General features: G+C 62.6%; 53 protein-coding genes (2 of these 53 only partly in view). 29 read left to right on the top strand and 24 right to left on the bottom strand.

Annotated elements, in window-relative coordinates; all coding sequences use genetic code 11:
* Nucleotides 1–1,386 carry the 3' portion of a helicase HerA-like C-terminal domain-containing protein gene (locus NKJ90_RS07835; RefSeq protein ID WP_023760499.1) on the top strand. 162 nt of this gene lie to the left of the window's left edge, so the window shows 1,386 of its 1,548 coding nt (coding positions 163–1,548); the start codon falls outside the window, past its left edge; it ends in the stop codon at nt 1,384–1,386.
* A gap of 35 nt (nt 1,387–1,421) precedes the next feature.
* Here the strand turns inward: NKJ90_RS07835 and NKJ90_RS07830 are convergent, their stop codons facing one another.
* Both NKJ90_RS07830 and NKJ90_RS07825 read right to left on the bottom strand, forming a co-directional pair.
* A complete protein-coding gene (locus NKJ90_RS07830; RefSeq protein WP_023760498.1) occupies nt 1,422–2,246 on the bottom strand; it encodes a L,D-transpeptidase in 825 nt (274 codons plus the stop codon).
* A 172-nt stretch (nt 2,247–2,418) separates the two neighbouring features.
* Nucleotides 2,419–3,081: a haloacid dehalogenase type II gene (locus tag NKJ90_RS07825; RefSeq protein WP_023760497.1), complete on the bottom strand. Its 663-nt coding sequence runs from the start codon at nt 3,079–3,081 to the stop codon at nt 2,419–2,421.
* 155 nt (nt 3,082–3,236) lie between these two features.
* Here NKJ90_RS07825 and NKJ90_RS07820 point away from each other — a divergent pair, with 155 nt between their 5' ends.
* The 4 genes from NKJ90_RS07820 (at nt 3,237) to NKJ90_RS07805 (ending at nt 6,531) form a co-directional block, all read left to right on the top strand.
* Nucleotides 3,237–4,115: a branched-chain amino acid aminotransferase gene (locus NKJ90_RS07820; protein ID WP_023760496.1), complete on the top strand. Its 879-nt coding sequence runs from the start codon at nt 3,237–3,239 to the stop codon at nt 4,113–4,115.
* A 107-nt stretch (nt 4,116–4,222) separates the two neighbouring features.
* Nucleotides 4,223–4,825 (top strand): superoxide dismutase, encoded by a 603-nt coding sequence (locus NKJ90_RS07815; RefSeq protein WP_023760495.1) that lies wholly within the window; start codon nt 4,223–4,225, stop codon nt 4,823–4,825.
* A gap of 308 nt (nt 4,826–5,133) precedes the next feature.
* A complete protein-coding gene (locus tag NKJ90_RS07810) occupies nt 5,134–5,571 on the top strand; it encodes a c-type cytochrome (protein WP_023760494.1) in 438 nt (145 codons plus the stop codon).
* A 9-nt stretch (nt 5,572–5,580) separates the two neighbouring features.
* Nucleotides 5,581–6,531 (top strand): cytochrome c, encoded by a 951-nt coding sequence (locus tag NKJ90_RS07805; RefSeq protein ID WP_023760493.1) that lies wholly within the window; start codon nt 5,581–5,583, stop codon nt 6,529–6,531.
* 98 nt (nt 6,532–6,629) lie between these two features.
* On the opposite strand, the gene NKJ90_RS07800 is transcribed toward NKJ90_RS07805, so the two are convergent.
* From NKJ90_RS07800 to NKJ90_RS07790, 3 genes are all read right to left on the bottom strand, one after another.
* Nucleotides 6,630–7,031, bottom strand: coding sequence for an SET domain-containing protein (locus NKJ90_RS07800; RefSeq protein WP_023760492.1), 402 nt, complete (start codon nt 7,029–7,031; stop codon nt 6,630–6,632).
* 140 nt (nt 7,032–7,171) lie between these two features.
* Nucleotides 7,172–7,798 (bottom strand): LysE family translocator, encoded by a 627-nt coding sequence (locus tag NKJ90_RS07795; protein ID WP_023760491.1) that lies wholly within the window; start codon nt 7,796–7,798, stop codon nt 7,172–7,174.
* A complete protein-coding gene (locus NKJ90_RS07790) occupies nt 7,795–9,918 on the bottom strand; it encodes a S9 family peptidase (protein WP_023760490.1) in 2,124 nt (707 codons plus the stop codon). Before NKJ90_RS07790 ends, NKJ90_RS07795 begins: the two co-directional genes overlap by 4 nt.
* A 621-nt stretch (nt 9,919–10,539) precedes the next feature.
* Between NKJ90_RS07790 and NKJ90_RS07785 the strand changes: the two genes are divergently transcribed.
* Complete coding sequence (locus tag NKJ90_RS07785) at nt 10,540–10,965, top strand: Ros/MucR family transcriptional regulator (protein ID WP_023760489.1); 426 nt, start codon at nt 10,540–10,542, stop codon at nt 10,963–10,965.
* A 110-nt stretch (nt 10,966–11,075) separates the two neighbouring features.
* On the opposite strand, the gene NKJ90_RS07780 is transcribed toward NKJ90_RS07785, so the two are convergent.
* Both NKJ90_RS07780 and NKJ90_RS07775 read right to left on the bottom strand, forming a co-directional pair.
* Nucleotides 11,076–11,504 carry a SufE family protein gene (locus tag NKJ90_RS07780; RefSeq protein WP_023760488.1) on the bottom strand — a complete coding sequence of 143 codons (429 nt, stop codon included), beginning with the start codon at nt 11,502–11,504 and terminating at the stop codon, nt 11,076–11,078.
* Nucleotides 11,505–11,605: 101 nt separating this feature from the next.
* Nucleotides 11,606–11,959 (bottom strand): DUF5330 domain-containing protein, encoded by a 354-nt coding sequence (locus NKJ90_RS07775; RefSeq protein WP_023760487.1) that lies wholly within the window; start codon nt 11,957–11,959, stop codon nt 11,606–11,608.
* A 536-nt stretch (nt 11,960–12,495) separates the two neighbouring features.
* Here NKJ90_RS07775 and NKJ90_RS07770 point away from each other — a divergent pair.
* The 3 genes from NKJ90_RS07770 to NKJ90_RS07760 all read left to right on the top strand — a co-directional run bounded on the left by NKJ90_RS07770 (nt 12,496) and on the right by NKJ90_RS07760 (nt 15,497).
* Nucleotides 12,496–14,244 carry an ATP-binding protein gene (locus NKJ90_RS07770; RefSeq protein WP_023760486.1) on the top strand — a complete coding sequence of 583 codons (1,749 nt, stop codon included), beginning with the start codon at nt 12,496–12,498 and terminating at the stop codon, nt 14,242–14,244.
* Complete coding sequence (locus NKJ90_RS07765; protein ID WP_023760485.1) at nt 14,219–15,031, top strand: peptidoglycan-binding domain-containing protein; 813 nt, start codon at nt 14,219–14,221, stop codon at nt 15,029–15,031. Before NKJ90_RS07770 ends, NKJ90_RS07765 begins: the two co-directional genes overlap by 26 nt.
* 118 nt (nt 15,032–15,149) lie before the next feature.
* Nucleotides 15,150–15,497, top strand: a complete 348-nt coding sequence (locus NKJ90_RS07760) for a DUF1491 family protein (RefSeq protein WP_023760484.1) — start codon at nt 15,150–15,152, stop codon at nt 15,495–15,497.
* On the opposite strand, the gene NKJ90_RS07755 is transcribed toward NKJ90_RS07760, so the two are convergent.
* On the bottom strand, nt 15,475–16,512 hold the full coding sequence (locus tag NKJ90_RS07755; protein ID WP_023760483.1) for a hypothetical protein: 1,038 nt from the start codon (nt 16,510–16,512) through the stop codon (nt 15,475–15,477). The genes NKJ90_RS07760 and NKJ90_RS07755 overlap by 23 nt on opposite strands.
* Before the next feature lie 210 nt (nt 16,513–16,722).
* On the opposite strand from NKJ90_RS07755, the gene NKJ90_RS07750 reads away from it, so the two are divergent.
* The gene (locus tag NKJ90_RS07750) at nt 16,723–16,911 is read left to right on the top strand and encodes a hypothetical protein (RefSeq protein ID WP_023760482.1); all 189 of its coding nucleotides are present in this window, start codon (nt 16,723–16,725) and stop codon (nt 16,909–16,911) included.
* Between the two features lie 98 nt (nt 16,912–17,009).
* On the opposite strand, the gene NKJ90_RS07745 is transcribed toward NKJ90_RS07750, so the two are convergent.
* The 14 genes from NKJ90_RS07745 to NKJ90_RS07680 all read right to left on the bottom strand — a co-directional run bounded on the left by NKJ90_RS07745 (nt 17,010) and on the right by NKJ90_RS07680 (nt 32,173).
* Nucleotides 17,010–17,579 (bottom strand): DUF1254 domain-containing protein, encoded by a 570-nt coding sequence (locus NKJ90_RS07745; RefSeq protein WP_023760481.1) that lies wholly within the window; start codon nt 17,577–17,579, stop codon nt 17,010–17,012.
* Nucleotides 17,572–18,156: a DUF1214 domain-containing protein gene (locus tag NKJ90_RS07740; protein WP_023760480.1), complete on the bottom strand. Its 585-nt coding sequence runs from the start codon at nt 18,154–18,156 to the stop codon at nt 17,572–17,574. The genes NKJ90_RS07745 and NKJ90_RS07740 overlap by 8 nt, the downstream gene beginning before the upstream one ends.
* Nucleotides 18,157–18,564: 408 nt before the next feature.
* A complete protein-coding gene (locus NKJ90_RS07735; RefSeq protein ID WP_023760479.1) occupies nt 18,565–20,718 on the bottom strand; it encodes a transglycosylase domain-containing protein in 2,154 nt (717 codons plus the stop codon).
* A 249-nt stretch (nt 20,719–20,967) separates the two neighbouring features.
* Nucleotides 20,968–22,212 (bottom strand): Zn-dependent hydrolase, encoded by a 1,245-nt coding sequence (locus NKJ90_RS07730; protein WP_023760478.1) that lies wholly within the window; start codon nt 22,210–22,212, stop codon nt 20,968–20,970.
* On the bottom strand, nt 22,209–23,051 hold the full coding sequence (locus NKJ90_RS07725; RefSeq protein WP_023760477.1) for a BtpA/SgcQ family protein: 843 nt from the start codon (nt 23,049–23,051) through the stop codon (nt 22,209–22,211). The genes NKJ90_RS07730 and NKJ90_RS07725 overlap by 4 nt, the downstream gene beginning before the upstream one ends.
* Nucleotides 23,048–23,959, bottom strand: coding sequence for a ribokinase (locus NKJ90_RS07720; RefSeq protein ID WP_352485863.1), 912 nt, complete (start codon nt 23,957–23,959; stop codon nt 23,048–23,050). The genes NKJ90_RS07725 and NKJ90_RS07720 overlap by 4 nt, the downstream gene beginning before the upstream one ends.
* Nucleotides 23,960–23,961: 2 nt before the next feature.
* Nucleotides 23,962–24,732, bottom strand: coding sequence for a glutamine amidotransferase (locus NKJ90_RS07715; protein WP_023760475.1), 771 nt, complete (start codon nt 24,730–24,732; stop codon nt 23,962–23,964).
* Nucleotides 24,733–24,762: 30 nt separating this feature from the next.
* Nucleotides 24,763–25,851 carry a phosphotriesterase family protein gene (locus NKJ90_RS07710; RefSeq protein WP_023760474.1) on the bottom strand — a complete coding sequence of 363 codons (1,089 nt, stop codon included), beginning with the start codon at nt 25,849–25,851 and terminating at the stop codon, nt 24,763–24,765.
* A 1-nt stretch (nt 25,852) separates the two neighbouring features.
* Nucleotides 25,853–26,872 (bottom strand): ABC transporter permease, encoded by a 1,020-nt coding sequence (locus tag NKJ90_RS07705; protein WP_023760473.1) that lies wholly within the window; start codon nt 26,870–26,872, stop codon nt 25,853–25,855.
* Nucleotides 26,869–27,666, bottom strand: coding sequence for an ATP-binding cassette domain-containing protein (locus NKJ90_RS07700; protein WP_352485862.1), 798 nt, complete (start codon nt 27,664–27,666; stop codon nt 26,869–26,871). The genes NKJ90_RS07705 and NKJ90_RS07700 overlap by 4 nt, the downstream gene beginning before the upstream one ends.
* A gap of 96 nt (nt 27,667–27,762) precedes the next feature.
* Complete coding sequence (locus tag NKJ90_RS07695; RefSeq protein WP_023760471.1) at nt 27,763–28,704, bottom strand: ABC transporter substrate-binding protein; 942 nt, start codon at nt 28,702–28,704, stop codon at nt 27,763–27,765.
* Between the two features lie 141 nt (nt 28,705–28,845).
* On the bottom strand, nt 28,846–29,460 hold the full coding sequence (locus NKJ90_RS07690) for a cupin domain-containing protein (protein ID WP_023760470.1): 615 nt from the start codon (nt 29,458–29,460) through the stop codon (nt 28,846–28,848).
* A gap of 162 nt (nt 29,461–29,622) precedes the next feature.
* Nucleotides 29,623–30,555, bottom strand: a complete 933-nt coding sequence (locus tag NKJ90_RS07685) for a dimethylarginine dimethylaminohydrolase family protein (protein WP_023760469.1) — start codon at nt 30,553–30,555, stop codon at nt 29,623–29,625.
* Nucleotides 30,542–32,173, bottom strand: coding sequence for a zinc-binding metallopeptidase family protein (locus tag NKJ90_RS07680; protein WP_023760468.1), 1,632 nt, complete (start codon nt 32,171–32,173; stop codon nt 30,542–30,544). Before NKJ90_RS07680 ends, NKJ90_RS07685 begins: the two co-directional genes overlap by 14 nt.
* An 84-nt stretch (nt 32,174–32,257) precedes the next feature.
* Between NKJ90_RS07680 and NKJ90_RS07675 the strand changes: the two genes are divergently transcribed.
* The 5 genes from NKJ90_RS07675 to NKJ90_RS07655 all read left to right on the top strand — a co-directional run bounded on the left by NKJ90_RS07675 (nt 32,258) and on the right by NKJ90_RS07655 (nt 37,279).
* Nucleotides 32,258–33,241, top strand: coding sequence for a LysR substrate-binding domain-containing protein (locus NKJ90_RS07675; protein ID WP_023760467.1), 984 nt, complete (start codon nt 32,258–32,260; stop codon nt 33,239–33,241).
* Between the two features lie 94 nt (nt 33,242–33,335).
* On the top strand, nt 33,336–34,430 hold the full coding sequence (locus tag NKJ90_RS07670; protein ID WP_023760466.1) for an ABC transporter ATP-binding protein: 1,095 nt from the start codon (nt 33,336–33,338) through the stop codon (nt 34,428–34,430).
* 68 nt (nt 34,431–34,498) lie between these two features.
* The gene (locus NKJ90_RS07665; RefSeq protein ID WP_023760465.1) at nt 34,499–35,614 is read left to right on the top strand and encodes an ABC transporter substrate-binding protein; all 1,116 of its coding nucleotides are present in this window, start codon (nt 34,499–34,501) and stop codon (nt 35,612–35,614) included.
* Between the two features lie 25 nt (nt 35,615–35,639).
* Nucleotides 35,640–36,473: an ABC transporter permease gene (locus NKJ90_RS07660; protein WP_023760464.1), complete on the top strand. Its 834-nt coding sequence runs from the start codon at nt 35,640–35,642 to the stop codon at nt 36,471–36,473.
* A complete protein-coding gene (locus NKJ90_RS07655) occupies nt 36,473–37,279 on the top strand; it encodes an ABC transporter permease (RefSeq protein WP_023760463.1) in 807 nt (268 codons plus the stop codon). Before NKJ90_RS07660 ends, NKJ90_RS07655 begins: the two co-directional genes overlap by 1 nt.
* A gap of 72 nt (nt 37,280–37,351) precedes the next feature.
* Here NKJ90_RS07655 and NKJ90_RS07650 read toward each other — a convergent pair whose 3' ends face one another.
* Nucleotides 37,352–38,419 carry a glycosyltransferase family 2 protein gene (locus tag NKJ90_RS07650; RefSeq protein ID WP_023760462.1) on the bottom strand — a complete coding sequence of 356 codons (1,068 nt, stop codon included), beginning with the start codon at nt 38,417–38,419 and terminating at the stop codon, nt 37,352–37,354.
* 607 nt (nt 38,420–39,026) lie between these two features.
* Here NKJ90_RS07650 and NKJ90_RS07645 point away from each other — a divergent pair.
* From NKJ90_RS07645 to NKJ90_RS07580, 14 genes are all read left to right on the top strand, one after another.
* Nucleotides 39,027–39,434: a DUF3168 domain-containing protein gene (locus NKJ90_RS07645; RefSeq protein ID WP_023760461.1), complete on the top strand. Its 408-nt coding sequence runs from the start codon at nt 39,027–39,029 to the stop codon at nt 39,432–39,434.
* A gap of 174 nt (nt 39,435–39,608) precedes the next feature.
* A complete protein-coding gene (locus tag NKJ90_RS07640) occupies nt 39,609–39,908 on the top strand; it encodes a hypothetical protein (protein ID WP_023760460.1) in 300 nt (99 codons plus the stop codon).
* 72 nt (nt 39,909–39,980) lie between these two features.
* A complete protein-coding gene (locus NKJ90_RS07635) occupies nt 39,981–40,646 on the top strand; it encodes a response regulator transcription factor (protein ID WP_023760459.1) in 666 nt (221 codons plus the stop codon).
* Nucleotides 40,630–42,063, top strand: coding sequence for an ATP-binding protein (locus tag NKJ90_RS07630; RefSeq protein ID WP_023760458.1), 1,434 nt, complete (start codon nt 40,630–40,632; stop codon nt 42,061–42,063). Before NKJ90_RS07635 ends, NKJ90_RS07630 begins: the two co-directional genes overlap by 17 nt.
* A gap of 188 nt (nt 42,064–42,251) precedes the next feature.
* A complete protein-coding gene (locus NKJ90_RS07625; RefSeq protein ID WP_023760457.1) occupies nt 42,252–42,689 on the top strand; it encodes an RT0821/Lpp0805 family surface protein in 438 nt (145 codons plus the stop codon).
* 181 nt (nt 42,690–42,870) lie between these two features.
* Nucleotides 42,871–44,010 (top strand): c-type cytochrome biogenesis protein CcmI, encoded by a 1,140-nt coding sequence (ccmI, locus tag NKJ90_RS07620; RefSeq protein ID WP_352485869.1) that lies wholly within the window; start codon nt 42,871–42,873, stop codon nt 44,008–44,010.
* Nucleotides 44,011–44,018: 8 nt separating this feature from the next.
* The gene (gene ccmE / locus NKJ90_RS07615; RefSeq protein WP_023760455.1) at nt 44,019–44,462 is read left to right on the top strand and encodes a cytochrome c maturation protein CcmE; all 444 of its coding nucleotides are present in this window, start codon (nt 44,019–44,021) and stop codon (nt 44,460–44,462) included.
* A gap of 32 nt (nt 44,463–44,494) precedes the next feature.
* Nucleotides 44,495–46,486 carry a heme lyase CcmF/NrfE family subunit gene (locus tag NKJ90_RS07610; protein ID WP_023760454.1) on the top strand — a complete coding sequence of 664 codons (1,992 nt, stop codon included), beginning with the start codon at nt 44,495–44,497 and terminating at the stop codon, nt 46,484–46,486.
* Complete coding sequence (locus tag NKJ90_RS07605; RefSeq protein WP_023760453.1) at nt 46,483–46,950, top strand: cytochrome c-type biogenesis protein; 468 nt, start codon at nt 46,483–46,485, stop codon at nt 46,948–46,950. The genes NKJ90_RS07610 and NKJ90_RS07605 overlap by 4 nt, the downstream gene beginning before the upstream one ends.
* Nucleotides 46,951–47,081: 131 nt before the next feature.
* On the top strand, nt 47,082–48,632 hold the full coding sequence (locus NKJ90_RS07600) for a Do family serine endopeptidase (protein ID WP_023760452.1): 1,551 nt from the start codon (nt 47,082–47,084) through the stop codon (nt 48,630–48,632).
* Nucleotides 48,633–48,947: 315 nt separating this feature from the next.
* On the top strand, nt 48,948–49,622 hold the full coding sequence (locus tag NKJ90_RS07595; RefSeq protein WP_023760451.1) for a response regulator transcription factor: 675 nt from the start codon (nt 48,948–48,950) through the stop codon (nt 49,620–49,622).
* Between the two features lie 7 nt (nt 49,623–49,629).
* A complete protein-coding gene (locus NKJ90_RS07590; protein ID WP_352485861.1) occupies nt 49,630–51,102 on the top strand; it encodes a sensor histidine kinase in 1,473 nt (490 codons plus the stop codon).
* Nucleotides 51,102–54,074: a bifunctional [glutamine synthetase] adenylyltransferase/[glutamine synthetase]-adenylyl-L-tyrosine phosphorylase gene (locus NKJ90_RS07585; protein ID WP_031260633.1), complete on the top strand. Its 2,973-nt coding sequence runs from the start codon at nt 51,102–51,104 to the stop codon at nt 54,072–54,074. Before NKJ90_RS07590 ends, NKJ90_RS07585 begins: the two co-directional genes overlap by 1 nt.
* A gap of 58 nt (nt 54,075–54,132) precedes the next feature.
* Nucleotides 54,133–54,612, top strand: a complete 480-nt coding sequence (locus NKJ90_RS07580; RefSeq protein ID WP_023760449.1) for an EF-hand domain-containing protein — start codon at nt 54,133–54,135, stop codon at nt 54,610–54,612.
* A 45-nt stretch (nt 54,613–54,657) separates the two neighbouring features.
* On the opposite strand, the gene NKJ90_RS07575 is transcribed toward NKJ90_RS07580, so the two are convergent.
* On the bottom strand, nt 54,658–56,036 hold the 3' portion of the coding sequence (locus NKJ90_RS07575; protein ID WP_023760448.1) for a PAS domain-containing sensor histidine kinase. 943 nt of this gene lie beyond the right edge of the window; only the last 1,379 of its 2,322 coding nucleotides appear in the window; the start codon falls outside the window, past its right edge — the gene reads right to left on this strand; it ends in the stop codon at nt 54,658–54,660.

Genomic DNA, 56,036 nt, shown 5'->3' with positions numbered 1-56,036 from the left:
TTTTCCAACGCCGGCGTGCCGGTGTTCTGCGCCGACATCAAGGGTGACCTGTCCGGCATCGCGATGATGGGTACGGCGCAGGATTTTCTCGTCAAGCGGGCCGAACAGGTCAAGCTCGACCCCTATGACTTCCAGGAATTCCCCGTCATTTTCTGGGATCTATTCGGCGAACAGGGTCATCCTATCCGCGCCACGGTTTCGGAAATGGGGCCGTTGCTTCTGTCGCGCCTGATGAACCTGACCGAGGCGCAGGAAGGGATCATGAACATCGCCTTCCGCCTGGCGGACGAGGAAGGCCTGCTGCTGCTCGATATGAAGGATCTGCAGGCGCTTTTGGCCAACATCGCCGAGCGCGCCGAGGAGATCGGCTCGCGTTACGGCAATGTGACGAAGCCATCGGTCGGGGCTATCCAGCGAACGCTGCTGGTCCTGGAGCAGCAGGGCGCGGCAAACTTCTTCGGCGAGCCGGCACTGCGCATCGCCGACATCATGCGCACCACCCGCGACGGGCGCGGCGCCATCAGCGTGCTTGCCGCCGACAAGCTGATGATGAATCCACGGCTTTACGCGACCTTCCTGTTGTGGCTGATGTCGGAACTGTTCGAGGTGCTGCCGGAAGTCGGCGATCCGGACAAGCCGAAGCTGGTGTTCTTCTTCGACGAGGCGCATCTTCTGTTCGACGAAGCACCCAAAGTGCTGGTCGATCGCGTCGAGCAAGTGGTCCGGCTGATCCGCTCGAAAGGCGTCGGCGTCTATTTCGTCACGCAAAACCCTTTGGATATCCCTGAAAAGGTTCTCGCCCAGCTCGGCAATCGCGTACAGCACGCGCTGCGCGCCTATACGCCGCGCGAGCAGCAGGCGGTGAAGACGGCGGCCGAGACGTTCCGGCCTAATCCAGATTTCGATTGCATGACCGCCATCACTCAACTCGCCACAGGCGAGGCGCTGGTCTCGACGCTGGAAGCCAAGGGGGTTCCGTCGATGGTGCAGCGGACACTGATACGCCCGCCATCGTCGCGGCTTGGGCCCATCACGGTGGCCGAGCGCCAGAAGCTGATCCAGGAAAGCCCGGTCGCCGGCCAGTACGATCAGGTCATCGATCGCGAATCGGCCTTCGAGATGCTGCAAAAAAAGGCCAAGGATGCGCAGGATGCCGAGGAGCAGGCGCAGCAGGCCGGCAGCGGTCGCTCGCGCTGGACGATTCCGGGCTTCGGCAACGACGAGTCCGCGCCGCAATCCGATGGCAGGCGCTCGCCTGCACCGCGCCCGTCCAACCGCCAGACGGTGGCCGAGGCGGCGATCAAGTCGGTGGTTCGATCCGTCGGCTCGTCAGTCGGTCGGGCAATCGTTCGCGGCATCCTGGGCAGCCTGTCGCGGGGGCGTTAGGACCGGAGGCAGCGGCGTTGCCGCCGCCCGTCGGATCAGAAGATCGAGTTGGTGATCTCTTTCAGAGGCCCGAGCAGGATCGATCCTTCCGGCACGCCGGCGTCGATCGGGATTGCCCGGCGATTCGCAGTCGCCACCACTGGCTGGCTGGCATCGCTGGTGACGACAACTGGTGTCTTCGAGGGCACGCGATCATAGAGATCGATGATATCCTGGTTCATCAGGCGTACGCAGCCTGACGAGACGGACTTGCCGATCGACCGCCATTCTGGCGAGCCGTGCAGGCGGTAAAGCGTGTCCACGTTGCCCTGGAAGAGATAGAGCGCGCGTGCGCCGAGCGGGTTCTTCAACCCGCCGGGCATGCCGCCATTTTCGGCGCTGTATGGTTTCAATTCCGGCTGCCGGGCAATCATTTCATCCGGCGGCGTCCATTTCGGCCACTTCTGCTTCCACTGGACGACGGCATCGCCGGACCATTCGAAACCGGCGCGGCCTAGGCCGACACCATAACGGATTGCCTGGCCCCCCGGGCGAACCAGGTAGAGGAAATGGCCAGTGGTATCGACGACGATCGTTCCCGGCTTCTGCCCGGTCGGATCGGGAACGATCTGGCGCAGGAACTGCGGATCGATCCTGTCGAACGGGATCGCCGGCAAATCGAAGCCGCCATCACTGATCGCGCCGTACATCGTCACATAGTCGGTCAGCGGCGGCTCGATATAGGCTGGCGGCGGTGGCTCGACCGGCCCCGGTCCGGTGGTCGCGCATGCGGAAACCGCGATCGAAGCAGCGCCTAAGGCTGCGGCGTTGAGAAAGCCGCGACGGCTCAGGCGATAGGATTCGATTTCGATTTTGGACATGGTTGCCTTCTTTAAGTCTCAAATCGCAACAAAGCGTCAATGCGCCGATCGCTGCGCGGGTGCCTGACAACACCTGGGGCGATAGGCGGTTCCGATTCTGGCCGGAAGGTGGACAAACCAAGGCGAAGCTGTGACTGCGTTGCCACTGTGGCACCAGGGACACACGCGCGTCTCAGCTGCCTGGCACCAAAGCTTCGAGCGACGGCAGGATCAGGGCCGGCGGGAAGTCCCGGTATTCTTCGGGCTGGTTGGAACGGTTGATCCACACCGTGCGAAAACCGAATTTGGTGGCGCCTGCGATATCCCAGCGATTGGAGGACTGGAAGGAAACCGCGCCCGGGTAGAGGCGCCAGCCGGTGGCGACCATGTCATAGACCGCCGGATCGGTCTTGAAGCGCTGAACCGCATCGACGGAATAGATGTCGTCCAGAACCTGATCGAGCGCAGCGGACTTGACCGCTGCCTGGAGCATTTCGGGTGAGCCATTGGACAGGATCGCCAGCCTCGCTCCCGAAGCCTTGAGCGCCTTGAGCACGGCCGGCACTTCCGGATAGCAATCCAGCCGCCAGTAGGCATCCAGCAAGATCGCCTTGAGGCTGGGATCGGCCGAGGGAACCTTGCGCAGGGCGAAATCGAGCGCCTGTTCAGTCAACTGCCAGAAATCGGCATAGGCACCCATAAGCGTACGAACCCAGGAATATTCGAGTTGCTTGGCGCGCCAGATCTCGGACAATAATTGACCGTCCGGACCGATCCGATCGGCATGACGGCGTACGGCGGCATGCACGTCGAACAGCGTGCCATAGGCGTCGAAGACATAGGCGGCGTATTGCATGAAGACAGTTTTGAGGGCAGGCGCGACAAGGTGCAAGCTTTGATTGCACGGCGCCCCGTCGCTGGCCTCAACAAAACTATTCAATGCCGGTTGACGGCGCCCGCCAAAGCATCTTCCAATGGCTCCCACGAGACCGATTGAGGCGGGACAACACGATGACACTGGCGGCTGCGGCGCAATCCACCACATGGACTTTCGTCGATGGTGATTGGCACGAGGGCAATGTCGCCATTCTGGGGCCGCGAAGCCACGCGATGTGGCTCGGCACCAGCGTGTTCGACGGAGGCCGCTGGTTCGAAGGCGTCGCCCCGGACCTCGAGCTTCATGCCGCCAGGGTGAATTCTTCGGCGATTGCACTCGGCCTCAAGCCGTCGATGAGCGCCGACAAGATCGTCGGGCTGACATGGGATGGGTTGAAGAAGTTCGACGGCAGGACGGCGGTCTACATCAGGCCGATGTACTGGGCCGAGCATGGCGGCTACATGGGCGTGCCGGCCGATCCCGCCTCGACCCGCTTCTGCCTTTGCCTCTATGAGTCGCCCATGATCCCGCCGACCGGCTTTTCGGTGACCGTGTCGCCGTTCCGGCGCCCGACCATCGAAACCATGCCGACCAATGCCAAGGCCGGCTGCCTCTACCCCAACAACGGCCGTGCCATTCTCGAGGCCAAGATGCGCGGCTTCGACAACGCAATGGTGCTCGACATGCTGGGCAACGTCGCCGAAACCGGAACATCGAACATCTTCCTGGTCAAGGACGGCCACGTGCTGACGCCGGCACCGAATGGCACCTTCCTGTCCGGCATCACCCGCTCGCGCACGATGACTCTGCTTGGCGAATATGGCTTCAAGACCACCGAAAAGACGCTGTCGGTGCGCGACTTCCTCGAAGCGGACGAGATCTTCTCGACCGGAAATCATTCCAAGGTGGTGCCGATCACGCGTATCGAGGATCGCAATCTGCAGCCCGGGCCGGTGGCCAAGAAGGCGCGCGAACTCTATTGGGAATGGGCGCATTCGACTTCCGCCGTCTGAGCGGATAAAAAGGCGATCGGCGCTCCATTCCGGAGTTGCCCCAACCCATTCCAGACCTATCTTAGTCCGGTATCGACACCGGATTTTTCCACGAGGGAGTACTGTCCATGGCTTTTGAACTGCCCGCTCTGCCCTACGACTACGAGGCCTTGCAGCCTTACATGTCGAAAGAGACGCTGGAATATCACCACGATAAGCACCACAAGGCGTATGTCGACAACGGCAACAAACTCGCTGTCGAGGCCGGCCTGGGCGATCTGTCGGTCGAAGAGGTGGTCAAGCAGTCGTTCGGCAAGAATGCCGGTCTCTTCAACAATGCCGCTCAGCACTACAACCACATCCATTTCTGGAAGTGGATGAAGAAGGGCGGCGGCGGCAGCAAGCTGCCGGGCGCCCTGCAGAACGCGTTCGATAGCGACCTCGGTGGCTACGACAAGTTCAAGGCCGACTTCATTGCCGCCGGCACGACGCAGTTCGGCTCGGGCTGGGCCTGGGTTTCAGTCAAGGACGGCAAGCTGGCGATCTCAAAGACGCCGAATGGCGAGAACCCGCTCGTCCATGGCGCGTCTCCGATCCTCGGCGTCGATGTCTGGGAACACTCCTATTACATCGATTATCGCAACGCCCGGCCGAAATATCTCGAGGCGTTCGTCGACAGCCTGATCAACTGGGATCACGTGCTGGAATTGTACGAAAAGGCTCGCGCATAACCCCGAAAATCGGATTCGATTTTCAAAAAAGGATCATGCGCAAAATCAAAGTGTTGCAGCGTCCTTTGCACGCCTGAGAAGGCGCGCGGATGGCCTGATCGATCCCCAGAAAGACCCGGCAATCTGAACTGACCCCCGAAAGTTGGAGATCAACCTTCGGGGGTTTTCACATCCCGAGGGCCCTTCTTTACGGGGTCGCGGCCCCTGGCGATCAGGTTCGGCAAAAACGTCCGCGACGAGGGGAATATTCCACTCGCCGCATCCGTTAACGTCCTGTCCTGAAATGCCTTCATCACGGAGCCAAATGAATGAGAAAGCTTGTTATCGCCATCTCTATGCTTGCACTCGCGGCATCGGCGGCGTTTGCCGACCCGATACTTGATCGCCAGGGTTTGATGAAGGAGCGTGGAAAGATCGCCGGCGGCCTCGCGAAAGTGGTCAAGGGCGAGGAGCCGTTTGATGCGGCGGCCGTGCTGACACAACTTCAGGCGCTGCAGGCGAATGCCGAGAAATTCGATGCCGATGTGCTGTTCCCGGCAGGCAGCGATACTGGCGACACGACAGCGGCGCCGAAGATCTGGGAAGACATGGCCGGTTTCAAGTCGACCGAGGACAAATATCTCGCCGACATCAAGGCAGCGACCGCCACCGCTCCCGCCGACATCGATACGCTGAAGACGCAGTTTGACGCGATCACTTCCAATTGCGGCACCTGCCACAAGACCTATCGGGTGAAAAAGAGCTGATAGCGGGCGATGCCCTGGCTGAGAAAACTCGTCGGCGCCCTGGTCATTCTGGGAGCAGTCGGCGCGGTCGCCGGGTGGCTGCTGTCGGCGCCGGTGAGGCTCGACGGTGAGACGCTGGCCAAGCTGGGGCCCGGCGACGCGGTCAAGGGCAAGCGCATCTTTTATGCCGGCGGTTGTACTTCCTGCCACGCAAAACCGGGCTCGCAAGGGGATGCCCGGCTTCAACTCGTGGGTGGTCTCGCACTCAAGACGCCGTTCGGAACCTTCGTACCGCCCAACATTTCGCAAGATCCCAAGGACGGCATCGGCGCCTGGTCGGTCGAGGACCTCGCCAACGCCATGCTGAAGGGCGTCTCGCCCTCGGGCGAGCATTTCTATCCGGCATTTCCGTATGCATCCTACACGCGCATGAACCCGGCCGACATTGCCGACCTCTACGCCTTCCTGAAGACGTTGCCTGCCGCCGCCGGCAAGGCGCCCGCGAATTCGCTCGGTTTCCCCTTCAACATTCGTCGCGGTATCGGCCTGTGGAAACTGCTCTACCTCCGTGACCAGCTGGTCGTTGCATTTCCCGACGGTACGGCTGGCCCGGTGATGGCCGGCCGTTACTTGGTCGAGGGGCCAGGCCACTGCGGCGAATGTCACACGCCGCGCGACTTTGCCGGCGGCACGAAAAAGAGCGAGTGGCTGGCCGGCGCCGTGGCTGCCGAAGGCAAGGGCGTCGTGCCCAACATCACATCGGGCGAGGGCGGCATTGGCGATTGGTCGGGAGCCGACATCGCCAACTATCTTGAAACCGGCTTCACGCCGGACTTCGATTCCGTTGGCGGCGCTATGGTCGACGTGCAGCGCAACATTGCCCAACTAACGCCGGAGGACCGCGCTGCGATCGCCGCCTATCTCAAGGCAATCCCGCCGCATCCAAACGGCTATCCGGCGCGCAAGAAGACGGCGAAGTGAACTGATGCATGTCGCTCAACGTGCACAGCGGTCTTGACCGACATGCACAAAAGCCAAGAACCAATGCGCGTCGTTTGACTCCGTACAAACGATACGCGTCAGTCTTCGTATGTCGGGTGACGGTCGCCCAGAAAATCAAATCCCGTCTCGAAGAAATGATTGTAGTTGCAGGTCAGTTCCTCGCCCGGCGCGATGTCGCGAAGCGCAAAGCTTTCCTCGGGCGAGGAGACGTCGCAATTCGGCTCGTCGGCGTGGTTCATGTAGCGCGCGTCGTCGGCTTCGAAGACGATATAGTTCGGGTCACGCCGGTCGGGATAGGAATAGCGGTCGAGATAACTCTTCACCGGTCCGTCCTCGCGCTCATAAGTCTCGACCTCAATGATCCGGTCGAATCTTGGGTCCAGCTTCCAGATCAGCGTGCCGCGGGGAATGTAATTCTTGGCAAAGACGCCGATGCCCTGGATGGGCGATTTGTCGAGATAGACGTTGACGAGCAGCATGGTGGACCTTTGCGCGATTGGGGGCTGTCGGGCTTGGAAAAAGCCGCGCACTGGGTAGCGCGTGGTCATCGCAATTGCGAGTGAAATGAGCAAGGCGGAACTCAAAAAGTCATGATCGCCAGGGTGCTCGGCGCTCGCCGTCAGCGCTGCTGCAGCGCGAGCCGAACGCCCAGAGCGCAGTAGATGCCGCCAACAACCTTGCCTTGCCACCTCAGCACCGTCGGATTCCGGCGCAGGAAGGTGCCGAGCCGGCCGGCGCTTACCGCAAAGACAACCGTGCTGAAAAGGCCAAGCACGACGAAGATGGTTCCCAATGTCGTCAACTGAAGCATCACCGATCCGTTTTCAGGCCGCACGAACTGAGGCAGGAAAGCAAGGAAGAAAAGTGCGGTCTTGGGGTTGAGCACTTCGGTCAGGACAGCCTGTCGAAACGCATTGCCGGCCGAAATCGCGAGCGCACCGGCAGCCGGGTTGCCCGGCGTTTTCTCGATGATCGCGCGAATGCCGAGATAAACCAGGTAGGCCGCGCCAATGTATTTTATGAGGCTGAACAGAGTCGCCGACGTGGCGATAATCGCTGAAATGCCGACCATTGCCATGATGGTGTGAAACACATCGCCGGCCGCGATCCCTGCGCCGGTCGCGATGCCAACCTTGGTTCCCGAACTCGTTGCCCGGGCGATCGTCAGCAGGGTGGCGGGGCCCGGAATGAAGACAAAGCCGAGTACGACCGCGATGTAAGCGATCAAGGTGGTGAGATCGATCATTTGTGGGTTTCTCCTGCAACATGGGCTTTGCCCATCACCTTCAGTGTAAAGGAATAGGTGTAGGCGATCTCCTCCAGCCGCGAAAACCGGCCGGAAGCACCGGCATGTCCGGAATCCATGTTGATCTTGAACAGCACCGGATTGTCGCCGCTCTTTCGATCGCGCAGTCGCGCCACCCATTTGGCCGGCTCCCAATAGGTGACGCGCGGATCGGTGAGACCGGCCAGCGCCAGAATCGGCGGATAGTCGAGCGCTGCGACATTGTCATAGGGCGAGTAGGCGGCGATGGTCCGATAATCGTCGGCGGATGCAATCGGATTGCCCCATTCCGGCCATTCCGGCGGCGTCAGCGGCAGGCTGGCGTCGAGCATTGTGGTCAGCACGTCGACGAACGGAACCTCGGCGACGATGCCGCCGAAACAGTCCGGCGCCATGTTGGCGACGGCGCCCACCAGCATGCCGCCGGCCGAACCGCCTTGCGCGACGATCCGCTCATGCGCCGTGTAGCGCTCGGCAACAAGGTGGCGCGCACAGGCTATAAAGTCCGTGAATGTATTCATCTTGTGCGCCCGCTTGCCGTCGTCGTACCAGCCATAGCCCTTGTCCTTGCCGCCACGGACGTGGGCGATGGCGAAGACGAAGCCGCGGTCGACCAGCGAGAACCAGTTGGTGTTGAAGGCGGCCGGCACGGTGATGCCATAGGAACCGTAGCCGTAAAGCAGGCACGGTGCGGATCCATCCAGCGGCGTGTCGCGATGATGCAAAAGCGAGATCGGCACCAGTTCGCCATCGCTGGCCGGCGCCATCAGCCGCCGCGTCACATAATGGTCCGCGTCATGGCCGGACGGTACTTCCTGGGTCTTCAGCAGGACCCGCTCGCGGGTGCGCATATTGTAATCGAACACCTGGGCCGGGGTCGTCATCGACGAGTACGAAAAGCGCATGATCTCGGTGTCGTACTCATAGGAACCCGACAGGCCGAGCGAGAAAGCCTCCTCGTCGAGGGATAGAAGATGCTCCTCGCCGCTGGTGCGGTCGCGCACGATGATGCGCGGCAGACCTTCCTTGCGTTCAAGCCGGACCATGTGGTCCTTGAAGCCGATCACCGACAGGATCAGCCGGCCGGGCTCGTGCGGCACCAGTTCCTGCCAGTTGGCGCGGACCGGATCGCTCGCCGGCGCCGTCATGATCTTGAAATCCTTGGCGCCGTCGGCATTGGTCAGGATGAAGAAGATGTCGCCGCCTTCTTCCAGATCGTACTGAAGGCCGATCTCGCGCGCCGAGACCAGTTTTGGTTCGGCAAACGGATCGCTGGCGCTTAAGAGGCGGTACTCCGACGTCTCGTGATCGTTGATGCCGATCATGATCCATTCGTTGCTGCGGGTGCCGTCGACATCCATGAAGAAGCCGGGGTCGGTTTCCTCATAGATCAGCCGGTCGCTCTGTGGGCTGTCGCCCAGCGCATGGAACAGCACCTTGGACGGACGGTGATTGGGATCGAGACGAGTGTAGAAGAAGCCGTCATTGCCGGCGCTCCAGACGCCAGAACCACCGGTGTCGGGGATCTGGTCAGCCAATTCCTTGCCATCGGCAAGGTCGCGCACGCGAAGCGTGTAGAATTCGGAGCCCTTGTCGTCGAATGCCCATAAGAGCTTGGCGTGGTCGGCCGAGTGATCGACGCCCCCAAGACGGAAATAGGCCTTGCCCGCGGCCTCCGCGTCGCCGTCGAGCAGGATATGCTCGGCGCCCCCGTCACGCGCCATGCGGAAATAGCGCGGCTGTTCGCCACCAAGCTTGAAGGACGAACCATAGGCATAGGGTCCGTCCTTCATCGGCACGGAAGAATCGTCTTCCTTGATGCGGCCCTTCATCTCCTTGAAAAGCTTCTTTTGCAGTTCGACCGTGTCGGCCATCAGGCTTGAACTGTAGGCGTTCTCTGCCTCAAGTTCGGCGCGGATCCCCGCATCGAGCAATGACGGATCCCGGAACATCTCCTGCCAATTGTCGGCTCGCAGCCAGGCATAGTCGTCGGTTCGCGTGATGCCGTGATGCGTGTCGATAACCGGCCGCTTCTCGGGCGTTGGCGGGCTGACGTTCGGAAATGCGGATGTCTTGGTCATTGCGTCTCGCATTGGAAGTATCTTGCTAGGGAAGTACCCTGACTCGACATCGTCAACCAGCCGGCGTGGAGACAGGAACAGAAGTTTGCTATCGCTGGTGCGAGGTCTGGCATGACCCTATGCAGAACGGCAAGTTCGTCACCGGGTTGGCCTGTGGCAAATACATCACCCGCATTGATTGACGCGGCAGCGGTTAGCTGATCCGGCCGGACTCAGCCGTGTCGCCCGATTTCTTGCGCGACGGCGGCAACCTCTGGTTTTGTGATCAAATCTGAACAACCAAGCTTGCGCCCTGCAATTAGCCAAGAAAAATCAAGCATTGAAACCTGCCTCGTGAGTTGCCGGGAATGTAACGGAAGGCTGACGTTGCGTCAGGCGTTGCTGGTTGGCGCGAGAAATATCGACAAATTATACGATACACGAAAGATTGAAGCTGATCGGGGGACAATTGATCAACATCGTTCAATATAGCGGGAAGGGCGAATTGACTTACTTGGTTCGCAGGCTCATTGATGTGCCCGCGACACGAATCGCAGAAGCTCTGTCTGCGTCAAATTCGTGCGATGCCCTGGCTGTTAAAAGGGCGCCGATCGAAGTAACTCTTGTTGGGGCCTGAAGACCATGGATATTGTCGAAACACCTTCCAGAAACAGCGATGCGCTGATCGAGTTGACCGCCGATGTGGTGGCCGCCTATGTCAGCAACAATCCGGTGCCGGTCGGCGAATTGCCGAACCTGATATCCGATGTCCATACCGCCCTCGGGCGTGTGGGCGGAACCGGCGAACAGCCGCCTGCCGACAAGCAAAAGCCGGCGGTCAACCCGAAGCGCTCGGTTCACGACGACTACATCGTCTGCCTTGAAGACGGCAAGAAGTTCAAGTCGCTGAAGCGCCATCTGATGACCCACTATGACCTGACGCCAGATCAGTATCGCGAAAAGTGGAATCTCGATCCGACCTATCCGATGGTTGCACCCAACTATGCCGCTGCCCGGTCCCAGCTCGCCAAGAAAATGGGTCTCGGCCGCAAGCGCAAGGCGCGGTAATCGCTGCCAGCAGATGTATCGACCCAAACGGCGCCTTCGGGCGCCGTTTGGCTTTGCTGGGCGGTAGCGCCGATCGAGGAGAGCAATTCCAGGGAGAGTGTGAAACGCGTTCAGGCGGTCTGCTTGAGCGCCGCCTCGGCGTCGCGCTTGATGCGCTTGACCATCGAACGAAGGCCATTGGCGCGCTGCGGCGACAGATGCTCGTCGAGGCCGAGTTCTTTCAATGTCGCTTCCGCATCGGTCTTCTGGATCTCGCTGGCGGTCCTGCCGGAAAACAGCGCCAGCATGATGGCGACCAGGCCACGCACGATATGAGCGTCCGAATCGCCGGTGAAGGTGACGACCGGATCGGCTCCAGGCCCCTGTTCGGTGGTCAGCCAGACCTGGCTGACGCAGCCCGGCACCTTGTTGGCGGGGTTGCGCTGCTCGTCCGGAAACGGCGGTAGGGCCTCGCCAAGTTCGATGACGTAGCGATAGCGGTCTTCCCATTCCTCAAGGAAGGAAAAATCGTCGCGGATAATCTGGATCGTGGTGGTCATAATGCCGGATATAGTTACGCGGCGGCGCCGCGTCACGGAAAAAACAAGGACACCGCGGGCATCGAGAGGTCGGACGGCCCGCGGTGCGCCGTCGAAACGGCTCAATTCCGTGTCGGCAGGTTGACTGTCTCGGGCAAGACGACGTCCTCCTGCACGCTGCCGGTCAAAGTCGATGTGTCAGGGCCGGCGGCGGACTTGTCGTCCAGCATCGCTGCCGCGATCTTGGCGGTCTCCTTGGCGCGGGCGGTGATGGTGTGCATCGCCGACTTGCCGGTCTCGCAGACATCGGGCTTGCGTTCGCAAATGCCGGCGATGTCGCCAACAGCTTCGCGTGCGGCAAACAGGGCCTGGATCGGCCCGACGCTTTCACGGCCCGATTCATCGGGTCCAACAGTCAGCGGCAGCGCCAGCAGCACCAGCGAAAACCAGAAAGCCATTCTTATCAGGAAGACCATGCCCTTGCCCTCTCGTCGTGACCGGATCATGCATCCATATGGCATGACCTCTTTTGTGGGCAGGATGTTGGCACACAGGCGCAAAGGACGGCTTGCAGGCAAAGTGAGAATTTTCCTCAAATTTTAGGCAAATTCGAAACGCGCCATTGTGAAATCGATTTGTCTCAAATCCGAATGATTTTTCTTAACGCGGGATAACCATCTATCTGTCTGCTTTTTTTGCTTTTTTGCCAAAACCCGAGAGTCCGGACGCCGCGTGCACTCATCCGACGGGGACCGTCGCCGAATAACCCTCCGTTTACTATGGCTGCATTTGCGCGGGCTTTCGGCTGCCGGCATCCCGATATTTGCCGCAGGCCGGGGGCCTGGTCGGCTCTGCCTTATCCATTCCTTAAACGCTGGATGCGAGTTTCGGAGCCAACCAGAACGATCTGCAAAGCAGAGTTGTCCACGACGATTACGGGTGCGTTGAGTTGAGTTCAATCAAGGCCAGATACGTCGAATTGCCTGGCGCGATTGCCGCCGGTTGCGAACGTATGGTCCATCCGTCCATTCTTGGGCAGAGCGACCGCGAGCGCCAGCGCCGCTTCATCGGCGTCATGCTCGCCGCTCCTTTCTTTGCTGCTGGCGCCGCGGTCACGCTGGTCACTTCAGGCATGGGCGTCGCCGTCACCATGGCCGCCATCTTCGCGGCCTTTGGCCTGTGCTGGTTCATCGCCTTGCTGGTGGCGGCAACCGGCAAGATGGCGATAGCAAGTCAGGTTGCCCTGGCAGCGGCGGGCGTTTCTCTCGGCAGTCTGATTGCCGCCGCGGGCGGGCTGAGTTCGCCTGTCGCCATGCTTGTCGTGGCGCTGCCATTCGAAGCCTGGTGGATCGGCGCCTCGCGGCGTGCGGCACTTTGGGGAGCCGTGTCGACCGCTGCCGCCATCCTGGTTCAGCCTCTGGCTGCAACCGTGTTACCGTTCGCGGGAGCGCAGATTGCTGCATGGCACTGGCTGGTGCCGTTGGCCTGGGCGCTCACGCTGATCCCGCGTGCGTCGGTGCTTCGCGACACGACCGATGCATCCGATCTCGTGAAGACTGCCGATAGGCTAGAAGACATTATCGATGCGGTGGTCTTGCGGGTCGCCCGTCATGGCGAGGTTATCGAGGCTTCGCCAAAGGCGCGCACGCTTTTGAAACTGCCGGCCGAACTGCTGTCGGGACACGGCTTCTTCGATCGCATTCACCTGTCGGATCGCGTCTCCTATCTCAGCGCCCTGGCCGACATGCGCGATGGCGCGCTGTCGCGCCGGCTCGAATTGCGCATCAGACTGCCTCAAAACGGCAACGGCCAAAATGACAACCGCTTGGCGGCCGACAATTACCGGCCGTTTTCGCTCGATCTGGTGCGGGGTGAGGAACAGGGCGACGTCTTCACGCTTGTCCTGCGCGAGAATGACGAGATAGCCCGGCTGCGCGAGGAACTCGCGGCGGCCAATGAGGCGGCCGCGTCCGCCGAGGTGGCGAAGGGGCGCTTCCTGGCGGTGGTGAGCCATGAATTGCGCACGCCCTTGAATGCCATCATCGGCTTCTCGGACATGCTGTTGCATGAGATGTTCGGCGCATTCAAGGATCCGCGGCAGAAGGAATATGTCGGTTTGGTGAGGGATTCGGGCCAGCATCTGCTTGCCGTCGTGACCTCGATACTCGACGTGTCCAAGATAGAATCGGGCGTCTATGCGACCGAACCGGAGCCGTTCCGGTTCGCGGAAGCGGTCGACATGTGCCAGTCCATGATGCAGGTGCAGGCGCGGGCCAAGAACATCGATCTGCAGGCGCAGATCGCGCCGGACGCTGGCGACATCAATGCCGATCGGCGTGCCGTGCAGCAGATGCTCATCAACCTGGTCTCCAATGCGATCAAGTTCACCCCCGATGGAGGCGATGTTGTCGTCGGCGCCAAGCGGATCGGTTCGCGTCTGCATTTTTGGGTCAGGGACACCGGCATCGGTATCGCCGAGGAGGATTTTGCCAATCTCGGCAAGCCTTTCATGCAGATCCAGAACGACTATACCCGCCGTTTCGAAGGGACAGGTCTTGGCCTTTCGCTGGTCAAGGGCCTGGTGGCCTTGCACGATGGCACGATGTCCATCGAAAGCATGCCGGGCGAGGGCACCACGGTGACCATCAGCCTGCCGGTGAACGGACCGAAGGGACGTCAGGCGGAGAAGGCCGGCGTGCTGACCATGCCTGTGGCTATGGCGAAAGGGGACAGAAATGGCTCGCTCCGCAAGACAGCCTAAGAAGGCGGTCAAGCGCCGCAGCAATGCCTTTCAGGATGGTGCCGTCGCCGTCGGCGGCATGATTTCGCGCAATCCCGTCCTGGTGGGTGGCTCGACGGCATTCCTGGTGACGCTGTTCTACGTTTCCGCGAATGCCTTGTGGTATCAGCCTTTCCCGCATGCCGGCGCGTTCTTTGCGACCCGCAGCATCGCGGGCTTTCCGCGCGCAACGTCGGACGAACCGGAGACGACATTCAACATCGTGCGGCCATCCGGCGCGCCGGCACCGATCAAGGGCGATCCGGTGGTCGAGCAGGTGCAAGGCATTCTCAAGGATCTCGATTTCTATTCCGGAACGGTCGACGGCATTTCCGGGCCCAACACGCGTAAGGCCATCCAGGCTTATCAGCAGAAGGTCGGGCTCAACACGTCCGGCGAGATCGACGCACTGCTGCTGGATCAATTGGGCGCGACGCCGAAAACCGCCTCCGTCGTACCCAGACCGCAGCCGCGCCCGGATACGCCGGTCGCCGTTCCGGTGTCTTTACAGACGAATTCCGGGCAGACGAATGCCGAGCAGACGAATGCCGGCCAAACGAATGCCGCGCAGGCGCCCGATGCCCGCATCGTCAAGATCCAGGCCGGGCTCAAGGCGTTCGGCAACGACGATATGCAGTTGGACGGCGTCGTCGGCGCGCGCACCAAATCTGCGATCAAGGAATTCCAGTCGTTGTTCGGGCTGCCGCAGACAGGCGAGCCCGATGAGATCGTCTACGTCAAGATGCGCGAGATCGGCCTCACCAACTGACGGCTGAAACGACGGCTCGCCGAGCGGCTGAAATATCGATAGAGCCCCTTGTTACCATGCATGTCGTTGTCCCAAAACCGCGGCACATTTAGGCGACATGCATTAGCGGAGTTCTCTCATGCGCGTCACATCGGATCTATGGGTCTCGGCCCTGTTGCGCCGGGTTTTCAGTGCTGGCGGATTTGCGGCCGTGGTCAAGCGCGGTGCGACCGAGGCCGGCGCTGTGTTCGTCGTGACGCGGGGCAGGCTGGGCGAGGTTGCCCTGTTCGGCCCGGCGCCGCAGACGAGCTACGATTCGGCCAAGCCCGACGAGCGGTTTTTCACTCTGCTCGGGGCCGGCGACGATGCCGCCTTGCTCGATGCCAGGCTGGAAAGGGAGAAAAAATTCGATCCCGACATCTGGGTGGTCGAGATCGAGGCCGGCACAGTGCCGGTCGAGGAGCTCATTTCCGTGAAGACGCCCTGAAGCCGGAGGAAGCCGCCGCATCCTCAGTGTTCGATGCCGTGTGGGTGTCGCTGTTTGCGGGTGCTGCGCCGCGACCCACCTTTGAAAGAGTTTCCGATTTCCAGAGCCGCACCTTGTCGGCGGCCGCCTCGCGGTGCAGGAGCCGGTAGCGGTCGAGAAAGGTGCGGATAGCCTGCGGGTGCGGGAACTGGCTGGGATAGACCGCGACCGTGATCAGGAATGCCCTATCCTCGCTGAGGTCGAGCGAGCGCAGTGCGGCAAGCAGCGACGCGTAGTTCTGGCTGGCGGTGAGCGCGCGCGCGATCGAGAAATCGGTGTCGAGCGCATCGGCGAGTGCGGTCTGGAAGAACGCGGCGTTTCCCGTCAGCGCCGTCTCGCGCAATTTCACATAGGTATCGGCGCCTGTGAGAGAATCGGCGCTCATTGCCGTCGCCTCGTCGCCGGTGCGCATCATGGAACGCAGCCTGCGCCGCGCGCTTTCGGAGGCAATGCCGGCCACCTGTCCTCTTCCGGGCTGTTCGGGGGCAGGCTCGGTGCTGGCAGGCGCGATCTTGTCTGCCGCGATGGCGTCCGCTTCCGGCTCCCGCCTTCGCACCAGAGTTGGCCTCTCGAGCGCCCGGATCAGATCGGCAATGGTCGGGTTCAGGTCCTTGCGGCGCGCGATGGCACGTGCATGCGGCAGTCCGTGCCGCCCGATCAGCGCGATGAGATCGATGTTGCTAACGGCGCGTGAACGGATGAGCAAGGGAGCGGCAATGTCGACCGGCTCCTCGCAGAGGCGGCGCACCAAAGCGGGCGGGGCATATTCGCATTCGGAGAGGGCAGCCGCCACGTAACGGCGAGATTCGACGGATACATCGTTGAACAGCGGCAGCGTCAGGTCTTCGAGCTGGCCGATCTCACGGCGTGAAGGGCGGGTGAGCGAGCAGAATGCCGACACCGCGGCGCGGAACAGCCTTTCGGCCTTTCCCGAATCTTTTCGTACCGCGATTTGCCTGAAGTCCGAAGATGACACGAAGGATACGCCCGATGACAGACACAATCTCGGCCACGCTCGACCGGGACGGTGCCGGTTTCGCGAGTGCCCCGGCCAGAACGTCCTGACCTCTAGACAAAGATCAAGTTAGCGACGATCCGTTAGCGCTCCGTTAACCCTCTGCCGGCCTTAATGATATTTGGAGGCGTTGCGTTGTGCTCCGGGGAAACCGAGAGGAATGCGCGAACCATGGGCATGGTACTGTCTTTCGTGCCGCGTACGGCACCAAACAATCGAGCAAAGCAAGCCGCCGAAATGCCGGCGGCGGTGATCATCTTTCCCGGCATCCGCTACGAGCGGTCTCATGCCGGCGAGGTGCGGCCGGTCGACCCCGACAAGCCGGGATCGCCAGGGAGCAAGCCGGTTCCGCACCACTAGAGCAGTTCGCCGTTTCACGGAAACGGCGAGCCGCTCTAACCCTTTGTTTTGACGCAATTCCGGACGGAAAACCGTTTCACACTTTTCCTGGAATTGCTCTAGAAGTCCTGCAACTCGCAGGAACTCTGCTCGAAGAAGCGTGACACGCTCGGCTTCCAGCTGTCATCGGGCACGAAGGCACGGATGACGAAGATGCCTTCCTCGATCGGCGCTTCGACAAAGATCGCTCCCTGAAGCTCCTCGGGAAGCTCTTTGCGCACATCGATCATCTGCGCCGGCGTCAGCACGACGGCATCCAGCACGCCGCCGGTCGCGGTGTGGTCGTTGAAGGAATAGATGTTGTGGCCGCTGCGGTCATAGACCGACACCGACCAGAACGGAACATGTCCAGGCGCCTTGATCCGGACCATGCCTTCGCCCAGGTCGAACCGGCATGCCGTTGCGTAAAACAGCGGATCGACGGATTTCACCACGGGTGCGCCACCAGCTTCGGCATCGAGCCGCGTCATCTTGTAGAGATCCGACGCCATGGACAGACGCGACCAGGCATCGCGTTCGGAAAATTCAGGCACCAGAAACAGCACGACGATGTGCACGATGCCGGCGCCGAGCAGGCCGAGCAGGACCGCATGAAAAACCCTACGCATCGCCGCATACAAACTACGCATCGCAGCCGACCTTTACGATCCGCGGCAGCGAAACGTCCGAGAGGCCGGTGCTGCTGGCGATCGGCGTGTCGTAGAAGGTCAGCACGAAATACATCCTGCCGAAACCGTCGGTCAGCAGCCAGTTGCCCGGCATCGGGCGATGGCCGGCGGAAATGATGACCGAATTGTCGGGCTGCCGCACAACCCCGTAGGATTGCAGCGCCGCAAGTCGGGGTCTGCTGGTTTCGACCACGCCGAGCGACTGGTCGGCGGCATAGAGCGTCCAGAACCGTGCCGTCGGAAAACCACCCTCGATCGTGTAGGTGCATTCGCGCTTGAGCTCGGCGCCGCCCGCGTCGCGCTCGGCCACGAAGGACAAGCCTTCGGCGCGGCCGAGCGCAAGCACGCCCTCGCGCGCCACGCGGGCCTTGGAATAAGGATCGGCGGACGGCGTGCCGATGTCGGGAAAGGCCCTCCATTGGCCGATCCGGATGGCGCCGACACCATCCTGGACCTTGAGCGCATACCAGACGCTGCCGCCGCCGCCGACGATGGCTATGGCAAGCGAAAGCAGCGTCAGGAAGGCATTCTTGAGCATGAGGGGCCGGGGATAAGAAGAGTTGCCGCTCGGAGATATCGCGGCGTGGGGGCTTGTGGCAAGCGGCGGGCGTGGGATTACAGGGCAACGAACCAGGGGTGACGGGTTCCTTCGCAGCCTTCGCCGGCGCATTGGCCGACGGAGCATCAAACGAAAAACCCGCCTGCGCGGCGGGTCACTGGCGCAAATCAGCACCATAGATAAATATATACCGTAGCTGAGGTCACGAAGTCAAGAAAAAATTCCTATCGTGAAAAGCTGCCGGCACAAAAGCTGCCGACACCGCCGAACTGGCTGTCGTCAGGTCTCTAACCTGAGTTCGGAGCCCTACGTGGGATTGCCGACAAGCGTTGTGGTTAGGCGCTGCTTTCGCTTCTCCCACCGGGGCAGAGGGAAGAGGCGCGCCAATCACAGTGCCGACAGCGTCTCCGGCGGTTGGGGCGCATTGAGGACAGGCGCCGACTGGAACAGCCTGGACATATCTCGCAACGTCTGCGTGGTCCGGCTGGACAGCACCGCCGGCCGTTCGGCCGCGGCGTCGGCCGCCGCCTGCGCGTCGCTCTTCTTCTGCGCTTCCTCCGCCTTGGCAGCGACCTCCTCATCGACAAAGGGTTTGTCGATGCCGGGAATCGGCTTGAGGTCGATGTTCTGGTGCGCGTAGACCATCAGTCGCTGCCACACCATCGCCGGCAGCGAGCCGCCCGTCATGTTTTTCGTCGGCGTGAAGTCGTCGTTGCCCATCCACACCGCTGCCGTGTAGTTGCCGGTGAAGCCGACAAACCAGGCATCGCGGTAGGATTGCGTCGTGCCGGTCTTGCCGGCGACGACGATGTTCGGGAGTTGGGCCCGCCGTGCCGTGCCCATCACCGGTACCGCCGCCAGCATGGTGTTCATCGATTTCAGCGCTTGCTCGGACAGAACCCGATGTGGCGGCGGCGCATCCTTGGCGAAATCATAGACCACGTCGCCGGTGCGGGTCACCAACTGGGTGATGCCGTGCCGCGAGCCTACGAAGCCGTTGTCGGCGAACACGCTGTAGCCCGTCGCCTGGTCCATCACCGTCATGCCGGAAGTGCCGAGCACCATCGTCTTGTGCGATTCGAGCGGCGATTCCACACCCATCGCCTCGGCCATGGCCTTGATCGGGCCGATGCCGAGATAGTCCTTGGCCAGGCGCACCGGCACGGTGTTGATCGACTTCGCCATTGCCACGATCAGCGTGACATTGCCCGCCGAGCCGCCGCTGTAATTGTGCGGCGACCAGCTGCCCCAACTGATCGGGCCGCCGGAAATGATGGAATTGGGCGTGAAACCGTGTTCCATCGCTGTTGCATAGACATAGGGCTTGAACGATGAGCCGGTCTGGCGAAGCGCCTTGGTGGCGCGGTTGAACTGGCTGGCGCCATAGTCGCGGCCGCCGACGATGGCTCTCACGGCGCCGTTGGTTTCGATGACGACCACCGCGCCCTCGGTGACGTTATATTCCTTGCCGAACTGGCGCAGGTGGAATTCCACAGATTCTTCCGCCGCCTTCTGGATGTTAGCGTCGAAGGTGGTGTGGGCAACGAGCGAATGCTGTCCCGGTTTTGCGATCTTCTTGACCTCGTCGAACGCCCAATCGAGGTAATAGTCAGGGCTCTTCTGTTCGCCACGATCGACGACGTCGGCCGGGTGCAGTCTTGCCTGCAAAACCTGGCCCTCGGTCATGAAACCGGAATCGACAAGGTTGGACAGCACCACATTGGCGCGCGCACGCGCCGCCGGCAGGTTGATGTGCGGCGCATATTTGGTCGGTGCCTTGAACAGACCGGCCAGCATCGCCGCCTCGGCGAGGTTCAGGTCCTTGACGCCTTTGCCGAAATAGAAGTCCGCGGCCGCCTCGATGCCGAACGTGCCGCCACCCATATAAGCGCGGTCGAGATAGAGTTGCAGGATTTCCTTCTTCGACAGATTGGCCTCGAGCCACAGCGACAGGAAAGCTTCCTTGATCTTGCGCTCCAATGTGCGCTCATTGGTGAGGAACAGGTTCTTGGCGAGCTGCTGGGTGATGCTTGAGCCGCCCTGGACGACGGAATTTGCCCGCACATTCTCGAAGATCGCGCGCGAAAGGCCCAGCACATCGATGCCGTAGTGATCGAAGAAGCGGCGGTCCTCCGTGGCGAGAACCGCCTTGATCACATGATCGGGCATCTCGTCGACCGGTACTGAATCGCGCTGGATGATGCCGCGCTGGCCGATCTCGTTGCCGTAGCGGTCAAGGAAGGTGACCGCGAAGTCGCCCTGGGCGCGCCAGTCGCCGGCTGTGTCCTGGAAAGCTGGAATGGCCAGCGCCAGCATCACCACAATGCCGCCGGCGCCGAGCGTGAAACCTTCGCTCAACAGTTCGATGATGCCGCGGCGCCAGCCGCTGAAGCGGAAGCGCCGCGAAAAGATCGTCGCGGATTCCCAGAATTGGCGCGCCTTGAAACCGATCTCGTAGAGCGAGGAATCGATCCACGCGTCGAGCGCCAGCAGCCGGGTGGCGATCGGACCTCTTCTCTTGCGTGGTTCAGGACTGGCCATTCGGAAATCCGGCTCGCGATTGCACGACCTGAGGACTGCAAACCGGCAATTTCAGGGCGATGTGGCGTCCCGACTATTCATCCATTTTCCGACACCCACAAGGGCGGTGAGGACACAGCTGCAAGGTTTGTTGGTGCAAGGGCAGGGGCAGGCATGAATGGCGACCGCCGCCGCCTCGAAACCGGGCGCCTCGAGCTCGCCGGCCCCGAGGTTAGCGCAATCAGCCTGCCAGAGCAGTGCCTTGAACGATCATCGCCGCGAGGCTGCCGCGATAGCCGCCTGGAGCAGAACCCGCGCGCCGGTAATCGCGTAGGCGGGCTCCACATATTCTGCCTCGTTGTGGCTCAGCCCGTCACGGCACGGCACAAAAATCATCGCGGCAGGCGCCACCCGGGCGAGGAACAGCGCATCATGGAATGCCCCCGATATCATCTGCTTGTGCGGCAGCCGCAGGGAATTGACGGCCTCCTCGACGGTTTTGACCATATCGGGAGAGAATGCCGCCCCGGGCATGTCGAACGACCGCCTGATCATTGCCGTGCAATGCTGAGCCTCTGCCTCCGCCGCGCAGACCTGGCGCAGTTCGGCTTCGATGGCATCGAGCCGCTCTACCTGCGGGTGTCTGATGTCGACGGCGAAGACCACCGACTGCGGTATGGCATTGATCGATCCCGGCTTGGCGGTGACCCGTCCTACTGTCAGCCTTGCGCTGCTGTCGAACGGCATGACCGTCGTCTGCAGCCTGTGCATCGCGGCAACGGCCGCGACCATCGGATCCCTGCGGTAGGCAAGGTCGGTTGTACCGGCGTGACCGGCAGCGCCCTCAATGGAGACTTCCAGCCACCGCGTGCCTTGCACGGCGGTGACGATACCGATCGGCAGCCCTTCCTTTTCCAGCGATGGTCCCTGTTCGATATGGAGCTCGATAAAGCCGGAGACCGGCATGCCGAGGGGGCGAAGGGTTGCCTCTGGCAAGGCGGAGATGGTTGCCGCGAGTTCCTCCGCGAGGGACGCACCGTCGCTGCCGACTATGGATTGCCATGCTGAAATATCGGCCCCGGTGAAGGCCATGGAGCCCATGACGCCGGGCGCGAACCGGCTACCTTCTTCATTGGCCCAGGCGACGACCTCGATCGGCATTCGAGTTTCGGCCTTCGCGTCCTCCACTGCTTCGAGCGTCTCGAAGGCGGAAAGCGTGCCGAGCGCTCCATCGAAGCGCCCGCCGGTCGGCTGGCTGTCGAGGTGGCTGCCGATCAGCAGCGGCGGCAGCGTGGCATCCGTACCCTCGCGGCGGATGAAGAGGTTCGCCATGGCGTCCTGAAAAACCGCGAAACCACGCTCGAGCGCCAATTCCGCCAGCAGGCGCCTGGCGCTGCGATCCTCAATGCTGAACGCCTGACGGTTTACGCCGCCGGCTCGCGTCGCGCCGATCCGGGCGAAGGCATCGAGGCGGCCCAGCAGCCGCTCGCCGTCGATCTCCGGCACCAAAGTCACCGCTTGAGGCCTCGGATAAAGCCGTTCACCCGTTGAGGGTCGACCTGGTTCCACCATACGCCATCGTGCTTAAGCGAACTGGCGACAATGACGCCGTCGACGATGTCGAGGATGTCGTTGGCGTTGTCGGTCGTCACCCCGCTGCCGACAAGCGTCGGCCGTCCGGCGGCGTCCTTGATCATCCTGATGTAGCCGAGATCAGCGGCGTGGCCGGTGCGCTGGCCAGTGGCGATCACCGCGTCGGCATCGAAGAACACCAGATCCTTGACCTGTTCCTCGACCGGCCGGTCGCCGACGATGGCGTGGGCGCCATGCTTGACATGGGCATCGGCGAAGATGCGGATGCCGTTGGCCCTAAGCCTGGCGCGGAAGCGCATGGCGCGCGCGGCCTCACCTTCGATAAAGCCTTCATTGGCGACATAGGCGTTGGCCCACTGATTGACGCGGACGAAGGAAGCGCCGGAGGCACTGGCGATCGACAGCGCGGGAATGGAAGCATTGGCAAGCACGTTGATACCGATCGGCCGGCCGAGTTCCCTGCGGATCCGGTCTGAGACGACGGACATATAGGCGGAAGTTTCCGGCCCGATATCATCAGGCTTGGCAAACGGAACGTCGCCGTGGTTCTCGACGATCACGCCATCGCAACCGCCATGCAAATAGGCTTTGGCGTCGTCGAGGCCACGTTGATAGATGGCCTCGACCGCTTCGCCATTGTAACGCGGCGCACCTGGCAGAGGTGCCAGATGAACAACGCCGATCACTACCTTGGTTCTGCCGAAGATCGACTGCAGCGCATCATTCGTGACCTGGCCGACCGGTTTGGAGGATTTTGTCATGCGGTTTCCGCTTCCGTCGTTTCCATGAGCAGTTTCATCTCCCGCCTGTCGGGGCAGGAGCCGAGCGTGCCGGCGCGTCCGACCGAGATCGCTGCGGCGCGGACCGCGATCCGCGCTGCCACGGCGAGGTCCATGCCGGCTGCAAGACAGCCGGCGAGGCAACCGCAGAAGACATCGCCTGCGCCGCTGGTGTCTACCACAGCCACCCTTGGCGCCACGAACCGGTCGATCCGTCCTTCGCCATCGGCGACCAGGCAGCCGAGCGCGCCAAGCGTCACGATAGCGGTTCCTGCGCCTAGGCGGATTAGTTCGCGGGCTGCCGCGTCGGGATTGCTCATTCCGGTCAGTTGCGCCGCTTCGCCGGCATTGGCAATGGCGACCCTGACGTCGCTCAAACCCGGTGTATTGCCGGCCGCAAGCGGGCTTGGATTGAAGATCGTCATTGCCTCCGCACCCCGCGCCACCTTTAGGCAAGCGGTCGTTATGTCCGGATCCAGGTTACCCTGCACCACGACGATGCCGCCGCGTTCGACCGATCGGATAAAATCGCCGTCAGCCAGGGGATCGAAGGCCGCGGCGCAACTGGCGCCGGTGACGATGAGGTTCTCGCCCCGCGCATCGACCATGACGGTCGACCGGTCGCTGGGCAGCTGCAGCGTCGTCAGATGGCTGGCATCGAGATCGCGGCTCAACTGCTCTGTGATCCAGGCTCCGGCGGCATCGTTGCCGATCGCCGCACGGAAGCGGACATCGGCTCCGGTGCGTGCCGCGGCCACCGCCTGGTTCGCACCCTTGCCGCCAAGTCCGTCGGCATGTTCCGACGCGTTCAGCGTCTCGCCTGGCGCCGGAAAACGGTCCAGGCGAAACGTCGTATCGACGCAAACATTGCCTAAGACATGGACGCGCATGGCTAGTCCCTGGTCGTCGCCCAGCCCAGCATCTGTTCGAACAGTGTCCTGTAGCCATTCCAGGCGATGAAGCCGGGCGGCAGCCAGTGCGGGCCGACATCCGAGGTCCAGGCGACGGTGCGGCCCTGGCCATATTTGCCGGTCACCAGAAGTGGCAGCGAACGGTAGTCGGAGGAAACGGTGGCGAGAACTTCCGCACCGTCCTTGACCGCGACTTCGTTGAAGCCGAGCAGGATCGGCCAATCCTTGCCGAGACCCTTAAGGATCGGATGGCTCTGCGGGCCGACAACGACCGGCGCATAGCCTTCCGGAACCTCGACGCGGTCGTCCACCGGCAGGCAGGTGACCGGCAGAACGTCCTCGACAGGCGTCTTGTGATAGCGCGCGCCCCCATTGATGCCCTGGAAGCTGTAATAGCCGCCGAACATCAACAGGCCGCCGCCATTGCCGACATAGTCGCGCAACAGGCGCAGCCGGTTCGGAGTTGGTTTGGAGTGGACCCAGGTGTCCGGGTGGAGCAACAGCGTGTTGGCACCAAGATCGGAAAGCACGACCGCGTCGTAGGCCGAAAGCGTTTCCAAGGTCTGCGGAAAGTTCCGCTGTGCCTCATGCGCCGGCATGAAGGTGACGTCGAACGGACCGTCCTTCAGCGCGGCCAGCAGTTCGTCGGCACCGGTGTGATAGGTCACGGTCGGAAACTGGTCGAAGCCTTTGATGTGGGTCGCGGTCGAGACCCAGGACTCGCCTGCGAGAAGAACCTTCTTCCTGGACATGTAGACTCCTGCCTTGTTTGGAGCCGCGGCTCAGAGGCCCTCGGCGAACACAGTCTTTGGATTGTCGATGAGCATCGTATCGATTGCCGATTGTTCGAGACCATGGCGCTTCAGTCTCGGCACGAAATGCTTGAGGATGAAGCCGTAGCCGAAACCGCCGAAGCGGGTCAGCATGATCTTGAGAAAAACGTCCTGCGACAGCAGAATCCGGTCGAGCAGCCCCATGTCGATCAGCGAGCGGATCGCCCGTGCATTCTGCTCGTCGGACGGCGACTGCGCATCCTGGTCGGCATAATAGAAATCCATGCCGATCATGTCGTATTCCAGGAAGGCGCCGCGCGCGGCGAGGCTTTGCTGGTAGGCAAGATCGTTGTGGCTCGGGTTCATGTGGCAAAGCACCGTATGCCGGAGATCGGCGCCTTCCGCCTCGACCACGTCGAGCACGTCGTGCGCCAGCCGCTCCCAGCCGGGCAGATGAATGGTCAGTGGTACGCCGGTGATCTTGGCCGCGCGGGCCGAAGCGCGCAGCGACTTGCGTTCCTCGTCGGTGAAATCCTTGCTGACGCCGACCTCGCCGATGATGCCGGCCATGATTTCGGGTTGCGTCGACCCGCCGCCGACGTCGTTGACGAGGAATTCGGTGACGTCGTCGACGTCCATCGCTTTCAGCCACTCGGGGTGGGTGTGCTGCAGGTAAAAACCTGTCCCCATGACGATCCGCAACCCCGACGCGCGGGCGATGCGTGCCAGCTTCACCGGATCGCGGCCAATGCCGATGTTGGTCGCATCGACCAACGTGTGGCCGCCGAGCGCCCGGTATTTCGCCAGCTCCGAAAGCGCCAGATCGCTATCGTCGAGCGAGACGTTGTCGCGGTTCATGTAAGGGTTCATCCGCAACTCGCCGATGATGTCCATGCTGACCGGCTGCTCGGCGATCTTCTTCTCGTCGGGATGGCAGGGGCATTTCCACGATTTCGCGCCATCGATCAGGATATGCTCGTGCATCAGCGTCACGCCCATGTCGGCGATCGCGACGGGGCCGGTAACGGTCATCACGGTGCCGGAGCGGATACCGATGGGCGCCCGTTCCCTTGGTTTGTCGTCGAACAGATGATCCATGTCAGCGGCTCCGCGTTGCGCCCTTGAACAGCCGGAAATTCAGCCAGATGGCAACGAGGATGATTGTGCCGGTGACGATCGGCGTCAGGAAGGGCGACATGTGCGCCAGGATCAGGCCGTTGCCGATAACGGCTACGGTCAACGCGCCGAGCACGGTGCCGATGATCGTGCCGCGCCCGCCGAACAGGCTGGTGCCGCCAAGCACCACGGCGGCGATGACATCGAGCTCGAAACCCTGGCCGGAATTCGACGAGCCGGAACCGAGCCGGGCGGCAAGAACAATGCCGGCCACCGCCGCCGCCATGCCTGACAGGACATAGACGAACAGGGTCATGAAGCGCGTATCGACACCGGCGCGGCGCACGGCTTCGGCATTGGCCCCGATGCCGGTGACATAGCGCCCGAATGGCGTCTGGTTGAATGCGAGATAGGCGACGATCAGGACGACAAGGGCGAGCAGTGCCGGTACCGGCACGCCGAGAAACCAGGCCCTGCCGATGTTGACGAAGAAACTGGTCGGCTCAACCGGGATGGAATAGCCGCCGGTGATCAGCAACGCCACGCCGCGGATGATCGAGAGTCCGGCAAGTGTGACGATAAAGGCCGGTATCCGCTCATAGGCGATGAAGAAGCCCTGCAAAACCCCGATCGCCGCGCCGAGTGCCAGCATGGCGACGACGACGAGCGGCCACGGCAGGCCGAACTGCAGCAAGACAGCCGACAACGTCGCCGTCAGCGCCAGCACGGACCCGACCGAAAGGTCGATGCCGCCGGTGGTGATGACGAAGGTCATGGCTGCCGCAACGATCAGCAGCGGCGCCGACTGGCGCACGATGTTGAGCAGATTGGGCGCCGTCAGGAAGGAGCCGGTGGCCAGCGAGAAGACCACGCAGACGACGAGGAAGAACAGCGCTATCGAGACGACGCTGCCATTGGCTATCGCCATGTCCTTCCAGGTGGTGTTGTGGACGCGTTTGGGCGGCGAGGCGCTGATATCCCCAGGTGATGACGTGACATTCATGGCTGCGCTGCCTCATCACGGCTGGCGCGGGCCGAACGCGCCGTGAATTTGCGGCCGACGATGAGGTTGACGACCTCTTCGATGCTGGTGTCGCCGATCTTGCGCTCGGCGACATTGCAACCCTCATACATGACCTGGATGCGATCGCAGACCAGGAACAGATCCTGCAGCCGGTGGGTGATGAGGATGACACTGACGCCGCGGGCACTGACGGCGCGGATGAGCTCCAGAACCGCTTCGACTTCCGCCACCGCAAGGGCTGCCGTCGGTTCGTCCATGATCAGCACCGATGGATCGAAGGAGGCGGCGCGGCCGATGGCAATCGACTGGCGCTGCCCACCGGACAGGTTTTCGACCTTGAGCCTGGTATCGGCGATGACGATGCCGAGCCGGTCGAGCATCTCACGCGTCTGATCATGCATGCGCTTGTTGTCGAGAAAGGGGACGCCGAGAACGCGGCGGCGCGGCTCGCGGCCGAGGAAGAGATTGCCCGCCACATCAATCGTGTCGCAGAGTGAAAGGTCCTGATAGACCATCTCCACCCGTGCGGCGCGGGCATCGGCTGGTGAGGAGAAGGAGACAGCCTTGCCGTCGATCTCGATGGTGCCGGAATCCGGAATGACCGCACCGGACAGAACCTTGCTCAAGGTGGATTTGCCGGCTCCATTGTCGCCGACCAGGCCAAGCACCTCGCCAGGCTTCAGGTCCAGCGAAACGTCGTCCAGCGTCTGGATGGGGCCGTATCGTTTGGAAATACCGGTCATCCTGACGCGGTAGGATTCGCCATCGCTCATCACGGTTCCAGTTCTCAAGCCAACGAGTTCAATCGGTCGCCGGACCGCGCAGGCAACCCTCAGGTCATTGCGCGGCCCGGCGGTCCGGGGAGGATACTACTTGAACATGCCCTTGAACTGGCCGACATTTTCCTTGGTCACGATGGTGATCGGAACATTGATGATCGGATCGATCTTCTCACCCCTCTTGAGCTTGCCGAAGGCTTCAACCGCTGCCTTGCCTTCACCAGCCGGATCCTGCTGGACGACGGCGACCACCCAGCCCTCTTCGAGACCTTGCACCGCCGACTTGGTCAGGTCCCAGCCGAACACCTTGACATCGCCGGTACGGCCCTGGCTGGTGACGGCGGAAACCGCACCGAGCAGAGCCGGCTCGCCGGTTGCATAAAGAGTCGTCATGTCGGGATTGGCGGTCATAAGGTTCTCGGCGGCGGACAGGGCTACGTCCTGTACGTTCTGGCCGTCGACCGTGTCGAGGAAGGTTACCTTCTGGCCGCTGTCGGTGACGGCCTTCTTGAAGCCGTCGAGCCGCTGGTTCTGGATGAACGAATTGAGCGCGCCGACAACGCCGATCTTGGCGGTTCCGTTCAGCTTGGTCTTGACGTATTCGGCGTAGAACTTGCCTATATCCTGGCCGGCCTTGGTGTTGTCGACGCCGACAAAGGCGACGTTGTCGCCATTCGGGATCTGCGCGTCGATGGCAATGACCGGAATTCCGGCAGCCTTGGCCGCGGTGATGGCCGGCTTCACACCGTTGACGTCGATGGCGACGAGAATGATGCCGTCGACCTTCTGGGTGATGTAATTTTCGATCGCATCGTTCTGCGCGCTTGGTACATTGTTGGCGTTGAAGATGACGAGGTCGACGCCGGCGGCCTTGGCAGCAGCTGTTGCACCGTCATTGATCTGGTTGAAGAACAGGGCCTGCTGGTTGATGGTCACCAGCGCATAGGTCTCGGCCATGGCGGAAGTAGAGCCGAGGGCGAGGGTCATGGCGATGGCTGCGGCGCAGCTTGAAAGGATCTTTGTAAGACGCATTCCGGTTCCCCTTGGTTTTACGAAAAGGCCCTTGATCGGGCTCACCTGGCGACTGAGCGCAAGGGCATAATTCAAGATGCTTGATTTCTTGTCAAGTGACTTGAATTAGCGTCAACGAAAGGAATCAGGGGATGCGCCGGATCAGAATGTCGCTGGCGTGTTCACCCAGAAAATGCTGGCGCGTTCATCTCCGACATTGCGGTACCAGTGCGGCAGTTCGGAGTTGAAGACGAAGGAATCGCCGGCGGCCAGGCGAAATGTTTTTTCGCCGACCATCAATTCGATCGCACCTTCCAGGAGATAGCCGACTTCCTCGCCGGCATGCTGGATCGGGCCAGCGCTCTCACCGCCCGCTTCGATATGATGGATGTTGCACTGCAGGAGATGGCCGGGCGAATACGGAATGACACGCTCGAGCGAAATACCTTCGCCGCGCCGAAGCGGATCGAGCGCTATCAACGGCCGCGATCCAGCCCGAAAGACGATGCCTTCGTCGCCATCGGATTCCTCGAACATCCAACCAATGTTCGTGCCGAGCACCTCGACGAGCCGGTGAAGCATGGGAAGCGAGGGCGAGACCTTGCCGTTCTCCACCTTGGAAAGCAGGCTTTCCGAGCAGTTCGCGGCGGCAGCGAGCGCCTTCAAGGTCAGCCCTCGCGTCTGCCGGGACAGCTTCAGCCGCGTGCCGAGCCGCAAGAGGCTGGTGGCGGTCGAGCGCTCGTCACGCTTGCTGTTCTGGGTATCGATCTTGTTCATCGGGGGGCGCGAACATCTCCTCTGGTCGGGCCGACTCGTAAAACTGATCCTGTGCGATGTCCATCCTATGAAAAATGGAGGAATGCGCTGGATCGCAATCAGCGACCCGTCCATGGCAAGCGCCGCGCCCGCCGTTCAATGCTCGCGAATGGGCTCCGCCGCTCAGGCCGGTTCGCGCTTCAGCGCCTGTGCCATGCAGTGGATGCCGCCGCCGGTCTTGGAAATCTCGCTCATGTCGACGGCCGCGACCTCGAAGCCGCGTGCCTTGAGCTGGCCGATCAGCGTCTGGCTGGAGGTCGGCGCGATCACCCGGTCCTTGCCCAGCGACATGAAGTTGCAGCCGAGCGCCATCGTATCCTGGAACGGCACGTCGATGATCTCGTGTCCCTTGCCCTTCAGCCAGTCGACGATGCCGGGTTCAGTGCAGGCGAGGCAAACGGCGGTCAATTTCTCGGCGATCGGCACCACCATCAGGTCGATATGGACATAGTACTCGTCGATGAAGGCGATGCGGGTTTCCCAGCCTTCCTTGTCGAACCAGGCCTGCACCTGGCGAGCGCCTTCCTCTTGCGTGCGGGCGCCGCCGCAGCCGATCAGCACGACGCCATCCTCGATGACGTTGAAGTCGCCGCCCTCGAACGTACCTGCCGTGACCATGTCGTAGATCGGGATGCCGAGTTTTTCGTAGGTTCGGATGGCCGCGTAGTTCTCGCCGCGCCGCCACCAATTGGCCATCGCGGTGATGACGGCGCCATAAGGCGTCATCACACTGGAATCACGGGAATAGACCTGCATCGGCAGCTCGGGTGTCGGTTCGTGCCAGTGGATGTTGACGCCGAAATGTTCATAGGCCGCGACGAGGTCCTTGTGCTGCGCCTGCGCGATCTGGACGTTGCAGGGCGCCTCGCGCAGATGCTTGCGCGACAGCGAGCTGGTCGACAGATGACGCAGGAAATTGGGCGACCCGAGCAGGACATCGGTCAGGACGTCGGTCTCGTTGGCAAAACCCCAGGCGGTCAGCGGCTTGGTGCCGCCGGCCGGGTTGCGACGCTGCAGCGAAAACGGCTCGGCGACAATTCGATCATGAACGGTCATGGGGTGCTCCTCGTGAAGTGGCCTGGGGTGTCTGATTGTTCGGGATCCACCAGTCTCGCCCGCGCGGGGTGGTGACATATTCCGGCCAGCGAAATCCAATCGGCGGCTCGTAGTCGCAGAGAGGCGCGATCCAGTTCGAACCGCCTATGCCGCCGCCGGTGCGGGTGACGAACTCGTCCATCGCCGCACCGCGGGCGGTTTTGTCCTCCAGCAGGCGAAGGGCTGCCAGTGCGATGGTCTTCGATGCGCAGACGACCATCGGGTCGATGGTGGCAGGAATGCCGCCCAGCGCATTCATGACCCATGATGGATAGGGATAGCCGGTCTCCGAACGCAGCGCCGGGCGGGCGACATAGAAGCGCGCAGTCGGCGCATGCCAGCTCATATCGGTGTAATCGTCGGAGGTCGAATTCACCTGCGAGGGCGGCAGATCGCGGCGCAGGATCGCCTCCGCCGCCCGCGGCTCGATCAGGCGTTCGAGTTCTTCGATGAACGGCTCGTCACTCGCCATGCGCCCGGCATTGACCTGTATGTCGCGTGCGACTGCCTTGGCGTCCTGGTCCCAGCGCGGCGGCCCGACGCTCGACAGCGCTTCATACGCGATCTCGGCCATGGTGTGATTGGCCAGCCCCGGCCGCGACTTCGACACCCAGTGCCGCTCATGGCGGCAGCCGCTCATACTGGCAGCGGCCTCGGCATTGCGGTCGAGCACGGCGGTGATCTGCTCGGCCATCGCCAGTGTCGGCACGCGGATCATGTACTGGATCTCGGCCAGCCCTGCCGGAAGGTTGTCGGCGGTCGCCTGGCCGGCGGTCAGGATCGCCTCGCTGATCGACCAGCCGCCCTGGTGCGGCAGCATGGAATCGCGCAGCGCCTTGGACGTCATGTACATCATCATGAGCGCATCGTTGGCACCGGGCGCGCGCACCGCCGAATGCGCCTGCGGAATGGGCGCTGCGCCGCCCGCTGCCCGCGCCCAGCGCTCCGGTTGGTCGCAGACAAAGCGATAGATCATCGCGTAAGCCGCGCCGCAATGTGTGTCCCAGCGCGCGGTGTTGCAGAGCGGCAGCATGTAGAACGGATGGAAGGAGATCATGCCGGCAAGGCCGTCATAATACCCCTTCGCGGCATGGATCGGCTTTGATCCGCGCACCTTCTCGGCCGGCTCGCCGGTGAAGCGCAGCGTGCCCGGTATGCCGTGGCGCTGCATCGCCGCCTTGGTCGCCAATAGCCCGCCGAGGCTCGAAATGCCCAGCCCGGAATGCGGATCGGTGTGGCCACCCGCATGTTCGCCTAGGCCCGGGCGAGGGCGCCTGACGGTCGCCGCATCCTGGCAATTGCCCGGCACGGCGTCGTATTCGGCATACATGCCGATGGTCGGACCGGCGCCGTTTGTCCAATGCGCGCAGAAGGCTGTGGGCATGCCGCCGGAACCTTCCTCGACGGAAAAGCCTTCGCGCTTCAGTCTCTCAACATACCAGGCAGAGGATTGATACTCGCGCCATGCAGTCTCGCCGAAGTCGAAGATGGTGCGCGTCCACGCCGACAACAGCGGCCGGATGTCGTCAAGACAGGCAATCGCCGTTGCTTGCGCCGTAGTGGTGACCGCTTTCTCCATGGCCGGAGAAGAAAGCAGTGAAGCGGTTCGCCAAAAAGTGATATGTTTTTCCGGCTCATGCAAATTCGGTTCACCTGAGGTCTCTTGCGCATACCATCGACACAAGCGCTGCGAGCGCTCGACAGCTTCGCTCGTCACGGCAGCGTCTGGCGCGCCGCCGACGAGTTACACCTGACCCGCAGCGCCGTGAGCCACCAGCTTCGCCTGCTGGAGCGCGACCTCGGCTTCGACCTGCTCGAACGCATCGGCAAGGGCGTGGCGCTGACGCCACGCGGCCAGCGCTACGCCAGCGACGTGCGCAAGGCGTTGACCGTCCTGGGCGACGCGGTGACACGCCATGCCGGCACCGGCGTCGGCGGCTCGTTCAGCGTCAGTTGCACGCCTGGCTTCGCCTCGTTGTTCCTGTGCACCCATATCGGCGAGTTCCGGCAGATGTATCCCGACGTCGCGCTGCGCATCCTGACGCCGCGACGGCTGGACGATGTCAGCAATGCCGACGCCGATGCCTTCATCGCCTTCGGGGTCGGCAACTGGCCGAACCGAGCGGTCGAGCTTCTGTGCGAGATTTCGTTCACGCCGCTCTGCAGCCCGACGCTGCTCAACAAGGTCGGCGGATTCTCGAAGCCAGCCGACGTTTTGCGCGCCAACCTCCTGCATCTCGGCGATACCGAGGATTGGGCGCGCTGGCTGGCCTTATCGAAGGTCGAGAACCCCGACCCGGAGGGCGGCATCTTCTTTTCCGACATGAATCTCGTCTTCTCGGCCGCGATCGCCGGCCAGGGCATGGCCATGGGCGACGAACTGACCAGCGGCAAGGCGCTGGCCGAAGGCAGGCTGGTGCGTCCCTTCGATATCGCGATCAAATCGCCGCGCTCGTACTTCCTGGTCTCTGAACACGCCAAGGCCGCGCATCCGGTGCTCGACGCCTTTGCCGGATGGTTGCGGTCGAAGCTCGCGGAGAGCAATGCCAAGGGCATGGCTGACCACGGGCGCCACGCCAAGGGCACGGCTGACCACGGGCGCCACCCCAAAGGTACAGCCGATCACGGGCGCCATCGATTTGGATAGATGAATCAAATTTGCCGATGAGGCGAAAACTATTCGGTTGCGGTGAGGCCGCGCGCTGCCCTACGATTTCTCCTGAAGCGAGGAAACAGGCAGGATGCAGCAACCCGGCCGGGCCGCAGAGATCAAGGCAATTGGGATCGGCAAAAGCTTCGGCTCGTTCCGTGCATTGGACAATCTGTCGCTCGATATAGGCCGTGGCGAGTTCCTGACCCTGCTCGGACCGTCCGGCTCGGGCAAGACCACATTCCTGATGATCCTTGCCGGCTTCGTGCAGCCGAGCGAGGGCCGTCTGTTCAGCGATGGCGTCGACATCACCGACCGGCCGGCCGAGCAGCGCGCTGCCGGCATGGTGTTCCAGGGCTACGCGCTGTTTCCGCACATGAGCGTGGAAGCCAACATCGCCTTTCCCCTCAAGGTGCGCAAGAAATCGGCGGCCGACATCAAGCGCCGGGTCGGCGAGATGATCGAACGCGTAGGCCTCAAGGGCCACGAGAAAAAGCTGCCGGCGCAGCTTTCCGGCGGCCAGCAGCAGCGCGTGGCGCTGGCGCGCGCGCTGGTGTTCGAGCCGGGCGTGCTGTTGCTCGATGAACCGTTCTCGGCACTGGACAAGGGCCTGCGCGGCCAGATGCAGGCCGAGATGAAGCGGCTGCACCAGGAGACCGGCACCACCTTCGTCTTCGTCACCCACGACCAGAGCGAGGCACTGGCGCTGTCGTCGCGCGTCGCCATCTTCAACCATGGCAAACTGCTGCAGGTCGGAGCGCCCGACGAGGTCTACGACCGGCCGGACAACCGCTTCGTCGCCGAGTTCCTCGGCGAGATCAACATGCTGCCGCTGAAGGGCGTCCACCCGGCAGGCGATGGCTCGACCGGCCTCTGCGAAGACCGTGCGGTCTCCATGCGTTGCAAGGCCGAGGCAGTGCGCGGCGATGCGATCCTGGCGATCCGGCCCGAATACATGTCGATATCAGGGGAGGCGGCAGCCGGTGAGAACGGCATCGCCGCGACAGCGACCAACTCCACCTATCTCGGCGCGGCAACGCGGCTTGACCTGACGACGCGGCAAGGCGCCAAGATCACGGTCTCGGTGCCGAACGAGGTAGCGGCTGCCGCGCTCAGCAAGGGCAACTCCGTCTGGCTCACCTGGCCGGCTGAAAAGGGTTTCCTCCTTCCGCATGGAGGACAATGACGAACGGTGTGGCGAGACAAGTGCCCACCACTTTGCGGTACTATCAACGACAAAAAAGGGGAACTGACATGACACACGATACCAAGAAACAAGCCGTCGAGAGCCTGTCCGCCAGGGCAGGTCGCGGCGAAATCTCGCGCCGCCAATTCACGCGGCTGGCAGCATTCGTGCTGGCCGGCACGCCGATGATGCTGCGCTCGACCGGTGCCTTTGCCGCGGCGAAGGAACTGGTGCTGGTCAACTGGGGCGGTGACGCCATCACGGCTTACGACGCCGCCTACGGCCAGCCCTTCACCAAGGAAACCGGCATCACCGTCAAGATGGATGGCTCGGGCCCGACCGAAGGCGCCATTGCCGCGCAGTTCAAGAGCGGCGCGCCGACCTGGGACCTCGTCGACGTCGACCCGTTCTCGGCCATCACCCTCGGTGCCCAGGGCGCCCTCGAGCCGATCGATTATACGATCGTCGACAAGAAGAAGATGCGCGAAGGCTTTGGCTGGGAATACGCCGCCTCGACCTATTTCTTCTCCTATGTCATCGCCTACGACTCCGAGAAGTACGGCAAGGACGCGCCGACCGGCATGGCCGATTTCTTCGACGTGAAGAAATTCCCCGGCAAGCGCTCGCTCTACAAATGGGGCGTGTCGAGCTGGGAAGCCGCCCTGCTGGCCGACGGCATCGCGCCGGCGTCGCTCTATCCGCTCGATCTCAAGCGCGCCCATGACAAGATCGCCGCCTTCAAGGAAAACGTCGTTGCCTACTGGGGCGGCGGTGCCGAAAGCCAGAGCGTGCTGCTCAATGGCGAGGCCTCGATGGCGATCGTCTGGTCGACGCGCGCGTCATTGATCGAGCAGGATTCGGGCGGCAAGATCAAGTTCATCTGGGACCAGGGCCTGATCTCGCCCGGTGCGCTCGCCGTGCTCAAGGGCAATCCCGGCGGCAAGGAAGCGGCCATGAAGTTCATCGCCAGCACCCAGGACCCGCAAAAGGAGCTGGTCATGTTCGACAAGCTCGGCCAGGGCCCTGCAAATCCGGCTGCCGACGCGCTGATTCCCGCCGACAAGAAGCGCATCAACCCGGTCGATCCCGAGAACATGAAGAAGCAGATCGCACTCGACATGGACTGGTACGCCAAGAATTACGGGGCAGCGCTCGACGAATACACCAAGATCATCTCGGCCTGACCAAGGCCGGGATAATCGGGTCCAAATGAGGTCCTATCTCTCCGACAGGATGGGCGCGGCGCTGTTGATGGCGCCGCTGCTCCTGTTTCTTGTCCTCGCCTATGCCTGGCCGTTCTTCGGCGTCGTCAAATGGAGCTTTACGCTGCCGACGCCGGGGCTCGGGCAGTATGAGGCGCTGCTCACCGACGATCTGGTGCAGTCGGTGTTCATCCGCACGCTGCGCATAGCGGCGGTCGTCACTGTGGTTTCGGTCGCCGCTGCCTACGCCATCACCGTCGTCTGGGTGCGAGGAACCCGGGCACAGCGCCTGATCGCCGAGTTCTGCATTCTCGTCCCCTTCTGGATTTCCGTCCTGACCCGTGCCTTCGGCTGGGTGGCGCTATTGTCCAATCGCGGCCTGATCAACAGTTGGCTGCAGGCGATCGGCTTCATTTCCGAACCGCTGGCGCTGGTGCGCAACGAATTCGGCGTCATCGTCGGCATGACGCATTTCCTCATTCCTTTCGCCGTCTTCCCGCTGGCATCGGCCATGCGCAGCCTAGACGACCGCGTGCTGCTGGCCGCGCGCGGCCTCGGCTCCAGCCGCATGCGCACCTTCTGGACGGTGTTCGTACCGATGACGCGCTCTGGCATCATCGGCGCGGCGATGATCGTCTTCGTCTTTTCGCTCGGCTTCTTTGTCACGCCGGCGATCCTTGGTGGCGGCCGCAGCGTCATGATCGCCGAGCTGATCTATCTCAGGATCTTCCAGAGCCCGGACTGGGGTCTGGGGGCGGCCATCAGCGTGGTCCTGGTGTTGTTCGTCGGCGCGCTGATGGCGCTGCTGTTCCGTTATGTCAGACCGAAGCAATTGATCTGATGCCAACCTATCGCCCCGGTCCCGCCTCGCTAGTCATCGCCGCTTTCGTGGCGCTATTCCTGCTGCTGCCGCTGCTTGCCGTCATCCCGGTGTCGCTGACGCCGAGCCGCATGCTGGCGATGCCGTCAGGTGAACTGTCGTTGCGCCACTACCGGTCGTTGGTCGAGGATCCGCGCTGGCTCCAATCGATCTTGCTCAGCATCCGCATCGGTATCGTCAGCAGCGCCTTTTCCACCGTGCTGGCACTATGCTTTAGCCTCGGGGTCTGGATGTTCCAGCCGCGCTTCACGGCGGCACTCGTCGGCTTTGTGCTGCTGCCCATGGTGGTGCCGCCTGTGGTCTCGGCGATCACGCTCTACTTCCTGCTCACCTCGATCTCAGGTTTCAGCTCGTTCTTTGGTTATGACACATGGCTTGGTGTCGCCATGGCGCATTCGGTGATGACCGTGCCCTTTGCCACCGTGCTGATGCTGGTCTCGCTTAGTCAGCTCGACCGCCGCATCGATCTTGCCGCGCGCGGGCTTGGCGCCTCGGTCTGGGAGCGCGCCACCCGGATCATCATGCCCAACATCAAATTCGGCATCATCACCGCGGCGCTTTTGTCCTTCGTTCTGTCCTGGGAAGAAATCGGTGTCACACTGTTCATCACCTCGGTCAACGCGATCACGCTGCCCAGGCTGATGTGGATGGGCCTGCGCGACAACATCGACCCTGCAATCGCCGCACTCTCGGTGATCTTGATCATCATCACGGTGCTGGTGCTGGCGGTGCGCAGCGTCGTGGTCAGGCAGCGCGGGGCGCAGTAGGCAAAGCGCAGCGCAGGCTCATTTGGGACCTTCGGGGCAGCGCACCCTCCCGTCCTGCACAAGGGCTTGGGGCTACCCCATCGCGCGGCGTATTGTCCTGGACAGGCGAGCAAGGAATGTCGGTCGGGACGATGCGTCGAGCTTCCACGACAGCACCGCCATGGCCATTTGTCGCGGCAGCATGCCGACAGAAAGGAACCAGGCGGCAAGCACGGCGCGGCGGCGCAGGGACGCCGTCATTTCGAGGCTGGCGACAGCGCCCGCCGCCGCGAGCGCCAGGCGGGAATCGTCGGCGACGGGGTGCCGGTGCCTGTCCGTGCAGAGCGATGCCAGCCGTTCTTCCAGGTGGACAGGATCATGGCGAACAATTTCTGCCGGCACGACGGTCAGGCCGGCCTGCGATACCTGGTCCGACAGCGCCTCCATGCGGTGGAAATCGTGCTCTACCCGCCAGCGTGCCCGCTCGGCGAGCTTTTCACCGAAGACCGAATGGTTGGCGCCGTGGATTCTGTAAGCGCCGACACATTCATCGATGGACTGGACTTGGCCATAGAGCGGCGCCAGCGTCGCAAGATAGCCGTCGGCGCCCTGGCGGAAATCCGGTTCCGGAATCGGCATGATCGATTCCAGGGTCGTCCGGTCAAAGGCGAGCCCGCTGGTTACGGTCGTCTGGTAGCGCCCCTTGCGCAGAAGCTTCGGCATGACATCGCCGCTGTCGAAGGGCAGCTCCGGCGGCGGAAAGACGTCCTTGATGCGTTGCCGGTCATCGACAATGTGCAATCTGGATTGCACCTGGGCGGTTGCCTCGTCCCAGGTGTCGACGATCCTGGAGACGGCTTCCGGATAAAGATAATCGTCGGCGTCGAGGAAGAGGACGATTCTGCCGGAGCTCGCAGCAAAGCCGGTGTTGAAGGCGGCCGCGTGCCCGCCATTCTTTCGTCGCGGACAAGCAAGGATCCTGTCGCCGTAGGATTTCATGATGGTCGTGGAATTGTCCTGCGATGCATCGTCGACGACGATAACTTCGACATCGTCGTGGTCCTGCTCCAGGGCGCTGTCGATGCTGCGTTCAAGGAAACGCGCGTAATTGTAATTCGGAATAATGATGGAAACCGGGATTTTGTGGGGGGTAGACTGCATCGCATTCGACCTCGCATCTTGCTTTGGTTTCGGCAAAACCCGCTCGTGGGCTGCCTCGTCTTCAAGCTCGCTCCGCGAGTTTCCCAAGGAAAAGCACTCGCCTTTTCGTCGGGAGACGGATCACGTCACTCGTTTGCGACTTCATGCAAAGCCGCCATCGCCTTCGAGGATCGCGGTGACCGCGGTGCTGACTGAGTCAAGGGTGCCGCCGGCCAGCAAAAGCTCCGACGCTCCGGGTATCGACCAAGCTCGACGGAAATGGTGTCACGTTCGGTCACGGACCGCAACGGACGCCTTGAAGGCACGTTCGATACTGGCCTTCAAATGCGGCTGGAACAAGCCGCTATCTGAAAACTGATGTCCAGAGGCGTGGGCAGATGGTGTCAGACAAAACAAACCTCACCGACGCGGCCAATCCTGCCTAGATCGCAACGCCGCGCAGTGCCCCTGACGACGTTGTTGGCAAAGTCGTATCAGCATTCATCGATCCGATGACGAATCGCCATCGCCTCCGCGCGTCGAATGGCTATATCTGACACAGTATGCAGAACCCAGACAGGCTTCCGAAAGGCAATGGTCGGCAGCGCAAAGGCTAGAGGAGAGGACGATGACCGCGCCCGGCGATTTGCAGCAGGCACTGTTTCTGAGGCTTAAAAGCGATGCCTCACTGTCGACCTTGCTGGGCGGCGCGGGATTGCTCGAACGGGCAACCGACAATGCCGCTTTTCCCTACGTGACTTGTGGCCAGACCTCTGCCTTTGACTGGGATACGAGCGCGGAGAACAATAATGATCAGCTGGTCACGCTGCATGTCTGGTCGAAAGCCAAGGGGGAAGCCGAAACGCTTGCCATCATGGACGCCATCAAGGCGCGGCTCGCCAATGCGGTGCTGGAGATTGGCCCCCACGGCCAGACACGACTCTCGCTCGAATTCACCGAGGTCCGCCATGACGAGGACCTGCTCGTGCATCACGGGCTGCTGCGTTTTCGCGCGATAACGCAGGAAAGCGCCTGACACGCTTTCAATATGGTCGAAACGGAGTCTAGACTGGAGCCTCGCGGGAAATCACGGTTTGAGGCGGTGAAATCCCAGGTTGACTGTCTCGCGTTGCAGGGGTGTAGCGAGGATGTTTTCGGCGACGTTCACCGTTCATTTCACGTTCAGCACCGATGCGTTACAAACTCGACCATGAAAACGCTTCGCTCCCACCTCCGAACCGCGACACTGGCGCTCTGCGCTGCCGGGCTGTTTGCGTCGCAGGCTGTGGCGATACCGGCCGTCGCGCCCGAACAGGCCAGCCCGATTGTACTGGCGGCGTCCGATTGCTACGCGATCGGTCAACAAGTGGCCGAACAGAATGGCGGAACGCTGGCCAAGGCCTCGCAATCGACGCGCGGCGGCCAGCCTGTCTGTGTCATCGTCGTGCTCGTTCCGGGCAAGGACGGACAACGTCCGCGCCGTTCCGAAATCGTCGTTCCACTGAACTGACCCTTCCGTTTCCCAGGCCGCCGGAATCGGCCTATATCTGACCCTAGCTCTTCAACAGGTATCGAACTCCGCATGCGCGTACTCGTCGTCGAAGATGACAAGGATCTCAATCGGCAAATATCGGATGCACTGGTCGATGCCGGCTACGTCGTCGACCGCGCCTTCGACGGCGAGGAAGGCCACTTCCTCGGCGACACCGAGCCCTACGATGCCGTCGTGCTCGACATCGGCCTGCCGCAGATGGATGGCATCAGCGTCGTCGAGCGCTGGCGGCGCGGCGGCCGCAAAATGCCTGTGCTGATGCTGACGGCGCGCGACCGCTGGAGCGACAAGGTCTCCGGTATCGATGCCGGCGCCGACGACTATGTCACCAAGCCGTTCCACATCGAGGAGGTGCTGGCGAGGGTTCGGGCCCTGATCCGGCGCGCTGCCGGCCATGCCTCGTCCGAACTGACCTGCGGACCGTTGCGCCTCGACACCAAGGCGTCCAAGGCCGATGTCGACGGCGTGCCGCTGAAACTGACGTCGCACGAATTCCGCCTGCTTGCCTATCTGATGCACCATATGGGCGAGGTCGTCTCGCGCACGGAACTGGTCGAGCATCTCTATGATCAGGATTTCGACCGCGATTCCAACACTATCGAGGTCTTTGTCGGGCGTCTTCGCAAGAAGATGAGCATCGACATGATTGAAACCGTGCGTGGCATGGGCTACCGCATGCGTGAGCCGGAGGCGTAACTCGGAACCGCTCAAACCAACCGCAAGGACGCCGCTTTCGCTGCGTTTGTGGCCGCGTTCGCTGACGTTCCGCGTCATCGCCTTTTCCACTGTCTGGGCGATCGTGACGCTCGTCGTCATATTCACCCTGATCACCACACTCTATCGCCAGGCCAGCGAGCGCGGCTTCGACAGCCTGCTTTCGGCGCATCTGTTCAATTTGATCGGCTCCATCGGTATTTCCGACAACGGTGCGCTCACCGGTGCGCCCGACCTCGGCGATCTCCGCTTCTCGGAGCCGAATTCGGGCTGGTACTGGTCGGTAGAGCCCGCCTCGGAGGGCGTGCATGGGGATCTTCACTCGTCTTCGATGACGCGCAAAATCCCATCGCCTGATGTCGCAGAGGTGCCCTTCAACGCCAGTTTCCAGCGCAGCTATCCGACCGAAGGCATCGATGGCGAGCAACTCGAAGTGTTCGAGAGCGAATTCGTTCTCGATTCCAAGAACCGCGCCGCGCGCTTCCGCGTCATGGGCAACCAGAGCGAACTCGAGCAGGAAATCGCCAGCTTCCAACGCCGCCTGCTGACCTATCTCAGCCTGTTCGGCGTCGGCATGATCGCCATCAACGCGATTGCCATCCTGCTCGGCCTGCAGCCGCTGCGCCGGGTGAGGAATGCGCTTGCCATGGTTCGCGAGGGCACCGCGCAGAGGCTCGACGGCCAGTTCCCGGCCGAGATCGAACCGCTAGCCAACGAAACCAATGCGTTGATCGAAAACAACAGGCGCATCGTCGAGCGGTCGCGGACCCAGGTCGGCAATCTCGCCCATTCGCTGAAGACGCCGCTCGCGGTGCTGCTCAATGAGGGCCGGGCGCTTGGCGGAGCCAAGGGACAGCTGATCGCCGAACAAGCCGCTTCCATGCAGAAGCAGGTCGAGCACTATCTACAGCGCGCCCGCGTCGCGGCGCAGCGCGACAGCGTCGTCTTCCGCACGCCCGTGACGCCGCTGGTGCAGCGCATGGTGCGGGTCCTGCAGAAGCTCAATCCGCAGACAAATCTGTCGCTGTCGTTGCCTGCGGCCGAAATCGTCTTCGCAGGCGAGCGCGAGGACCTTGAGGAGTTGATCGGCAATCTGCTCGAAAACGCGATGAAATGGGCAAAAAGCGCGGTGTTGGTCTCGGTCGTGCCTTTGACTGGCAAGGATGATCCGGCCGGCCTGTTTGAGATCGATATCGAGGATGACGGCCCTGGCATTCCCGATGACAAGGCACGCGAGGCGCTGAAGCGCGGACGGCGTCTGGATGAGACAAAGCCTGGAACAGGTCTCGGGCTGGCCATTGTCGCCGACCTCGTCAACGAGTATGGAGGCGTCCTGGCGCTCGAACGGTCCGGCATGGGCGGATTGAAGGCGGTGGTGCGATTGCGGAGCCTTCAGTGATGTTCAGTCACGGCCATTCGACATTGATGAACGGGGCATGTTATGGCGGCATGTCGATTGGTCCCGGATTGGCTGGCAGCGGCCAAATTTCCGACAAATCTCAATATTATGGCAGCGCCATCTTCTCCGATGACGTGGCCTCCGGCCTATCCATAGCAGGCTCCAACTCAAGAACACCGGTTGTTGGCATGAAGATTCGCGTCGCGCTTATTTCCGCATTGCTGGCCGTTTCCGGCTGCACCACCCTGAGCGGCAAGGGGCCGACCGTAGCAGTGACACCGGCCTCGACGCCTCCTTCCAGCGGCAAGGTCACCGCGACGATCATTTCGGCGATGGGCGGCGGCCTCATCGGCGGGTCGATCGGCGCCGGCCTCAGCGAGACCGAGAAGCGCAGTGCGCTCGAGGCTGAATACAAGGCGCTCGAATACACGTCCAGCGGCCAGAAGGTAACGTGGAAAGGCGCCCAGGCTTCGCGCTATGGCGAGGTGGTTCCGGCACAGCCCTATCGCGTCGGTTCGCAGGATTGCCGCCAGTATACGCAGACGGTTTTCACCGGCGGCGCCGGGGCGACGGCGCGCGGAACCGCTTGCCGTAACACCAACGGCAGTTGGACGCCGCTGACCTGACGGTGCATGTCGCCCAACCGCGCAGCCGTTTTTAGGACGACGACATGCATAGAAGCTGAGACAGGGTCCGGCTGGTGTCCGGTCGGTTGATGTCGATCAAGGACATGCGGCGCGCCTGCCGTCAAAGCGTCGCAGGAAGCCTGTGTTGGCACGGCAGAACTCTGCCATTATTGGAAGAACCATGCTGTTCTGGGTCATAGCCGCAATTCTCACGCTGGGTGCAAGCCTGGCGGTGCTGCTGCCGCTGGCCGCCAGCTCGAAGGGCGCGTCGTCGAGCAGTGATCACGATCTCGAAGTCTATCGCGATCAGTTGTCCGAGCTTGACCGCGACGCTGCGCGTGGCTTGATCCAGCCGGGGGAAGCTGCCGAAGCGCGCGCCGAGATCGCTCGCCGCATCCTTCGCCTCGACAATGCGGCAACGGCGGGCAAAGCGTCCGTTGGCCGAATTTCGGTAGCGGCAAGGCTGGTCGCCACCGCGGCCGTTCTGGCAGTGCCGCTGGTCAGTTGGGGCCTTTACAGTCAGCTCGGCTCACCCGACTTGCCGTCGCAACCGCTCAGCGAGCGGTTGGCCAAGAACCCGGCCGACAGTTCGGTCGACGAATTGGTGGCGCGGGCCGAAGCCCATCTTGCTGCCAATCCTTCCGATGGCAGGGGCTGGGATGTGCTCGCGCCAGTCTATCTGCGCATGCAGCGCTTTTCCGACGCGGCGGCGGCCTATCGCAACGCTATCCGCCTCGATGGCGACAGCGCCGTTCGCCAGGCCGGCCTTGGCGAGGCGATCGCCGGTGCGGCAGGCGGCATCGTCTCGGCCGATGCACAGAAGGCCTTCGAGGCGGCCTTGGAGCTCGACCCGGCCAATGCGAAGGCGAGCTTCTATCTGGCGATGGCGCTGGCGCAGGAGGGCCGCACCAAGGAGGCGGCCACAGCCTGGCGGGCAATGTTGGGCAAGCTGCCGCCGGAGTCGCCATGGCGCAGTGCGGTCGAGCAGGCGCTGGCCAGGTCCGGCAGTCCCGCAGTCGCTTCCGGCGGCGCCACCAACGGTCCCGATGCCGGCGATATCGACGCTGCATCGTCGATGTCTCCCGCTGATAGGGAAGCGATGATCAGCACGATGGTCGCCCGCCTCGACGACAAGCTGCGGCAAAATCCGCGCGATCCGGAAGGTTGGATGCGCCTCGTTCGTTCCTATGTCGTGCTGGGCAAGGCCGATCTGGCACGTCAGGCGCTCGGTCGCGCCATTGCCGTCTTTGGAGCCGACAGTGACGAAGCGAAAAAATTCACCGCCTTTGCCGCCTCGCTTGGCCTGACGGCAACGGAGTAGAACAAGACATGACGCGCAAGCAGAAACGATTGTCGGTGATCGCGGGCGGACTGGCTTTCCTTGGCGCCGCCACCGGGCTGACCTTCTATGCGCTTGGCCAGAAGGCGTCCTATTTCTACATGCCGGCTGATCTGACCACCGCCAGTGTCCAGCCTGGCCAGCGCATCCGGCTGGGCGGGCTGGTTGAAAAAGGCACGATCCAGCGCGGGCAGAGGGCGACCGTCGGCTTTTCGGTCACCGACACCCACAAATCGGTCAAGGTCACCTATACGGGCATCCTGCCCGATCTTTTCCGCGAAGAGCAGGGCGTGATCACCGAGGGCACATTCGGCCCGGACGGCGTCTTCGTTGCCGACAGCGTGCTCGCCAAGCATGATGAGCGCTATATGCCCAAGGACGTGGCCGACGGCCTGAAGGCCAAGGGCGTCTGGCAGGAGAGCAAGAGTGAATAGCTCTGGCAGGAGAGCAAGAGTGAATTACAGCCATGGTTGAAACCGGACATTTCGCCTTGGTCCTGGCGTTTGCGCTGTCGCTTGTGCAGACGCTCGTACCGCTGTTTGGCGCACGTCTGAACAACCAGCGCCTGATGGCGGTCGGTGGGCCAGTCGCGGTGACCGGCTTTGCCCTGACGGCGCTGTCCTTCGTGGCGTTGGCGAGCGCTTACGCAAGCTCTGATTTCTCGGTGGCGAGCGTATGGGAAAACTCGCATTCGCTGCAACCGCTGATCTACAAGATCACCGGAACCTGGGGCAATCACGAAGGCTCGATGCTGCTCTGGGTGCTGATCCTGACCTTCTTCGGCGCCCTTGTCGCCGCCTTCGGGTCAAATCTGCCGGCGACGCTGCGCGCCAACGTGCTTGCCGTGCAGGGTGCCATCGGCGCCGCCTTCTTCTTGTTCATCCTGGCGACGTCCAATCCGTTCATCCGGCTCAATCCGGCGCCGATCGAGGGCCGCGATCTCAACCCGATCCTCCAGGATCTCGGCCTCGCGATCCACCCGCCCTTCCTCTATCTCGGTTATGTCGGCTTCTCGATCTGCTTTTCCTTTTCGGTCGCCGCCCTCATCGAAGGGCGCATCGACGCGTCCTGGGCGCGCTGGGTGCGGCCGTGGACGTTGGTCGCCTGGATGTTCCTGACCGGCGGCATCGCCATGGGGTCCTACTGGGCCTACTACGAACTCGGTTGGGGCGGTTTCTGGTTCTGGGACCCGGTCGAGAACGCCTCCTTCATGCCGTGGCTGTCCGGCACGGCGCTGCTTCATTCGGCGATCGTCATGGAAAAGCGCTCGGCACTGAAGATCTGGACGCTGCTGCTCGCCATTCTCACCTTTTCGATGTCCCTGCTCGGCACCTTCCTGGTGCGCTCGGGTGTCTTGACTTCGGTCCACGCCTTCGCCACCGACCCGACACGCGGCGTCTTCATCCTGTGCATCCTGACATTGTTCATCGGCGGCTCGCTGGCGCTGTTTGCGTTGCGCGCCTCGCGTCTGACGGCCGGCGGCCTGTTTCATCCGATTTCGCGCGAGGGTGCGCTCGTCCTCAACAATCTGTTCCTGACCACGGCGACCGCGACTGTGCTCGTCGGCACGCTCTATCCGCTTGCCGTGGAGGCCTTTTCAGCCGACAAGATTTCGGTCGGCGCGCCGTTCTTCAACCTCACCTTCGGACCCCTGATGGTGCCACTGCTGCTGGTGGTTCCGTTCGGGCCGCTGCTGGCCTGGAAGCGCGGCGATGTTTTCGCCGTTGCGCAGCGGCTGATGGTGGCGTTCGCCGCGGCCCTCCTGGCAACGCTGGTCACCGCTTTGTTCATCGACGGCGCGTCGGTGTTTGCGGCCCTGGGCGTCGGCCTCGCCGTCTGGCTGATCCTCGGGGCGCTCACTGACCTTGCCGTCAAATCCGGCTTTGGCAATGTTGCTCCGGGGATTTTGGTCAGGCGCCTGCTCCGCTTGCCGCGCTCGGTCTACGGCACCGCCTTCGCTCATCTTGGCCTTGGCCTGACCACGCTCGGCATCGTCGGCACGCTTTGCTTCGGCACCGAGAAGATCCTGTCGATGCATGCCGGCGAGACCGTCGAACTCTCCGGCCATACGGTGCGTTTCGTCGGGCTTTATCCGGCCCAGGGGCCGAACTACAGCGAGGATCGCGGCCGCTTCGAGCTGATCGGCGTCAGCGGCAGTCCCGTTGGCGAAATCAGCTCCGCCAAGCGGTTTTATCCGGTGCGGGAGATGACGACGACTGAATCCGGCATCAGGACGATCGGTCTCTCCCAGCTCTACCTCTCGCTCGGCGACGAGGGTAATGACGGTTCCGTCGTGGTGCGCCTGTGGTGGAAGCCGCTGGTGACGTTGATCTGGGGCGGCGGCCTGGTGATGATGGCGGGCGCGGCGATGTCGCTGATGGACCGGCGCCTCCGCGTCGGCGCGCCGTCGCGGCGACGCAAGCAAGTGATCGCGTTGAAATCCGTGGGCCAGCCATGAGCGCAAAGCTTTCGCTGACCTCCATTGTCCTGCTGCTGGCACTGTTCTTCGCCGGCACGGCACTGGCGGTGAAGCCTGACGAGATGCTGCCCAATCCGGCGCTCGAGGCACGAGCGCGGGCGCTGTCGGAGGGCCTGCGCTGCATGGTCTGTCAGAACCAGTCGATCGACGAATCCGACGCCGACCTTGCCCGTGACCTGCGCATCCTTGTGCGCCAGCGCCTCGTCGCCGGCGATACCGACCAGCAGGTGATGGATTACGTCGTCTCCCGCTATGGCGAGTTCGTGCTGCTGAAGCCGCGTTTCGATCTGCGCAATGCGTTGCTGTGGGGCACGCCTGTCCTGCTGTTGCTGGTGGGAGGCGCTTTCATCGTGCTGACCGCGCGATCACGCCGCACGCTGGCGACAAAATCCCTGTCCGCCGAAGAGCAGGCATCGTTGGACGCCATATTGCGCCGCGACTGACGCCGCGGTCGCTGCCGAACATTACCAAAGTTTCATGTGTCGGAAATGGCGCTGTAATGTGCGCCTCTCTAATTCTCTCTTCCCGAGGATGCCGATCACGCAGCGTCCATTTGAAAGAGGATACGAGAACCATGAATATTGCCCCCAATTCATATTCCGTCACCCGCAAGCGTCTCATGGCTGCCGTCGCGTCCATCGCGGTGGCCGGTGCGATCGGCGTCGGCGCGCTGACCAGTGGAACCAGCCCTGTTCTGGCCGACGCCGTGCGCATCGAGGCGCCGCAGGTGCCAGGCTTCGCCGATGTCGTCGAGCGCGTTTCTCCCGCCGTTGTCAGCGTCAAGGTCAAGGCCAAGATCAGCCCGGCGGCCGATGATGGCTCCGACCAGTCCGACGATCCGGACGGCATGAACAACATGCCCGATAACCCGCAGCTGCGCCGCTTCTTCAAGGAATTCCGCGGCTTTGGCGACCAGAACGGTCAGGACGGTAACAGGCGTTTCAGCCACCGTGACCACAATAACGACCAGCCGCGGCCGGTTGCGCAGGGATCCGGCTTTTTCATCTCCGATGACGGCTATCTCGTCACCAACAACCATGTCGTTTCGGAAGGCTCGGCCTTTACCGTGGTGATGAATGACGGTAAGGAACTCGATGCCAAGCTGATCGGCACCGACCCGCGCACCGATCTCGCCGTGCTCAAGGTCGATGGTGTCGGCAAGTTTACCTATGTCGACTTCGCGGATGATTCCAAGGTCCGCGTTGGCGACTGGGTGGTGGCGGTCGGCAATCCGTTCGGCCTCGGCGGCACTGTCACCGCCGGCATAGTCTCGGCCCGCGGCCGCGACATTGGCGCCGGCCCTTATGACGACTTCATCCAGATCGATGCGTCGGTCAACCGTGGCAATTCGGGTGGACCGACCTTCAACCTCAACGGCCAGGTCGTCGGCATCAACACCGCGATCTTCTCGCCATCTGGCGGCAGCGTCGGCATCGCCTTCGACATTCCCGCTTCGACCGCCAAGCAGGTCGTTCAGGACCTGATGAAGAGTGGTTCGGTGCAGCGCGGCTGGCTCGGCGTCGAAATCCAGCCGGTCACGTCCGACATCGCCGAATCGCTCGGTCTGAAGTCCAACAACGGCGCGCTGGTTTCCAGTGCCCAGGACAACGGGCCCGGCAAGAAGGCCGGTATCACTGCCGGTGACGTGATCACCCAGGTCGACGGCAAGGACGTTGCTTCGCCGAAGGAACTGGCACGCCTGATCGGCGCCTTTTCGCCCGGCAAATCTGTCGACGTCACCGTATGGCGCGCCGGCAAGAGCCAGACGGTCAAGGTCGATCTCGGCACTCTACCCACCAGTGACAAGCAGGCATCAGCCGACCAGCCGCAGCCGCCCGCTCCGGCCAAGCCCGACACTCTGGCCGATCTCGGCCTGACCGTCACCAAGTCCGAAAACGGCAAGGGGCTTGTGGTGACCGACGTCGACCCCGACAGCGATGCCGCCGATCGCGGTATCCAGCCAGGCGACGTCATCACATCAGTCAATTCGACCGAGGTGAACGGCACAGACGACGTCACCAAGGCGATGACCGACGCAGTCAAATCCGGCCGCAAGGCGGTGCTGATGCAGATTACCCGCGACGACACCAATCGTTTCGTCGCACTGCCCGTCGCCAAGGGCTGACGCTGTTCGACTTTTCCCGTGCGGCCGTTTCAAACACCCCCGAGCCGCCGCACGGGAAAGCGTGGAGGAGCGCGTTAGTCAGTCATCGTGCTCTCCCCCGGCGGCAGCGGGCTCCCATCGCCCGCTGCCGCACTATCGTCTGAAAGCCTGATATTTCGGCTGAAAGCGTTCCGGCGGTCTTGGCGCAACCACAACGGGGACAAGGACTTTATCGCGTACGGCTTCGGATGATCTTGATCTCGATGCGCTTTGGCAAAGGCCACAATGCAGATGTCTGCCACTCAACGTTCCGGCGAAATCGCGTATAACAGTCCTATGAAGATTCTCGTCATAGAAGACGATCGCGAGGCCGCGGATTACTTGCAGAAAGCCCTTACCGAGGCCGGCCACACCGCGCATGTCGCTGGTGATGGCGAAACCGGCTTCGCGCTCGCCGATGCCGGCGACTACGACGTGATGGTCATTGACCGGATGATGCCGCGCCGTGACGGCCTGTCGGTCATTGCCGGTCTGCGATCCAGGGGCAACACGACCCCGGTGCTGATCCTCTCGGCGCTCGGCGAAGTCGATGACCGGGTCACCGGTCTGCGCGCCGGCGGCGACGACTACCTGACCAAGCCCTATGCCTTTTCCGAGCTTCTGGCCCGCGTCGAGGTGCTGAACCGCCGCGCCAGCGCCAAGGAAGCCGAAACCGTCTACCGCGTCGGCGATCTCGAACTCGACAGGCTGTCGCATTCGGTCCGTCGCGCGGCGCGCGAGATCACGTTGCAGCCACGTGAATTCCGCCTGCTGGAATATCTGATGCGCCATGCCGGCCAGGTGGTGACGCGCACCATGCTGCTCGAAAATGTCTGGGATTATCATTTCGATCCGCAGACCAATGTCATCGACGTCCATGTCTCGCGGCTGCGCGGCAAGATCGAGAAGGGCTTCGACAAGCCCATCCTGCATACGGTTCGTGGCGCCGGCTATATGCTGAAGAGCGGTTAGCGGCGGCATGGCCCTTTCCGTGCCAGCCATCATGAAGACGACGGCAGCGCGGCTTTCGGCGCTCTACCTCCTGCTCTTCGCGCTCTGCGCGGTGGCGCTCGTCTTTTACATGACCTCCCTTTCGGCGCGCATGCTGACGGCGCAGACCCAGGACACCATCAATGACGAGGTGCTCGGTCTGGCCCGCGCCTATCAACGCGGTGGCCTGCCGGTGCTGGTCCGTGTGGTCGAAGCGCGCTCGCGCCAGCCTGGCGCAAACCTCTATCTGATCGCTGACGCCAACGGCCAGATTCTGACCGGCAATGTGCAGAGCCTTGAACCGGGCGTTCTCGAAACCGAAGGTTGGACCAGCAGCCCGTTCTCCTACCAGCGCTTTGGCGAAGGAGAGCTCGAGCGTCTGCGCAATCTGCCCGCCGAGCAGGGCACCAACCAAACCGAGCAGAACGACCCGCAGGCCCAGGGCGAAACGGGCCACAATGCCATTGCGCTGGTGCTGCGGCTGCCAAATCAGATGATCATGCTGGTCGGCCGTGACCTCGGTGAGCCGGAGCGTTTTCGCGCCGTGATCCGTCGCGCCCTGATGCTGGCGCTCGGCATGATGGGGCTTGGCGGGCTGCTGATCTGGTTCTTCGTCGGCCGCGCGGCGCTGAAGCGCATCGACAGTGTGTCGGAGGCCAGCCGCCGCATCATGGGTGGCGACCTGACCGGCCGGCTGCCGGTGACCGGGACCGGCGACGAGTTCGACCGGCTTTCCGAAAACCTCAATGTGATGCTGGCCAGGATCGCCACGCTCAACGAAGGCTTGAAGCAGGTTTCCGACAACATCGCGCATGATCTGAAGACGCCGCTGACGCGGCTGCGCAACCGGGCAGAAGCGGCGCTTTCGGGCAAGCACAAGACTGCCGACTACCGTCAGGCGCTGGAAGGCACCATCGCCGAGTCCGACCAACTGATAAAGACCTTCAATGCCATCCTGATGATCTCCCGGCTGGAGGCTGGCTACTCCTCGGAGAACACCGACCGCGTCGATCTTTCCGAGGCCGTTCGCGATGTCGTCGAACTCTACGAGCCGGTGGCGGAGGAGGCGGGCGTCTCGCTTAAGACCGACGTGCGGGAGACGGTTTTCGTCAACGGCAACCGCGAACTGATCGGCCAGGCGCTGTCGAACATCGTCGACAACGCCATCAAATATTCGACCGACGCCGCTCAGCCGGCTGTGCGCGTAGCCCTTGAGCGAGCCGGCACGGATGTTCGGCTCTCGGTCATCGACAATGGCCACGGCATCCCCGACGACGCCGACCGTGCCCGCGCGACGGAACGTTTCGTGCGGTTGGAAAAAAGCCGATCGCAGCCGGGTTCCGGCCTTGGCCTCAGCCTCGCCAAGGCCGTCATGACGTTCCACAATGGCCGGCTTGATCTCTCGCCCGGCAATCCTGGACTGTCTGTGGTCATGAGTTTCCCGGCACGGGAGAATCACTGATGAGCACGGCTGCGAGGGCGACGGACTGGCTGCTGAAGCCGGCGATCAGTCTTGCCCCGTTAGACGAAGACCGGGCGCGGCAAGAACTGGCCGAGATCGCCTCCGCCGCAGGCGAAGAAGGGCTGACCAGGCTGGCCAAGTTCCTGGCCCGTAAAGGGGAGGGCCAGGATCTCTTGGCAGCCATCTTCGATCTGTCGCCCTTCCTGCGCGATACGGCTCGTCGCCGGCCACGGATTCTAGACGGGCTGTTCGAGCAGACTGTCGAGGTCCGGCTGAAAGCGATCGGCGCCACCATCGACCAGGCGCCATTGGCCGAGGAGGTATCGGAAGCCGGGCTCATGATGGAACTTCGCCAGTGCAAGGCCGAGGCACATTTCCTGATCGCGCTGGCTGATCTTGCCGGCGAGGCCGAAACGGCGCTGACGGTTCGGCGGTTGAGCGACCTTGCCGATGCTTGCACCCGTGCGGCCGTCGACTTCCTGCTGCGCGACGCGCATGGCCAGGGCAAGCTCAAACTGCCGGATCTCGACAACCCATCGAAGAAATCGGGCTGGATCCTGCTCGGCATGGGCAAGCTTGGCGCGCACGAGCTGAATTTCTCCTCCGACATCGATCTCGTGGTTTTCTTCGACCCGGAAGCGCCGGCCGTGATCGATCCGCTCGACGCCACCGAATTGTTTTCCCGCCTGACGCGCCGCCTGGTTCGTATCCTGCAGGATCGCACCGAGCACGGTTATGTTTTCCGCACCGACCTGAGGCTGCGCCCCGATCCGGGTTCAACCCCGCTGGCGATCCCAGTCGAGGCCGCACTACGCTACTATGAAGCGCGCGGCCAGAACTGGGAGCGCGCCGCCATGGTCAAGGCGCGTCCGGTGGCCGGTGACCTGGCCGCGGGCGCCTCCTTCCTCAAGGAGCTCCAGCCCTACATCTGGCGCAAATACATGGACTACGCGGCGATTGCCGACGTCCATTCGATCAAGCGACAGATCCACGCCCACAAGGGTCATGGCGAGATCGCCGTCAAGGGCCACAACGTAAAGGTCGGGCGCGGCGGTATCCGCGAAATCGAGTTCTTCGTCCAGACCCAGCAGCTCATCGCCGGCGGACGCTTTCCGGAACTGCGTGGCCGCGAGACCGTGCCGATGCTCGGCCAGCTCGCGGCGCGTGGCTGGATCACCACCGATGCGCGTGACGCGCTGGCGCGCCAGTACTGGTTCCTGCGCCGTGTCGAACATGCCGTGCAGATGGTTGCCGACGAGCAGACGCACACGCTGCCGGATGACGATGAGGGGCTGGAGCGAATCGCCCGCATGCTGGGTTTTGCCGATTCTGCTGCCTTTTCCCAAGCGTTCCGCGCTTCGCTGCAGCAGGTCGAACGCCATTACGCGGCACTCTTCGAAACCGCGCCGGAACTCTCAACCGGCATCGGCAATTTGGTCTTCACCGGCGATGTCGACGATCCCGATACGTTGCGGACCTTGCACGGTCTCGGCTTTCAGCGACCAAGCGACATCTGCCGCGTCATTCGCGGCTGGCATTTCGGCCGCTATCGCGTCACCCAGTCGGCGGAGGCACGCGAGCGGCTGACGGAACTGACGCCGGCGCTGTTGCGGTCCTTTGGCCAGACGCGCAGGGCTGATGAGGCCCTGTTGCGCTTCGATGAGTTTCTCGCTGGCCTGCCGGCCGGCATCCAGCTGTTTTCCCTGCTGCAGTCCAATCCGGCCCTGCTCAAGCTTTTGGCGACAATCATGGGTGCGGCACCCCGGCTGGCAGCGATCATCACGCGCCGGCCGCATGTTTTCGACGGTTTGCTGGATCCGGCCTTGCTGACGGAGCTGCCGGACCGCGCCTATCTGTCGGCGCGACTTTCCGCCTTCGTCGAGGGCGACCGGCTGTATGAGGACGTGCTCGACCGGCTGCGCATATTTGCCTCCGAGCAGAAATTCCTGATCGGTGTGCGGCTGCTGGCCGGCTCGATCGACCCGGTGCGCGCCGGCCACGCCTTTTCCGACCTGGCAGATCTCACCATCGAGGCGGCGCTGCAGGCGGTGACAACCGAATTCGCAGCGCGCCACGGCACGATTGCCGGAGGCGTGGTTTCCCTGCTCGGCCTAGGCAAACTCGGCAGCCGAGAGTTGACCGCCGGCTCGGATGTCGACCTGATCCTGCTCTACGACCACGCACCGGATGCCGAGGAATCCGATGGCGATAAGCCGCTGGCGCCTTCGCATTACTACACCCGCATGACGCAGCGGCTGATCGCGGCGGTGTCCGCGCCGACGGCGGAGGGGGTTCTCTACGACCTCGACCTGCGCTTGCGGCCATCGGGCAACAAGGGTCCGGTGGCCACCCATATCGATGCCTTCAAGAAGTACCAGCGCCAGGAGGCTTGGACGTGGGAGCACATGGCGCTTTCGCGGGCGCGTGCCATTGCCGGCGACGCCAGCCTGTGCAGCGAGGTCGAGGCGGAAGTGGCGGCGGTGCTCGGCCAACCGCGCGATGCGGCAAAAGTGATGGCCGAGGCCTCGGACATGCGCGCCATGATCGAAAAGGAAAAGCCGCCACGCGATCTCTGGGACATCAAACTGATCCCCGGCGGCCTCATCGATCTCGAATTCATCGCTCAGGTGGCTGTGATCACCGGGCAGGTCGAGGCCGGGTTACGTGCCCCGGCCGTGCCAATTGCACGCGCCACCGGTACGGCCGAGATCCTGTCGCATCTGGCGCCGGGTTTCGCCGATGCCGGGGTCAGGCAGGAGCTTGGCGATGCCTATGCGCTCTATCTGGCACTGACCCAGATGACGCGGCTGTGCCTCACCGGAGCCTTCGAGCGCGACGATGTTCCGCCCGGGCTTTCGGATCTGCTTCTGGCGGTGACAGACCTGCCGGATTTCGGTGTGCTGGAAGCACATCTCAAAGAGACGTCGCAAAAGGTCAGGAAAGATTTCGACCTTTTGCTTCGTACGGGATGATCGCGACGAGCGGCTGTCTCGGACCGCATCGGGGGTGACGATGCAACAGGAGAAGACCATGAGAAAGACAACCAAACTTGCCCTTGCCTTCCTAGCCTTGGCCGGTGCTGTCGGCTCCGCGGCCTACGCCGAAAACAATGTCAGCGCAAAAATGCGCGAGGGCACGATGATGCGACTCAACAAGGCGATGAAGGATTCGAACGGCACCATCACCTTCGACCAGTTCTCCGACGCCATGAACGCTCGGCTGAAGAAACTCGTCGCCGACAATGGCGGCAAGCTGACCGTCGCCCAGCTCGCCGAGGCGCTGGAGAAGGCGCGCTTCGAGCAGATGGCCAAACGCATCATCGCCCGCTACGACACCAAGGGCGACGGCACCCTGACGGCAGACGACATCGCCGGTCGGGAGAAGAAAATCTTTGCGATGCTCGACAGGAACAATGACGGCAAGATCGAAAAGGGCGAATTGCCGAAGGGCGGCCGCTTCGGCCGCCACCGCCAATGGAGTGACGACGGCGACGACAGCGATATGCAGTGAGGCTGTCTGGAGTAGGCTCCGGCGGTGCAGGCCGGAGCCTGCTGCTCAGGCCGCGGCCCTGATCGCCGACGCGGCTTTCTTCACCGGAATGCGCACCGATACGATCGTGCCGACACCTTCGGTCGAACGGATCTTCAGCGCGCCGCCCTGGAGTTCAGCCAGCGAGCGCGAGATGGCGAGGCCAAGGCCGGACCCGGCGTGACTCTTGGAGAACTGGTTCTGCACCTGTTCGAAGGGCCGTCCGAGTTTGCCGAGCGCATCCTTGGGGATGCCGCAGCCATTGTCCTCGATCGTCAGCACCAGCGCGGCGGACGTGTTGCGGGCCCTGACCGATATGTGGCCTCCCTGGCCGGTGAATTTCACCGCATTGGACAAAAGGTTGATGACGATCTGCTTGATCGCACGGCGGTCGGCGATCAGCGTCAGCGCGTCGGCGATGCGGGTTTCCACGGTGATGGCCTTTTGCGCCGCCTGCAACGATACGACGCGAACGGTTTCGCTGATCAGCGGGCCGAGGTCGATCTCTTCGCGGTCCAGCGAGAACTGGCCAGCCTCGATCTTGGACATGTCGAGAATGTCGTTGATGACGCCCAGCAGATATTTGCCGCTGCTGTTGATGTCGGTCGCGTACTCCTCGTAGCGCTCCGATCCGAGCGGGCCGAACAGCCCCTGTTCCATCAGTTCGGAGAAGCCGATGATCGCGTTCAGCGGCGTGCGCAACTCATGCGACATGTTGGCCAGGAACTCGGACTTGGCCCGATTCGCCGCCTCGGCGCGTTCGGTTTCCTTCATATATTTGCGGTTGAGGTCGACCAGTTCGCGCGACCGCTCCTCTTCCGCCCGCCGCGCGAGGCTGAGATCATGGATCGTCGCCATCAGCCGGCGCTCGCTGTCGACCAGCTTCTCCTGGTGCAGCTTGATCTGGGTGATATCTGAACCGACGGCGACGATGCCGCCATCCCTGGTCTTCAGTTCGTTGACCTGCAGCCAGCGGCCATCGGCCAGCTGCCGCTCGAAAGTGGCGCCGCCTTGCAGTCCGCTGGTGTTGGCAAGCCGCCGCTCGGAAGCAAAGGCCTGCATGCGTTCTTCAAGAGCCGCGCGTGTGACGCCCGGCATCACATCACGGTCCGAAAGCCCGTTGTCCTGCTGGTATTTGGAATTGCACATGATCAGGCGCTGAGCCGAATCCCACAGCACGAAGGATTCGTTGATGTTCTCGATCGCTGTTCTGAGGCGAAGGTCGGCGGCCTCGGAACGCAGCGCCAGATGACGCTGTTCGGTGACGTCTACGGCGATCCCGATCAGCTGGATCTCCGGCGCTTCCGGATCGATGACTTGTGCGCGTGCGCGCATCCAGACCCATTGGCCGTCGGCATGCCGCATCCGGAACACCTGGTCTATGTGGTCGATCTCTCGTGCGACAA

The organism is Mesorhizobium sp. M0051 (genome assembly GCF_040323235.1).
GTDB lineage: Bacteria > Pseudomonadota > Alphaproteobacteria > Rhizobiales > Rhizobiaceae > Mesorhizobium.
The sequence above is the reverse complement of the archived record's forward strand: the minus strand, read 5'-3'. Positions and strand labels throughout refer to the sequence as shown.

What these genes read in the sequence shown, in the direction of transcription:
- NKJ90_RS07830 (WP_023760498.1), bottom strand. Translation starts at nt 2,246, where the DNA reads ATGTCCAAAATCGAAATCGAATCCTATCGCCTGAGCCGTCGCGGCTTT.
- NKJ90_RS07825 (WP_023760497.1), bottom strand. Translation starts at nt 3,081, where the DNA reads ATGCAATACGCCGCCTATGTCTTCGACGCCTATGGCACGCTGTTCGAC.
- NKJ90_RS07820 (WP_023760496.1), top strand. Translation starts at nt 3,237, where the DNA reads ATGACACTGGCGGCTGCGGCGCAATCCACCACATGGACTTTCGTCGAT.
- NKJ90_RS07815 (WP_023760495.1), top strand. Translation starts at nt 4,223, where the DNA reads ATGGCTTTTGAACTGCCCGCTCTGCCCTACGACTACGAGGCCTTGCAG.
- NKJ90_RS07810 (WP_023760494.1), top strand. Translation starts at nt 5,134, where the DNA reads ATGAGAAAGCTTGTTATCGCCATCTCTATGCTTGCACTCGCGGCATCG.
- NKJ90_RS07805 (WP_023760493.1), top strand. Translation starts at nt 5,581, where the DNA reads ATGCCCTGGCTGAGAAAACTCGTCGGCGCCCTGGTCATTCTGGGAGCA.
- NKJ90_RS07800 (WP_023760492.1), bottom strand. Translation starts at nt 7,031, where the DNA reads ATGCTGCTCGTCAACGTCTATCTCGACAAATCGCCCATCCAGGGCATC.
- NKJ90_RS07795 (WP_023760491.1), bottom strand. Translation starts at nt 7,798, where the DNA reads ATGATCGATCTCACCACCTTGATCGCTTACATCGCGGTCGTACTCGGC.
- NKJ90_RS07790 (WP_023760490.1), bottom strand. Translation starts at nt 9,918, where the DNA reads ATGACCAAGACATCCGCATTTCCGAACGTCAGCCCGCCAACGCCCGAG.
- NKJ90_RS07785 (WP_023760489.1), top strand. Translation starts at nt 10,540, where the DNA reads ATGGATATTGTCGAAACACCTTCCAGAAACAGCGATGCGCTGATCGAG.
- NKJ90_RS07780 (WP_023760488.1), bottom strand. Translation starts at nt 11,504, where the DNA reads ATGACCACCACGATCCAGATTATCCGCGACGATTTTTCCTTCCTTGAG.
- NKJ90_RS07775 (WP_023760487.1), bottom strand. Translation starts at nt 11,959, where the DNA reads ATGGTCTTCCTGATAAGAATGGCTTTCTGGTTTTCGCTGGTGCTGCTG.
- NKJ90_RS07770 (WP_023760486.1), top strand. Translation starts at nt 12,496, where the DNA reads ATGGTCCATCCGTCCATTCTTGGGCAGAGCGACCGCGAGCGCCAGCGC.
- NKJ90_RS07765 (WP_023760485.1), top strand. Translation starts at nt 14,219, where the DNA reads ATGGCTCGCTCCGCAAGACAGCCTAAGAAGGCGGTCAAGCGCCGCAGC.
- NKJ90_RS07760 (WP_023760484.1), top strand. Translation starts at nt 15,150, where the DNA reads ATGCGCGTCACATCGGATCTATGGGTCTCGGCCCTGTTGCGCCGGGTT.
- NKJ90_RS07750 (WP_023760482.1), top strand. Translation starts at nt 16,723, where the DNA reads ATGGGCATGGTACTGTCTTTCGTGCCGCGTACGGCACCAAACAATCGA.
- NKJ90_RS07745 (WP_023760481.1), bottom strand. Translation starts at nt 17,579, where the DNA reads ATGCGTAGTTTGTATGCGGCGATGCGTAGGGTTTTTCATGCGGTCCTG.
- NKJ90_RS07740 (WP_023760480.1), bottom strand. Translation starts at nt 18,156, where the DNA reads ATGCTCAAGAATGCCTTCCTGACGCTGCTTTCGCTTGCCATAGCCATC.
- NKJ90_RS07735 (WP_023760479.1), bottom strand. Translation starts at nt 20,718, where the DNA reads ATGGCCAGTCCTGAACCACGCAAGAGAAGAGGTCCGATCGCCACCCGG.
- NKJ90_RS07725 (WP_023760477.1), bottom strand. Translation starts at nt 23,051, where the DNA reads ATGACAAAATCCTCCAAACCGGTCGGCCAGGTCACGAATGATGCGCTG.
- NKJ90_RS07720 (WP_352485863.1), bottom strand. Translation starts at nt 23,959, where the DNA reads ATGCGCGTCCATGTCTTAGGCAATGTTTGCGTCGATACGACGTTTCGC.
- NKJ90_RS07715 (WP_023760475.1), bottom strand. Translation starts at nt 24,732, where the DNA reads ATGTCCAGGAAGAAGGTTCTTCTCGCAGGCGAGTCCTGGGTCTCGACC.
- NKJ90_RS07710 (WP_023760474.1), bottom strand. Translation starts at nt 25,851, where the DNA reads ATGGATCATCTGTTCGACGACAAACCAAGGGAACGGGCGCCCATCGGT.
- NKJ90_RS07705 (WP_023760473.1), bottom strand. Translation starts at nt 26,872, where the DNA reads ATGAATGTCACGTCATCACCTGGGGATATCAGCGCCTCGCCGCCCAAA.
- NKJ90_RS07700 (WP_352485862.1), bottom strand. Translation starts at nt 27,666, where the DNA reads ATGAGCGATGGCGAATCCTACCGCGTCAGGATGACCGGTATTTCCAAA.
- NKJ90_RS07695 (WP_023760471.1), bottom strand. Translation starts at nt 28,704, where the DNA reads ATGCGTCTTACAAAGATCCTTTCAAGCTGCGCCGCAGCCATCGCCATG.
- NKJ90_RS07690 (WP_023760470.1), bottom strand. Translation starts at nt 29,460, where the DNA reads ATGAACAAGATCGATACCCAGAACAGCAAGCGTGACGAGCGCTCGACC.
- NKJ90_RS07685 (WP_023760469.1), bottom strand. Translation starts at nt 30,555, where the DNA reads ATGACCGTTCATGATCGAATTGTCGCCGAGCCGTTTTCGCTGCAGCGT.
- NKJ90_RS07680 (WP_023760468.1), bottom strand. Translation starts at nt 32,173, where the DNA reads ATGGAGAAAGCGGTCACCACTACGGCGCAAGCAACGGCGATTGCCTGT.
- NKJ90_RS07670 (WP_023760466.1), top strand. Translation starts at nt 33,336, where the DNA reads ATGCAGCAACCCGGCCGGGCCGCAGAGATCAAGGCAATTGGGATCGGC.
- NKJ90_RS07665 (WP_023760465.1), top strand. Translation starts at nt 34,499, where the DNA reads ATGACACACGATACCAAGAAACAAGCCGTCGAGAGCCTGTCCGCCAGG.
- NKJ90_RS07660 (WP_023760464.1), top strand. Translation starts at nt 35,640, where the DNA reads ATGAGGTCCTATCTCTCCGACAGGATGGGCGCGGCGCTGTTGATGGCG.
- NKJ90_RS07655 (WP_023760463.1), top strand. Translation starts at nt 36,473, where the DNA reads ATGCCAACCTATCGCCCCGGTCCCGCCTCGCTAGTCATCGCCGCTTTC.
- NKJ90_RS07650 (WP_023760462.1), bottom strand. Translation starts at nt 38,419, where the DNA reads ATGCAGTCTACCCCCCACAAAATCCCGGTTTCCATCATTATTCCGAAT.
- NKJ90_RS07645 (WP_023760461.1), top strand. Translation starts at nt 39,027, where the DNA reads ATGACCGCGCCCGGCGATTTGCAGCAGGCACTGTTTCTGAGGCTTAAA.
- NKJ90_RS07640 (WP_023760460.1), top strand. Translation starts at nt 39,609, where the DNA reads ATGAAAACGCTTCGCTCCCACCTCCGAACCGCGACACTGGCGCTCTGC.
- NKJ90_RS07635 (WP_023760459.1), top strand. Translation starts at nt 39,981, where the DNA reads ATGCGCGTACTCGTCGTCGAAGATGACAAGGATCTCAATCGGCAAATA.
- NKJ90_RS07625 (WP_023760457.1), top strand. Translation starts at nt 42,252, where the DNA reads ATGAAGATTCGCGTCGCGCTTATTTCCGCATTGCTGGCCGTTTCCGGC.
- ccmI (WP_352485869.1), top strand. Translation starts at nt 42,871, where the DNA reads ATGCTGTTCTGGGTCATAGCCGCAATTCTCACGCTGGGTGCAAGCCTG.
- ccmE (WP_023760455.1), top strand. Translation starts at nt 44,019, where the DNA reads ATGACGCGCAAGCAGAAACGATTGTCGGTGATCGCGGGCGGACTGGCT.
- NKJ90_RS07610 (WP_023760454.1), top strand. Translation starts at nt 44,495, where the DNA reads ATGGTTGAAACCGGACATTTCGCCTTGGTCCTGGCGTTTGCGCTGTCG.
- NKJ90_RS07605 (WP_023760453.1), top strand. Translation starts at nt 46,483, where the DNA reads ATGAGCGCAAAGCTTTCGCTGACCTCCATTGTCCTGCTGCTGGCACTG.
- NKJ90_RS07600 (WP_023760452.1), top strand. Translation starts at nt 47,082, where the DNA reads ATGAATATTGCCCCCAATTCATATTCCGTCACCCGCAAGCGTCTCATG.
- NKJ90_RS07595 (WP_023760451.1), top strand. Translation starts at nt 48,948, where the DNA reads ATGAAGATTCTCGTCATAGAAGACGATCGCGAGGCCGCGGATTACTTG.
- NKJ90_RS07590 (WP_352485861.1), top strand. Translation starts at nt 49,630, where the DNA reads ATGGCCCTTTCCGTGCCAGCCATCATGAAGACGACGGCAGCGCGGCTT.
- NKJ90_RS07585 (WP_031260633.1), top strand. Translation starts at nt 51,102, where the DNA reads ATGAGCACGGCTGCGAGGGCGACGGACTGGCTGCTGAAGCCGGCGATC.
- NKJ90_RS07580 (WP_023760449.1), top strand. Translation starts at nt 54,133, where the DNA reads ATGAGAAAGACAACCAAACTTGCCCTTGCCTTCCTAGCCTTGGCCGGT.